The sequence below is a fragment of the Sphingomonas sp. MM-1 genome (assembly GCF_000347675.2).
GTDB classification, from domain to species: Bacteria; Pseudomonadota; Alphaproteobacteria; order Sphingomonadales; family Sphingomonadaceae; genus Sphingomonas_E; species Sphingomonas_E fennica.
Map to the genome: position 1 here is coordinate 1,577,663 of NC_020561.1, position 55,785 is coordinate 1,633,447.

General features: G+C 65.7%; 52 protein-coding genes, 1 other RNA gene, 2 pseudogenes, 1 CRISPR repeat array and 3 riboswitches (1 of these 59 running past the window's edge). Of the genes and pseudogenes, 24 read left to right on the top strand and 31 right to left on the bottom strand.

Annotated elements, in window-relative coordinates; translation table 11 throughout:
- Window positions 1–41: 41 nt before the first annotated feature.
- The 3 genes from mscL (at window position 42) to G432_RS07660 (ending at window position 1,437) form a co-directional block, all read left to right on the top strand.
- Complete coding sequence (gene mscL, locus G432_RS07655) at window positions 42–461, top strand: large conductance mechanosensitive channel protein MscL (protein WP_015458254.1); 420 nt, start codon at window positions 42–44, stop codon at window positions 459–461.
- A 35-nt stretch (window positions 462–496) separates the two neighbouring features.
- Window positions 497–846, top strand: a transfer-messenger RNA (tmRNA) gene (ssrA, locus tag G432_RS22495).
- 318 nt (window positions 847–1,164) lie between these two features.
- Complete coding sequence (locus G432_RS07660) at window positions 1,165–1,437, top strand: hypothetical protein (protein ID WP_015458255.1); 273 nt, start codon at window positions 1,165–1,167, stop codon at window positions 1,435–1,437.
- A gap of 87 nt (window positions 1,438–1,524) precedes the next feature.
- Here the strand turns inward: G432_RS07660 and pnp are convergent, their stop codons facing one another.
- The 12 genes from pnp to rimP all read right to left on the bottom strand — a co-directional run bounded on the left by pnp (window position 1,525) and on the right by rimP (window position 13,330).
- Window positions 1,525–3,849: a polyribonucleotide nucleotidyltransferase gene (gene pnp / locus G432_RS07665; RefSeq protein WP_015458256.1), complete on the bottom strand. Its 2,325-nt coding sequence runs from the start codon at window positions 3,847–3,849 to the stop codon at window positions 1,525–1,527.
- A gap of 197 nt (window positions 3,850–4,046) precedes the next feature.
- A complete protein-coding gene (gene rpsO / locus G432_RS07670) occupies window positions 4,047–4,316 on the bottom strand; it encodes a 30S ribosomal protein S15 (protein ID WP_015458257.1) in 270 nt (89 codons plus the stop codon).
- 5 nt (window positions 4,317–4,321) lie between these two features.
- A complete protein-coding gene (gene truB, locus G432_RS07675; RefSeq protein WP_015458258.1) occupies window positions 4,322–5,218 on the bottom strand; it encodes a tRNA pseudouridine(55) synthase TruB in 897 nt (298 codons plus the stop codon).
- A 57-nt stretch (window positions 5,219–5,275) separates the two neighbouring features.
- Entirely contained in the window at window positions 5,276–5,713 is a 438-nt protein-coding gene (locus G432_RS07680) for a DUF6491 family protein (protein WP_015458259.1), read from the bottom strand.
- 33 nt (window positions 5,714–5,746) lie between these two features.
- Window positions 5,747–6,307 carry a GNAT family N-acetyltransferase gene (locus G432_RS07685; RefSeq protein ID WP_015458260.1) on the bottom strand — a complete coding sequence of 187 codons (561 nt, stop codon included), beginning with the start codon at window positions 6,305–6,307 and terminating at the stop codon, window positions 5,747–5,749.
- Window positions 6,300–6,881 carry a thymidine kinase gene (locus G432_RS07690; RefSeq protein WP_015458261.1) on the bottom strand — a complete coding sequence of 194 codons (582 nt, stop codon included), beginning with the start codon at window positions 6,879–6,881 and terminating at the stop codon, window positions 6,300–6,302. Before G432_RS07690 ends, G432_RS07685 begins: the two co-directional genes overlap by 8 nt.
- A gap of 10 nt (window positions 6,882–6,891) precedes the next feature.
- Window positions 6,892–7,101, bottom strand: a complete 210-nt coding sequence (locus tag G432_RS24065) for a hypothetical protein (RefSeq protein ID WP_144062007.1) — start codon at window positions 7,099–7,101, stop codon at window positions 6,892–6,894.
- 64 nt (window positions 7,102–7,165) lie between these two features.
- Window positions 7,166–7,597, bottom strand: a complete 432-nt coding sequence (rbfA, locus tag G432_RS07700; protein ID WP_015458262.1) for a 30S ribosome-binding factor RbfA — start codon at window positions 7,595–7,597, stop codon at window positions 7,166–7,168.
- A gap of 59 nt (window positions 7,598–7,656) precedes the next feature.
- Window positions 7,657–10,371, bottom strand: a complete 2,715-nt coding sequence (gene infB, locus G432_RS07705) for a translation initiation factor IF-2 (RefSeq protein WP_015458263.1) — start codon at window positions 10,369–10,371, stop codon at window positions 7,657–7,659.
- Between the two features lie 21 nt (window positions 10,372–10,392).
- Entirely contained in the window at window positions 10,393–11,196 is an 804-nt protein-coding gene (locus G432_RS07710) for a DUF448 domain-containing protein (protein ID WP_015458264.1), read from the bottom strand.
- A complete protein-coding gene (gene nusA / locus G432_RS07715; protein ID WP_015458265.1) occupies window positions 11,183–12,790 on the bottom strand; it encodes a transcription termination factor NusA in 1,608 nt (535 codons plus the stop codon). Before nusA ends, G432_RS07710 begins: the two co-directional genes overlap by 14 nt.
- 9 nt (window positions 12,791–12,799) lie before the next feature.
- Window positions 12,800–13,330, bottom strand: a complete 531-nt coding sequence (gene rimP, locus G432_RS07720) for a ribosome maturation protein RimP (RefSeq protein ID WP_015458266.1) — start codon at window positions 13,328–13,330, stop codon at window positions 12,800–12,802.
- Window positions 13,331–13,536: 206 nt separating this feature from the next.
- Here rimP and G432_RS07725 point away from each other — a divergent pair, with 206 nt between their 5' ends.
- Both G432_RS07725 and G432_RS07730 read left to right on the top strand, forming a co-directional pair.
- Window positions 13,537–14,769 (top strand): SAM-dependent methyltransferase, encoded by a 1,233-nt coding sequence (locus tag G432_RS07725; RefSeq protein WP_015458267.1) that lies wholly within the window; start codon window positions 13,537–13,539, stop codon window positions 14,767–14,769.
- A gap of 92 nt (window positions 14,770–14,861) precedes the next feature.
- Window positions 14,862–16,010, top strand: a complete 1,149-nt coding sequence (locus G432_RS07730) for a PQQ-dependent sugar dehydrogenase (RefSeq protein ID WP_015458268.1) — start codon at window positions 14,862–14,864, stop codon at window positions 16,008–16,010.
- A 24-nt stretch (window positions 16,011–16,034) separates the two neighbouring features.
- On the opposite strand, the gene G432_RS07735 is transcribed toward G432_RS07730, so the two are convergent.
- Window positions 16,035–16,694: a hypothetical protein gene (locus G432_RS07735; protein WP_015458269.1), complete on the bottom strand. Its 660-nt coding sequence runs from the start codon at window positions 16,692–16,694 to the stop codon at window positions 16,035–16,037.
- 288 nt (window positions 16,695–16,982) lie between these two features.
- Here G432_RS07735 and G432_RS07740 point away from each other — a divergent pair, with 288 nt between their 5' ends.
- Complete coding sequence (locus G432_RS07740) at window positions 16,983–17,552, top strand: TMEM165/GDT1 family protein (RefSeq protein WP_015458270.1); 570 nt, start codon at window positions 16,983–16,985, stop codon at window positions 17,550–17,552.
- A 70-nt stretch (window positions 17,553–17,622) separates the two neighbouring features.
- On the opposite strand, the gene G432_RS07745 is transcribed toward G432_RS07740, so the two are convergent.
- The 4 genes from G432_RS07745 to G432_RS07760 form a co-directional block, all read right to left on the bottom strand.
- Window positions 17,623–18,030 (bottom strand): DUF1636 domain-containing protein, encoded by a 408-nt coding sequence (locus tag G432_RS07745; RefSeq protein ID WP_015458271.1) that lies wholly within the window; start codon window positions 18,028–18,030, stop codon window positions 17,623–17,625.
- 14 nt (window positions 18,031–18,044) lie between these two features.
- Window positions 18,045–20,003, bottom strand: a complete 1,959-nt coding sequence (locus G432_RS07750) for a TonB-dependent receptor plug domain-containing protein (protein WP_015458272.1) — start codon at window positions 20,001–20,003, stop codon at window positions 18,045–18,047.
- Window positions 20,004–20,137: 134 nt separating this feature from the next.
- Window positions 20,138–20,329, bottom strand: a riboswitch (cobalamin riboswitch).
- 21 nt (window positions 20,330–20,350) lie between these two features.
- Complete coding sequence (locus G432_RS07755; protein ID WP_015458273.1) at window positions 20,351–21,127, bottom strand: ABC transporter ATP-binding protein; 777 nt, start codon at window positions 21,125–21,127, stop codon at window positions 20,351–20,353.
- On the bottom strand, window positions 21,121–22,107 hold the full coding sequence (locus G432_RS07760) for a FecCD family ABC transporter permease (protein ID WP_015458274.1): 987 nt from the start codon (window positions 22,105–22,107) through the stop codon (window positions 21,121–21,123). Before G432_RS07760 ends, G432_RS07755 begins: the two co-directional genes overlap by 7 nt.
- Before the next feature lie 80 nt (window positions 22,108–22,187).
- On the opposite strand from G432_RS07760, the gene G432_RS07765 reads away from it, so the two are divergent.
- The gene (locus tag G432_RS07765) at window positions 22,188–23,039 is read left to right on the top strand and encodes an ABC transporter substrate-binding protein (protein WP_015458275.1); all 852 of its coding nucleotides are present in this window, start codon (window positions 22,188–22,190) and stop codon (window positions 23,037–23,039) included.
- On the opposite strand, the gene bluB is transcribed toward G432_RS07765, so the two are convergent.
- The gene (gene bluB / locus G432_RS07770; RefSeq protein ID WP_015458276.1) at window positions 23,020–23,685 is read right to left on the bottom strand and encodes a 5,6-dimethylbenzimidazole synthase; all 666 of its coding nucleotides are present in this window, start codon (window positions 23,683–23,685) and stop codon (window positions 23,020–23,022) included. The two genes, G432_RS07765 and bluB, sit on opposite strands and share 20 nt — an antisense overlap.
- Window positions 23,686–23,781: 96 nt before the next feature.
- Window positions 23,782–23,987: riboswitch (cobalamin riboswitch) on the bottom strand.
- Window positions 23,988–24,032: 45 nt separating this feature from the next.
- The gene (locus G432_RS07775; protein ID WP_015458277.1) at window positions 24,033–24,386 is read right to left on the bottom strand and encodes a DUF1428 domain-containing protein; all 354 of its coding nucleotides are present in this window, start codon (window positions 24,384–24,386) and stop codon (window positions 24,033–24,035) included.
- A 183-nt stretch (window positions 24,387–24,569) separates the two neighbouring features.
- On the opposite strand from G432_RS07775, the gene G432_RS07780 reads away from it, so the two are divergent.
- Both G432_RS07780 and G432_RS07785 read left to right on the top strand, forming a co-directional pair.
- Window positions 24,570–24,878, top strand: coding sequence for an alkylphosphonate utilization protein (locus G432_RS07780; RefSeq protein WP_015458278.1), 309 nt, complete (start codon window positions 24,570–24,572; stop codon window positions 24,876–24,878).
- 26 nt (window positions 24,879–24,904) lie between these two features.
- Window positions 24,905–25,330, top strand: a complete 426-nt coding sequence (locus G432_RS07785) for a VOC family protein (RefSeq protein ID WP_015458279.1) — start codon at window positions 24,905–24,907, stop codon at window positions 25,328–25,330.
- Window positions 25,331–25,333: 3 nt separating this feature from the next.
- Here G432_RS07785 and G432_RS07790 read toward each other — a convergent pair whose 3' ends face one another.
- Complete coding sequence (locus G432_RS07790) at window positions 25,334–25,909, bottom strand: 2'-5' RNA ligase family protein (RefSeq protein ID WP_015458280.1); 576 nt, start codon at window positions 25,907–25,909, stop codon at window positions 25,334–25,336.
- Between the two features lie 115 nt (window positions 25,910–26,024).
- Entirely contained in the window at window positions 26,025–26,387 is a 363-nt protein-coding gene (locus G432_RS07795; RefSeq protein ID WP_015458281.1) for a hypothetical protein, read from the bottom strand.
- Window positions 26,388–26,638: 251 nt separating this feature from the next.
- Here G432_RS07795 and G432_RS07800 point away from each other — a divergent pair, with 251 nt between their 5' ends.
- Window positions 26,639–27,184, top strand: coding sequence for a PEPxxWA-CTERM sorting domain-containing protein (locus tag G432_RS07800; protein WP_015458282.1), 546 nt, complete (start codon window positions 26,639–26,641; stop codon window positions 27,182–27,184).
- A gap of 45 nt (window positions 27,185–27,229) precedes the next feature.
- On the opposite strand, the gene G432_RS07805 is transcribed toward G432_RS07800, so the two are convergent.
- A complete protein-coding gene (locus G432_RS07805; protein ID WP_041864840.1) occupies window positions 27,230–28,012 on the bottom strand; it encodes a metallophosphoesterase family protein in 783 nt (260 codons plus the stop codon).
- A gap of 3 nt (window positions 28,013–28,015) precedes the next feature.
- The gene (locus G432_RS07810) at window positions 28,016–28,261 is read right to left on the bottom strand and encodes a hypothetical protein (protein WP_015458284.1); all 246 of its coding nucleotides are present in this window, start codon (window positions 28,259–28,261) and stop codon (window positions 28,016–28,018) included.
- A 355-nt stretch (window positions 28,262–28,616) separates the two neighbouring features.
- Here G432_RS07810 and G432_RS07815 point away from each other — a divergent pair, with 355 nt between their 5' ends.
- From G432_RS07815 to cas2, 8 genes are all read left to right on the top strand, one after another.
- Complete coding sequence (locus tag G432_RS07815; RefSeq protein WP_187294040.1) at window positions 28,617–31,781, top strand: RHS repeat-associated core domain-containing protein; 3,165 nt, start codon at window positions 28,617–28,619, stop codon at window positions 31,779–31,781.
- Window positions 31,769–32,242: a hypothetical protein gene (locus G432_RS23195; protein ID WP_144062009.1), complete on the top strand. Its 474-nt coding sequence runs from the start codon at window positions 31,769–31,771 to the stop codon at window positions 32,240–32,242. Before G432_RS07815 ends, G432_RS23195 begins: the two co-directional genes overlap by 13 nt.
- 241 nt (window positions 32,243–32,483) lie before the next feature.
- On the top strand, window positions 32,484–33,050 hold the full coding sequence (locus G432_RS07820) for a recombinase family protein (RefSeq protein ID WP_015458286.1): 567 nt from the start codon (window positions 32,484–32,486) through the stop codon (window positions 33,048–33,050).
- 26 nt (window positions 33,051–33,076) lie between these two features.
- Window positions 33,077–33,268: a type II toxin-antitoxin system Phd/YefM family antitoxin gene (locus G432_RS22500; RefSeq protein WP_015458287.1), complete on the top strand. Its 192-nt coding sequence runs from the start codon at window positions 33,077–33,079 to the stop codon at window positions 33,266–33,268.
- A 316-nt stretch (window positions 33,269–33,584) separates the two neighbouring features.
- The gene (locus tag G432_RS07830; protein WP_144062010.1) at window positions 33,585–34,253 is read left to right on the top strand and encodes a hypothetical protein; all 669 of its coding nucleotides are present in this window, start codon (window positions 33,585–33,587) and stop codon (window positions 34,251–34,253) included.
- A 257-nt stretch (window positions 34,254–34,510) separates the two neighbouring features.
- Window positions 34,511–37,672, top strand: coding sequence for a type II CRISPR RNA-guided endonuclease Cas9 (gene cas9, locus G432_RS07835; RefSeq protein WP_015458289.1), 3,162 nt, complete (start codon window positions 34,511–34,513; stop codon window positions 37,670–37,672).
- On the top strand, window positions 37,645–38,532 hold the full coding sequence (gene cas1 / locus G432_RS07840; protein WP_202192030.1) for a type II CRISPR-associated endonuclease Cas1: 888 nt from the start codon (window positions 37,645–37,647) through the stop codon (window positions 38,530–38,532). Before cas9 ends, cas1 begins: the two co-directional genes overlap by 28 nt.
- 1 nt (window position 38,533) lies before the next feature.
- Complete coding sequence (gene cas2 / locus G432_RS07845; RefSeq protein WP_015458291.1) at window positions 38,534–38,863, top strand: CRISPR-associated endonuclease Cas2; 330 nt, start codon at window positions 38,534–38,536, stop codon at window positions 38,861–38,863.
- Between the two features lie 58 nt (window positions 38,864–38,921).
- Window positions 38,922–40,358: a CRISPR direct-repeat array (repeat unit 36 nt; unit sequence AGCCTACCATCGGCAAATCGGTAGGGAAACCACGGC).
- An 89-nt stretch (window positions 40,359–40,447) separates the two neighbouring features.
- Here the strand turns inward: cas2 and G432_RS07850 are convergent.
- The 6 genes and pseudogenes from G432_RS07850 to G432_RS07870 form a co-directional block, all read right to left on the bottom strand.
- On the bottom strand, window positions 40,448–43,840 hold the full coding sequence (locus tag G432_RS07850; protein WP_015458293.1) for a class I SAM-dependent DNA methyltransferase: 3,393 nt from the start codon (window positions 43,838–43,840) through the stop codon (window positions 40,448–40,450).
- A 134-nt stretch (window positions 43,841–43,974) separates the two neighbouring features.
- Window positions 43,975–44,664 (bottom strand): hypothetical protein, encoded by a 690-nt coding sequence (locus G432_RS07855; RefSeq protein ID WP_015458294.1) that lies wholly within the window; start codon window positions 44,662–44,664, stop codon window positions 43,975–43,977.
- A gap of 10 nt (window positions 44,665–44,674) precedes the next feature.
- Entirely contained in the window at window positions 44,675–45,541 is an 867-nt protein-coding gene (locus G432_RS07860) for a hypothetical protein (protein WP_236626933.1), read from the bottom strand.
- A gap of 18 nt (window positions 45,542–45,559) precedes the next feature.
- Window positions 45,560–46,156: pseudogene (gene mobQ / locus G432_RS07865) on the bottom strand (MobQ family relaxase); the annotation flags it as partial.
- Window positions 46,157–46,294: 138 nt separating this feature from the next.
- Window positions 46,295–46,606, bottom strand: coding sequence for a hypothetical protein (locus G432_RS23200; protein ID WP_144062011.1), 312 nt, complete (start codon window positions 46,604–46,606; stop codon window positions 46,295–46,297).
- A 55-nt stretch (window positions 46,607–46,661) separates the two neighbouring features.
- Window positions 46,662–47,657 (bottom strand): nucleotidyltransferase family protein, encoded by a 996-nt coding sequence (locus tag G432_RS07870; protein WP_202192031.1) that lies wholly within the window; start codon window positions 47,655–47,657, stop codon window positions 46,662–46,664.
- 167 nt (window positions 47,658–47,824) lie between these two features.
- Between G432_RS07870 and G432_RS07875 the strand changes: the two genes are divergently transcribed.
- The 3 genes from G432_RS07875 (at window position 47,825) to G432_RS22505 (ending at window position 48,776) form a co-directional block, all read left to right on the top strand.
- Complete coding sequence (locus G432_RS07875) at window positions 47,825–48,046, top strand: helix-turn-helix transcriptional regulator (protein ID WP_041864841.1); 222 nt, start codon at window positions 47,825–47,827, stop codon at window positions 48,044–48,046.
- An 82-nt stretch (window positions 48,047–48,128) separates the two neighbouring features.
- Window positions 48,129–48,353: a hypothetical protein gene (locus tag G432_RS07880; RefSeq protein ID WP_015458299.1), complete on the top strand. Its 225-nt coding sequence runs from the start codon at window positions 48,129–48,131 to the stop codon at window positions 48,351–48,353.
- 72 nt (window positions 48,354–48,425) lie between these two features.
- Window positions 48,426–48,776, top strand: coding sequence for a WGR domain-containing protein (locus tag G432_RS22505; protein ID WP_015458300.1), 351 nt, complete (start codon window positions 48,426–48,428; stop codon window positions 48,774–48,776).
- Window positions 48,777–49,118: 342 nt separating this feature from the next.
- On the opposite strand, the pseudogene G432_RS07885 reads toward G432_RS22505, so the two are convergent.
- Window positions 49,119–50,425 (bottom strand): annotated as a pseudogene (locus G432_RS07885) (replication initiator protein A).
- A 138-nt stretch (window positions 50,426–50,563) separates the two neighbouring features.
- Window positions 50,564–52,429: a phosphomethylpyrimidine synthase ThiC gene (thiC, locus tag G432_RS07890; protein ID WP_015458302.1), complete on the bottom strand. Its 1,866-nt coding sequence runs from the start codon at window positions 52,427–52,429 to the stop codon at window positions 50,564–50,566.
- Window positions 52,430–52,500: 71 nt separating this feature from the next.
- A riboswitch (TPP riboswitch) is annotated at window positions 52,501–52,591 on the bottom strand.
- A 266-nt stretch (window positions 52,592–52,857) separates the two neighbouring features.
- Between thiC and crtY the strand changes: the two genes are divergently transcribed.
- The 3 genes in view from crtY to G432_RS07905 are tightly spaced (at most 51 nt apart) and all read left to right on the top strand, a layout consistent with a single transcriptional unit that may run on beyond the window.
- Window positions 52,858–54,042 (top strand): lycopene beta-cyclase CrtY, encoded by a 1,185-nt coding sequence (crtY, locus tag G432_RS07895; RefSeq protein ID WP_015458303.1) that lies wholly within the window; start codon window positions 52,858–52,860, stop codon window positions 54,040–54,042.
- A complete protein-coding gene (locus G432_RS07900) occupies window positions 54,039–55,517 on the top strand; it encodes a phytoene desaturase (protein WP_015458304.1) in 1,479 nt (492 codons plus the stop codon). The genes crtY and G432_RS07900 overlap by 4 nt, the downstream gene beginning before the upstream one ends.
- A 51-nt stretch (window positions 55,518–55,568) precedes the next feature.
- A protein-coding gene (locus tag G432_RS07905; protein WP_015458305.1) for a TIGR00730 family Rossman fold protein crosses the window boundary here: on the top strand, window positions 55,569–55,785 show its 5' portion. The gene runs 365 nt beyond the window's last position; only the first 217 of its 582 coding nucleotides appear in the window; it begins with the start codon at window positions 55,569–55,571; its stop codon lies beyond the right edge, outside the window.

Sequence of the window (55,785 nt, forward strand, 5' to 3'; positions counted from 1 at the left end):
CCGAAACGGGAAAGTCGATCGACCAGCAGGGAGACGGGTTCATGCTCAAGGAATTCAAGGCATTCATCAATCGCGGAAACGTGCTCGACCTCGCGGTCGCGGTGATCATCGGTGCCGCGTTCAGCAAGATCGTATCGTCGCTGACCGACGACATCATCATGCCGGTCGTCGGCAAGCTCTTCGGCGGGCTCGATTTTTCGGGCTATTTCATCCGCCTTGGTGAGATTCCCGCCAATTTCGCCGGATCGGCCAACAGCTATGCCGATCTCAAGAAGGCCGGCGTGCCGCTGCTCGGCTATGGCGAATTCATCACCGTCGCCGTCAATTTTCTGATCGTCGCCTTCATCATCTTCCTGATCGTGCGCGCCGTGAACCGCGCCATCCCGCTGGAAGGCCCCGCCGACACGCCCGACGTGGCGGTGCTGAAGGAGATCCGCGACGAGCTGAAGAAGCGGCCCTGAAGCCTGCCGGAACAATCCGGTCCTGCCGCCCGCCGGGCCTTCTCAACGCCATCGCGCCGCACTATATGGGTGGTGCCGGGTTCGCCCGGCTATGGCGATAAATGATGTCGTGGAATAGATGCAGCGGACCCGGGGGCGGTACCCGGCGGCTCCACCAGAAACCCCTCGCCGATCCGGCAAGGGGCTCCTGACGGGGCCGAACTAGGATCGACGTGTGTTCAAAGACGATGTTTTTGCCCGGCCTGAATGCGCCGTAAAACCGTTCAAACCTACAAGTGCCAACGACAACGAGGCGCTCGCGATTGCCGCGTAACCTAGTCCTCACGGACGAAGTTACAAAGCTTTAGCGCGGTTCGGTCCGCACCGGGCAACAGAAGCGGAATCCAGCGGCACGGGGAGCGCCGGGCAACAGAAGCTCCCCACTTCCTATCCGGCGGCATTCCTCGCGCCGATTCCCCTTTATATTTCAGCGGCTCTCCCGGCGCTTTCGCCGGCGCCCGCCAACGCCCCATCCGGCTTTCCGCAACGCTTCGTCGCGATTCCGGGAACTGCGCGCGCTTTCAACGCTTACATCCTTTCGTCGCGCAACGATGCCGCGGCGAAACGAACGGCGGCCGATGGCCCCGTTCGGACTTTTGGTGTCGCGATTGCGCGTTGCTGGAGGCGCAACCGGAATCGCGCTGGGACGAAGCAGGGGATTTGCATGAATCGCATGATCAAGCTCACCGCCATCGCGGCTTTCGCCGCGCTTGCCGCCTGCGGTGGCAAGGGCGATGACTCGTTGGCCGCCAATGTCGAGCAGGCCTATGACAACCAGGCCGACCAGCTCGATGCGATCGCGGACAACACCACCAACGACGCGCAGGCCGATGCCATCGAGGATCAGGCCGACACGCTTCGCCAGGAAGGCGATAACCGGGCCGACGCGATCGACGCGGCCGATGTGAACGCGGCCGCCACCCACAACGGGCTGTAACCTCCCCGCAATTCCGGGAACGGACCGGCGGAAACAGAAAAGGGGGCCAATGGCCCCCTTTTCCATATTCCGATCCGGGAAAGCGGATCAGTCGTCGTCGCGCTTCAGGAAAGCGGGCGCGAATTCCGGCGCGGGGCCGTCATCATTGTCCCGCTCGCGGCGCGGACCGCGATCGCCGCGATCCCGGCGCGGGCCGCGATCGCCACCCTCGCGGCGGCGGTCGCCACGATCACCCCGATCGCCGCGATCACCCCGGTCGCCACGCGGACCGCGATCGCCGCCTTCGCGCGGCTCGCGCGCGGGGCGGGTATCTTCCAGCTCGGCACCGGTTTCCTGATCGACGACGCGCATCGACAGGCGCACCTTGCCGCGCTGGTCGACTTCCAGCACCTTGACCTTCACTTCCTGGCCTTCGGACAGGACGTCCGACACCTTGGCCACGCGCTCGTTCTTGATTTCCGAGACGTGGACCAGGCCGTCGCGGCCGCCCATGAAGTTCACGAAAGCACCGAAATCGACGAGGTTCACCACCTTGCCGGTGTAGACCTTGCCCACTTCCGGCTCGGCGACGATGCCGATGATCCAGTTCTTCGCGGCCTCGATCTTGTCGAGGTCGGACGAGCTGATCTTGACGGTGCCGTCATCCTCGATGTCGACCTTCGCGCCGGTCTGGGCGACGATTTCGCGGATCACCTTGCCGCCGGTGCCGATCACGTCGCGGATCTTCTCCTTCGGCACGGTCATCGTCTCGATGCGCGGGGCATGGGCCGAAAGCTCGGTGCGGGTGTGATCCAGCGCCTTCGCCATCTCGCCCAGGATGTGGGCGCGGCCGTCGCTCGCCTGGTGGAGCGCGACCTTCATGATCTCCTCGGTGATGCCGGCGATCTTGATGTCCATCTGCAGGCTGGTGATGCCTTCGGACGTGCCGGCCACCTTGAAGTCCATGTCGCCCAGATGATCCTCGTCACCCAGGATGTCGGACAGGACGGCGAAGTCCTTGCCTTCCAGGATCAGGCCCATGGCGATGCCGGACACCGGGCGCTTGATCGGCACGCCGGCATCCATCAGCGCCAGCGATCCGCCGCAGACGGTGGCCATCGACGACGAGCCGTTGGACTCGGTGATGTCGGACGTCAGGCGGATCGTGTAGGGGAATTCCTCCTTGGTCGGCAGCACGCCATGCAGCGCGCGCCACGCCAGCTTGCCATGGCCGACTTCGCGACGGCCCGGCGCGCCGAAGCGGCCCACTTCACCCACCGAATAAGGCGGGAAGTTGTAGTGGAGCATGAAATGCTCGTAGCGCAGGCCGTTCAGCCCGTCGATCATCTGCTCCGCATCCTTGGTGCCCAGGGTGCAGGTCGAGATCGACTGGGTTTCGCCGCGGGTGAACAGCGCCGAGCCATGGGCACGCGGCAGGAAGTGCGCTTCCGCCACGATCGGGCGGACGGTCTTCGTGTCGCGGCCGTCGATGCGGCGGCCGTCCTTGAGGATCGCGGTGCGGACGATCTCCGCCTCCAGCTTCTTGACGAGCTTGGAAGCGACCATCTGGTCCTGCGGGCTCGCATCGGCGAAGGCTTCCTTGGCCTTGGCGCGCGCCGCGTTGAGCGCGTTCGAGCGATCGGACTTGTTGATCAGCTTGTAGGCGGCCGCGATATCCTTGCCGACGAGCTTCTTGAGCTTCGCCTTCATGGCGCTGGTATCGGGCTGGGCGGCCAGTTCCCACGGGTCCTTGGCGGCGGCTTCGGCGAGATCGATGATCGCGTCGATCACCTTCTGCATCTCGCGATGGCCGAACATGACGGCGCCGAGCATCACGTCTTCCGAAAGCTCCTTGGCTTCGGATTCGACCATCATCACCGCATCGTGGGTGCCGGCGACGACGAGGTCCAGATCGCCCTCGGCGACCTGCGCGTCGGTCGGGTTCAGGATATATTCGCCATCCTTGTAACCGACGCGGGCGGCGCCGATCGGGCCCATGAAGGGCACGCCGGAAAGGGTGAGCGCGGCCGACGCGGCGATCATCGCCAGGATATCGGGCTCGTTCTCGCCGTCATAGCTCAGCACCTGGGCGATGACGTTGATCTCGTTGTAGAACCCTTCCGGGAACAGCGGGCGGACCGGGCGGTCGATCAGGCGGGAGACCAGCGTCTCCTTCTCCGTCGCGCCGCGTTCACGCTTGAAGAAGCCGCCGGGGATGCGGCCCGACGAGAAATACTTCTCCTGATAATGGACGGTGAGCGGGAAGAAATCCTGCCCTTCCTTCACGCTGCGCGCAGCCGTGACGGCGCAGAGCACAACGGTTTCGCCGAGGGTCGCGACCACCGCGCCGTCGGCCTGGCGGGCGACACGGCCCGTTTCCAGAGTGAGCGTCTGGCCGCCCCACTGGATTTCCTGCTTCTTGATGTTGAACATCTCTTTTCCTTCCTGCCGCCGGCCCTATGCCGGCGGGGCCTGTAGCGGGGCCGGCATCCGGCCCCATGGTCGGGCGTCCTGCCCGAAACCGGATCACGGCCGTATGCCGGATCCGGGAGGATGTTCCGGGGCGAAATCCTGATCCCCGAAACGAGAAACGGCCCCGCGAGGGGGCCGTTCCGGTCAGTGGCTTCAGCTCACTTGCGAAGCCCGAGCTTGGCGACGATGTCCGCGTAGCGGCCCGCATCTTCCCGCTTGAGGTAGTCGAGAAGGCTGCGACGCTTGTTGACCAGCATCAGCAGACCGCGACGCGAATGGTTGTCCTTGGCGTGGGTCTTGAAGTGCTCGGTCAGGTTGGCGATGCGCTCCGAAAGGATCGCGACCTGGACTTCGGGGCTGCCGGTATCGCCTTCGCCACGGGCGTGGGTGGCAATCAGCTCGGCCTTGCGTGCAGCGGTAATCGTCATTCAATTCATCCTTCGACATCGCGAATGTTGAAGCCGCGCACCACCCGTATCTCCGGGCCGGAAACCTCCACGAGGGCGACGGGGACTTGGCCCGATACCGCCAGATGAAGGCCTTGGTGCTTGGCGATCCCGATCAACTTCCGCCCCTCGCGGAGCGCCCTTGCCTGATCGGGACTGACCGCGAGAGCCGGGATGTCGTCCAGCCCCGCCGTCAATGGCAGGAGTATGTCTTCAAGCGCGTGGCCCTTAGCGGATTCCTCCAGCTTGTCCAGCGAAATCGCCTGATCCAGGGTGAATGGCCCCGCCTTGGTCCGCCGCAACATGGTGACGTGGCCAACGGTATCAAGGGCATAAGCGATATCGCGGGCGAGGCTGCGGATATAGGTGCCCTTGGAGACGCGGGCGGAAAGCGTGGCGCCCGCCCCGTCCCATGCCGAAAGCCGGAGATCGTGGATCGTGACGGCGCGGGATTTCAGCACCACCTCCTCGCCGGCGCGCGCCAGATCATAGGCCCGCGCGCCATCCACCTTCAGCGCCGAGAAAGCGGGCGGCACCTGATCGATCGCGCCGGTGAAGCGCGGCAGCACCGCCTCCACCGCCGCGCGCGGCGGCCGGACATCGGAGGTGGCGATCGCCTTGCCCTCGGCATCCAGCGTGTCGGTCTCCGTGCCGAAGCCGATGGTGAAGTCATAGGCCTTGTCGGCGTCCAGCATCCGCCCCGAAAGCTTGGTCGCCTCGCCCACCGCGATGGGGAGCACGCCGGAGGCAAGCGGATCGAGCGTGCCGCCATGGCCGACCTTGTGCTTGCCATAGCCGCCCTGGCGCAGCACCCGCTTCACCGCCGATACGACCTGCGTGGAGCCGATGCCCACCGGCTTGTCGATTATGATCCATCCGTCCATCGGCGGGCGTCTAGACCATTTTCCGCGCGCGGGGACCGGAAAATGCGGCGGGCGCCGTCAGCCCTGATCGTCCTCGGGCGGATCGCTTTGCGGCGCCTTGCCGCCATGATGGTGCGCATGGGTCTTCCCGCGCGCCGGCGGGGGCGCCGGGCTGGCGACGAGGCTCTTCAGCGGACAGCGCCGGCCACGGACGACGATGGTGGAGAAGCGATCGAAGCTGCTCGTGCCGCCGGTGTCGAAGCCGATCACCTCCGCCAGATCGAGATCGAGGCAATTGCCCATCAGTTCGGCCTTATACCAGCGGCCCCGTATATCCTGGATGTAGAGCGTATCGCGCCCTTCCACCCGATAATCGTTGATCGATTCCGATCCCAGGAACGGGATGGCAGCCTCACGCGCGGCAGGCGCCGCCTCCGGATCGGGCGCCTGCCCCGCCATGGCGGGGGACGCCAGCATCAGCGCGAGCAGGGCGACGGTGCAAGGATGCCGTGTCATATCCTTCCTCCGGCGACCCGCTTATCGCGGCCGTCATGAACCGGCGGTGAAACGGGCGCGCCATTCGTCCGCGAGGATCGAGTAGAGGACGGTATCACGCAAATGGCCGTTCCAGGTGATTCGTTCCTGGCGCAGCACGCCTTCCTTCACCCCGCCCAGCTTCTCCACCGCCGCCATCGACCGGCCGTTGCGCGCATCGATGCGGAATTCGATGCGGCGGAAACCGCAGGCGATCGCATGATCGATCATCAGCCGCTTGATCCGGCCGTTGAGGCCGGTGCCGCGCGCGGCGGGCGCGATATAGCTGTTGCCGATCTCCAGCAGGCCCTTGCCCGCATCGACGCCCAGATAGGCGGTCATGCCGATCACCGCATCGTCCTGCAGGATGGCGAAGCCCAGCCGCGCCGGATTGGCCATCAGCGCATCGAAGCTCGCATCGAAATGATCGGGATCGTAGGAGACGTTATAGATCGTCCAGATGTCCGCATCGGCCGCGCAGGCCGCGCGCAGCGCCTCGCGGTGGCGTTCCTCCAGCGGCACCAGCCGCGCATCGCCCTCGACGAGGGGAACCAGCAGGCGGGCGGCGTCAGCCATTGCGCATCCTTTCCATGAAGTGGCGGCGGCAGAGTGCGACATAACGGTCGTTCCCGCCGATCTCGGTCTGCGCGCCCTCGCGCACCGCGCGGCCCATGGCGTCGGTGCGCAGGTTCATCGTCGCCTTGACGCCGCACTCGCAGATCGCCTTGATCTCGACCAGCGCATCGGCCAGCGCGAGCAGATGGGCGCTGCCTTCGAACAGCTCCGCCCGGAAATCGGTGCGCAGGCCGTAAGCCAGCACGGGAATGCCGAGATCGTCGCAGATCGACGCGAGCTGGAACACCTGATCGCGGGTCAGGAACTGCGCCTCGTCCACCAGCACGCAGGCGAGCGGGCGGCGCGCCAGCTCGCTTTCCACCTCGCCGCGCAGGTCGGTCGCGACATCGAAGGGGAAGGCTTCCGCCTCCAGCCCGATCCGCGAGCTGATCCGGCCCGGCGCATAGCGATCGTCGATCGCGGCGGTGAACAGCATGGTTTCCATGCCGCGCTCGCGATAGTTGAAATCGGCCTGCAGCAGCGTGGCGGATTTCCCCGCATTCATCGAGGCGTAGTAGAAATAGAGCTTGGCCATCGCGCTGCCCTTAAAGCGGTTTACGCCCCTGCGAAACCGGCCAGATGGCCTGTCCCGCCCCGGCCCGTCCGTCGCAAAACTGCAACCCCGCCGTCATCATCCTTATCCTTCCGCCATGGCAGAAGGGCGCGGGGACGAAGAACAGGGAGGCAAGGGACATGATGTTGTTGGAGCTTGCGCGCCGCATCCGGCTCATCATCACCGCGACCGGCGTGGTCATCGGCTGGGCCGCCGGCGCGCAGTGACCGGCTGACCGCCGGGCACGGGGCCGGGCAAGGGCCGGGTCAGCCGTCCCGGTCGGCCTCGCCGCCGTCGCCGCCGGCATCGTCCGGGTCGAGATCGCGGGCGATTTCCGGCCGGCGCAGCAGCGCATCGATGTGGCTGCCCTCGTCGAAGCTCTCGTCCGCCAGGAACTTGAGCTTCGCGGCATATTTGGTGTTCACCCGGCGCGCCACCTCGCTCTGGAGATAGGCGGTGTTGGTGCGCAGCGCCTTCAGCACCTTCTCCTCGTCCGCGCCCAGCAGCGGCTTCACGAAGGCGGTGGCGTGGCGCAGGTCGGGCGACATGCGCACCTCCGTCACCGATACGGTGTGGCTGGCGAGCACATCGTCATGCACGTCGCCGCGCATCAGGATGTCGGCAAGCGCATGGCGCACCTGCTCGCCGACCCGGAGCACGCGGACGGACTTGCCTTCGGGGGTTTCGTTGCGGCGCATGGCGCGGCCTTTTCACAAGCTGGGCGCCGGCCCGGCGCGAACCGGGCCGGCGCGAACGATCACAGGGTGCGCGCGCGTTCCTCGACCTCGAACGTCTCGAGGAAGTCGCCCGGCTTGATGTCGGTCGATCCTTCCAGCGTGACGCCGCACTCCAGGCCGGCGCGGACCTCCGGCACGTCGTCCTTGAAGCGACGCAGCGAGGCGATCGAGCCGTTGTAGATGATGACGTCGTCGCGGGTGAGGCGGGCGCGGAGCGCCTTGCGGATATAGCCTTCCACGACGAGCAGGCCCGCCGCCTTGCCATGCTTGCCGGCGGAGAACACCTCGCGGACCTCGGCGCGGCCGACGACCGTTTCGAAATATTCCGGCCCGAGCTGGCCCGCCATCGCGGCGCGGATCTCGTCCAGCAGATCGTAGATCACGTCATAATATTTGAGCGCGACCCCATCCCGCGTGGCGATTTCCCGCGCCTTGGCGTTTGCGCGGACGTTGAAGCCGATGATCGGCGCCTTGGAGGCGGCGGCCAGCGTGACATCGCTTTCCGTGATGCCGCCGACGCCCGAGTGCAGGATGCGCACCTGGATATCGTCGGTCGAGATCTTGTTGAGCGAGCCGATGATCGCTTCGACCGACCCTTGCGTGTCGGCCTTCACCACCACCGGATATTGCTGGGCCTGCTTGTCGCGCAGCGCCGAGAACATCGATTCCAGGCTGGCCGGGGCCGCCGTCGTCCGCTTCTGGTGGATGACGCTGGCGCGATAGGCCGCGACCTCGCGGGCGCGCGCCTCATTCTCGACCACCGAGAGCGGATCGCCCGCGCCCGGCACGCCGGAAAGGCCCAGCACCTCGACCGGGGTCGAGGGGCCGGCTTCCTTCACCTGCTGGCCCTTGTCGTTGACCAGCGCGCGGACCTTGCCGCTTTCGGCGCCGACGACGAAGATGTCGCCCACCTTCAGCGTGCCGCGGCCGACGAGGATCGTGGCGACGGGGCCGCGGCCCTTGTCCAGCTTGGCTTCCACCACCGTGCCTTCGGCCGGGCGATCGGGATTGGCCTTCAGCTCCATCACCTCGGCCTGGAGCTGGATCTTCTCGATCAGCTCGTCGAGGCCGGTGCGCTTGAGCGCGGAGACTTCCACCTCCTGCACGTCGCCGCCCATGCTTTCGACCTGGACGTCATATTGCAGCAGGGCCTCGCGCACGCGCTGCGGATTGCCGCCCGGCTTGTCGACCTTGTTGATCGCGATGATCATCGGCACGCCGGCCGCCTTGGTGTGGTTGATCGCCTCGATCGACTGCGGGCGGATGCCGTCGTCGGCGGCGACCACGATCACCACGATATCGGTGATGTTGGCGCCGCGGGCGCGCATCTCGCTGAACGCCTCGTGGCCGGGCGTATCGAGGAAGGTGATCTTCGATCCGTCCTTCACCGTCACCTGATAGGCGCCGATATGCTGGGTGATGCCGCCGGCCTCGCCCGAGGCCACGTCGGTGCCGCGCAGGGCATCGAGCAGGCTGGTCTTGCCGTGATCGACATGGCCCATGATCGTCACGACCGGCGGGCGCGGCTTCAGCGTATCGGGCGCGTCCACGTCGTCGGCGGTGACGATGTCGACGTCGCTTTCGGATACGCGCTTGATGTTATGGCCGAATTCCGTGACCAGCAGCTCGGCCGTATCCTGGTCGATCGACTGGTTGACGGTGACGGGCATGCCCATCTTGAACAGCGCCTTCACCAGGTCCGCGCCGCGTTCGGCCATGCGGTTGGCAAGCTCGCCCACCGTGATGGTTTCCGGCACGATCACGTCGCGCACCTGCTTGGCGGCGGGGCCGCCCATCTGGTGGGCACGCTTTTCCTTCTCGCGGGCGCGCTTCAGCGCAGCGAGGCTGCGCGCACGCGCGCCGCCGTCGCCGTCGTCCAGCGCGCGGGTGACGGTGAGCTTGCCCGACTGGCGGCGGTCATCGCCCTTGCGATCGCGCGAAGGCTTGGCCGGCTCGGGCCGCTTGGGCGCGACGACGGGCGTGAAGCGACGCGGCGGCGGGGTGGACGAAGCGGGCGCCCGTTCGCCGGCCGGGGCTTCCGCGGCGGGCGCCGCAGTCGCGGCCTGGGCGGCCTCCTCGGTTTCCCTGGCGGCGCGCGCGGCGGCTTCCTCGGCCTCCCTGGCGGCGGCCTTGGCGGCCTCCTCCTCGGCGCGGCGATTCTCCTCGGCGCGGCGGCGCTCCTCTTCGGTCGCCTCCTGCTTCTCGCGCTCCTCGCGGCGGCGCGCTTCCTCGAGCGCGGTCATACGCGCTTCCTCGGCCTCGCGCAGCAGGCGTTCCTGCATCTCGCGCCGTTCGAGCGGCGTCATCGGCCGCATCGAGGCCGGGCGCGGCGTCGGCGCAGGCGCGGCGGCGCGCGGCGCGGCCGGCTTCGGGGCAGGCGCTGGCTTGGCGGCCGGCGCGGGGGTGGGCGCAGGCGCGGGCGCCTCCGCCACCGGGGCCGGCGTGGAGGCGGGAGCCGGGGTGGGCGCGGGCGCGGCGGCGGGAGCCTCGGCCACGGGCGCCGCTTCCGCCGGGGCGGGTGCAGCCGCGGGCGCGGGCGGCGGCGTGGTTGCCGCTTCCTGCACCGGGGCTTCCGCCTCGCCGGGCTTGCCGAGGATACGGCGGCGCTTGACCTCAACCACCACGGTGTTCGAGCGGCCATGGCTGAAGCTCTGCTTCACCTTGCCCGTCTCGACCGTGCGCTTGAGACCCAGGGGCGCGCGCATACCCAGTTTCGGCTTGTCGTTATCGCTCATCGAGTACCCGAACCCCTCACTTCAATTCCGTAGCGCCGATGGGCCTTGCGAAGGTGTATCGCAAGGCTCGGCGCTGCCATTCCGTCCAATAAAACCGCGCCAGCGGCCAAGTGCATCGGAAACGCGCGCGGCGGCAGCCGGCGCGACAAGCGCGATATGTACCACATTTTCGCGTCCCAAGGCCATCGACAATATGGCGCGGCTCGCGGGAATTACGAGTCCCCGCGTGTCCGTGCCTTCCATGTCGAGGCCGACTCGCAGCGCCTGATCCAGCTTGCGGGTGCCGTCCGCCGCCGCGTCGCGGGCGTGGAGCAGCAGCGCCACCGTCCCCTTGCGCGCGGCATCGACGATCCGTTCGCTGCCGGTAACGAGGTTGCCGGCCCTGGCCTCCAGCCCCAGGCGATCGAGCGCCGCGCGTTCCAGCGCACGTTCGATCTGGGCGGGAAGATCGTCCGGGATCAGGAAGCTGGCCGTCTTGAAGGCACGCGCCAGCGCGCCCTTCAGCTTGCCCTTGGCGATCGCCGTTTCCAGCGCCACCCGGTCGACCGCGATCCAGGCGCCCCGCCCGCCCGCCTTGGCGCGGACATCGGGGGCGACGGTGCCGTCGGGGCCGAGCGCGAGGCGGATCAGCCCGTCGCGCGGCCCGTGATCGCCCGAAAGGACGCAGCGGCGCTCGGGGCCGTGGCCGGTATCGACCACGTCCTCGCCGCCCGCGTCCGGTGCGGACTCGGCATGCTTCCCGCCCGCCCGCGGCCCGCCCTTCGGCTTCGCGCGGGATGGACGGTGCGTCGGCGCTATCGCGCTAGGATGCTCATTGCTCGCCATCCGCAGCCGCGTCCTCCTGCGCTTCGTCGGCGAACCAGTGGGCACGCGCGGCCATGATGATCTCGTTGCCCTGCTCTTCGGTCAGGTTGTATTCGGCGAGCACGCCGCCCTTGTCCTCGGCGCGCTTGGGCGCATTCTCGTTGCGGCGGCGCGGCTCGGCGCGCTTCTTCTGCACGAGCTCGTCGGTGGCGAGATCGGCCAGGTCGTCGAGCGTCTTGATGCCCGCCTTGCCCAGCGTCACCAGCATGGCTTCGGTGAGGTAGGGCAGATCGGCCAGATCGTCCTCGACGCCGAGCGCGCGGCGCTCGTCGCGATTGGCCTGCTCGCGGCGGTCCAGCGCTTCCTGCGCACGGCTCTGCAGCTCGGCGGCCAGCTCCTCGTCGAAGCCCTCGATCGAGGCGATCTCGTCCGCCTCGACATAGGCCACTTCCTCGAGGCTGCCGAAGCCTTCGGCGACGAGCAGCTGGGCCAGCGTCTCGTCCACGTCCAGCTCGTTCTGGAACATCTCGCTGTTCTGGACGAATTCCTTCTGTCGCTTCTCGCTGGCGTCGGCCTCGGTCAGGATGTCGATCGCCTTGCCGGTCAGCTGGCTGGCGAGGCGGACATTCTGGCCACGGCGGCCGATGGCGAGCGAAAGCTGGTCGTCGGGCACGACCACCTCGATCCGCTCCTCCTCCTCGTCGATGACGACGCGGGCGACCTGCGCGGGCTGCAGCGCGTTGACGACGAAGGTGGCGGTATCGGGCGACCAGGGGATGATGTCGATCTTCTCGCCCTGCATCTCCTGCACGACGGCCTGGACGCGGCTGCCCTTCATGCCGACGCAGGCGCCGACCGGATCGATCGAGCCGTCATGGCTGATGACGCCGATCTTGGCGCGGCTGCCCGGATCGCGGGCGGCGGCCTTGATCTCGATGATGCCGTCGTAGATTTCGGGCACTTCCTGCGCGAACAGCTTCTTCATGAAGTCCGGATGCGCGCGGCTGAGGAAGATCTGCGGCCCGCGATTCTCGCGGCGCACCGACAGGATCAGCGAACGGACGCGATCGCCGACGCGCAGCACCTCGCGCGGGATCTGCTGGTCGCGGCGGATGACGCCTTCGGCGCGGCCGAGATCGACGACGACATGGCCGAACTCGACGCGCTTGACGACGCCGGTGATGATCTCGCCGGCGCGGTCCTTGAACTCGTCATACTGCCGCTCGCGCTCGGCATCGCGGACCTTCTGGAAGATCACCTGCTTGGCGGCCTGCGCGGCGATGCGGCCGAATTCGATCGGCGGCAGCGGATCGACGATGAAGTCGCCCACGGCGGCGCCCGGCTGCAGCTTCTGCGCGTCGGCGACGGAGACCTGCTTGAAATAGTCGTCGACCTGCTCGACCACCTCGACGACGCGCCACAGGCGCATGTCGCCGGAGCGCGGATCGATCTTCGCGCGGATATCGTTTTCGGCGCCGTAACGGGCGCGGGCCGCGCGCTGGATCGCGTCCTCCATCGCCTCGATCACGATTTCGCGATCGATCAGCTTCTCGCGCGCGACGGCGTCGGCGATGGCGAGCAGCTCGGCCCGGTTGGCGGAAATGGCGGTGGCCATGGCTTGGTCCTATCCTTCCTTCGAAATCCTGTCCGCGCCTTCGGTCGAAAGCGGCGCGGTGGCCTTTAACAGTGCATCGGTCAGAATGAGCTTGGCGCTGGCGATCCGGCCGAACGGGATCGCGACTTCGCCGACCCGTTCGGCATACACCTTCACGGTTTCACCTTCGAGTCCGTCGAGGCGCGCGTCGAACTGCTTGCGGCCGTCGAGCGGCGGCGCGACCTTGATCCGCGCATCGAACCCGGCCCAGTCCTCGAAATCCTTGAGGCGGGTGAGCGGCCGATCGATGCCCGGCGAGCTGACCTCCAGCCGATAGGCCTCCTCGATCGGATCGGCGGCGTCGAGCACGTCGGAAATCCGGCGCGACAGGGCCTCGCAATCGGCAAGGTCGAGCTGGCGGGTGTCGGGCCGCTCCGCCATCACCTGCAGCGTCGGATCGGACTTGCCACCGAACATCGCGACGCGCACGAGCGCGAGCCCGAGCGCCTGCGCCTCGGGTTCGATCAGCTTCGTCAATGCGGCGATGTCCGCGTCCGCCATATGCCTCCTTCGTCGAGCATGCGACCCTGGCGCCGGCCCCGGAGCGGAGCCGACCTCGCCAATGTCACCAATGTCGAGAGAGACTGCGATATAGGCGATCGCCCACCGTTCGGCAAGCGGAGTCGGCAATGCCTGCGCGCGCTTGATAATCGGCTGTTTTGCGGCTCTATTCGCCTGCCAAGGTCCGCGAAGGAGGCTGGTTGCCGATGTGGTTACTCGATCGGATGCTCTCCGGCATCGTCAAGCGGGGGGTGCTCCACGTCACCTACGCCGACGGCACTGAAAAGGCCTATGGCACGGCCACGCCCGGCTGGGCGGAGATTCGGATTCGCTTCACCGACAAGGGCGCGCCCAACTTCATCGCCCGCAATCCGCGCCTGGGCGCCGCCGAGGCCTGGATGGACGGCCGCCTCACCGTGGAGGGCGACGATGTCCGCGGCCTCATCGATCTGCTGCGCGGCAATGCGCCGTGGGAGAAAGGCGGCGACAAGCTGAAGGCCAGCTTCTGGCGCGAACAGCTGCAAAGCATCCTCGCGCGGCTCGACCGGATCAACTGGGAACGCCGGTCCCGGCGCAACGTCGCCCATCATTATGACCTGAACGGCCGGCTCTACGACCTCTTCCTCGACAAGGACCGCCAATATAGCTGCGCCTATTTCACCGATCCCGGCAACTCGCTGGAACAGGCGCAGGCCGACAAGAAGGCCCATATCGCCGCCAAGCTGGACCTGAAGCCCGGCCAGAAGGTGCTGGACATAGGCTGCGGCTGGGGCGGCATGGCGCTCTACCTCCATCGCGTCGCCGACGTCGACGTGCTCGGCATCACCCTGTCCGAGGAACAGCTCGCCGTCGCCCGCCGCCGCGCCCAGGAAGCCGGCGTCGCCGATCGGGTGAAGTTCGAGCTGATCGACTATCGCGAGGTGCAGGGCCAGTTCGACCGCATCGTCTCGGTCGGCATGTTCGAGCATGTCGGCCCACCGCATTACCGCACCTTCTTCGACAAGTGCCGCACGCTGCTGGCCGAGGACGGGGTGATGCTGATCCACACGATCGGCCGGATGGGCAAGCCTTCGACCACCGATGCCTTCACCGCCAAATATATCTTCCCCGGCGGCTATATCCCGGCCCTGTCCGAAGTGGTTTCGGCCAGCGAGCGGAGCAAGCTGATCCTCTCCGACCTCGAAACGCTGCGCGTCCATTATGCCTGGACGCTCGACATCTGGTATGATCGCACCGTCGCCGCGCGGGCGGAGATCGAGGCGCTTTACGACGCCCGCTTCTATCGCATGTGGCTGTTCTACCTTGCCGGCGCGGCCGCGGCCTTCCGCCATGGCGGCATGTGCAACTACCAGCTCCAATATATCCGCCGCCGCGATGCCCTGCCCTATACGCGGGACTATATCGCCGAGGCCGAGCGCGAGCTGCGCGCGAAGGCATGACAAAATATTTCCCGGAAGGACGCCCCTTCCGGGAAACATCCGCTTTTGTCAGGACGTTGCGCAACGATCCCGATCCGACCCGGAGCCAGGCCATGCATCGTCCCACATCCTTCATCCTGCCGGCCATCGCCCTGCTGGCCGCCTGCGGCGGCGCGGGCGAGGAAGGCAATGCCGCCGCGCCGGCCACGGCCGCGGCAGCCGACAAGCCCTTCGTCGCCACCGTCGTCGCCGATTTCGATTCGCCCTGGGCGATGACGTTCCTGCCCGACGGCCGGATGCTGGTGACGGAAAAGGCCGGACGGATGCTGCTGGTTTCGGCGGACGGCAAGGCCGCGACCCCGCTGGCGGGCATTCCGGCGGTGGACAGCGAAGGCCAGGGCGCGCTGATGGATGTGGTGCTGCACCCGAAATTCGCCGAGAACCGGCTCGTCTATTTCAGCTTTTCGGAAAAGGGCGAAGGCGGCAAGGGCGTGGCACTGGCACGCGGCACCCTTGCCGAAGGCCCCGCCCCGGCCCTGCGCGACGTGCAGGTGATCTTCCGCGCCAGCCCCTATGTGGAGGGCGACGGCCATTATTCGGGCCGCATCGCCTTCGCCCCCGACGGCCATCTGTTCTTCACCAATGGCGAGAGGCAGAAATTCGATCCCGCCCAGGACCCGAAATCGACGCTGGGCAAGGTGCTCCGCCTGAACGACGACGGCACGCCGGCCAAGGGCAATCCGCTGGCGGCCAGGGGCTTCCACCCAGCGATCTGGAGCTACGGCCACCGCAACCTGCTGGGCCTCGCCTTCGACGCGCAGGGCAATTTATGGGAACAGGAAATGGGCCCGCGCCATGGCGACGAGCTCAACCTGATCCTGCCCGGCCGCAATTACGGCTACCCCATCGTATCCAACGGCGATCATTATGACGGCCGGCCCATCCCCGATCACGATACCCGGCCGGACCTGGAAGCGCCCAAGGTCTATTGGAAGCCGGCCATCTCGCCCGCCGGGCTGATGATCTATTCGGGTGACATGTTCCCCGAATGGAAGGGCAGCGCCTTCATCGGCGCGATGAACATGCCGGGGCTGGTGCGCGTGGCGCTGGACGGCACCAGCGCCGCCAAGGCCGACCAATGGGACATGGACGGCCAGCGCATCCGCGAGGTGGAACAAGGCCCCGACGGCGCGATCTGGCTGCTGGAAGACGGCCTGCGCGGATCGCAGGGCCGCCTGCTCAGGCTGACGCCCCGGCGATAGCGCCGCCCCCTGCCGGGGAGCCAATCACCCGTTGGGCGTGAACCTGGCGACGCAGCTTGCCATCACCCCGGCCGGCGGCCCCAGCTTCACCATCGTCGCCAGCGCTTCCGATCTGAGCGCGACGGCCGCATCGGGCTTGAGGCCGCGCGCGGCGATGCCGGCGCCGATCTTGGCATCCAGCGCGCGGTTCATCGGGGTGAATTCCGCCAGCCTGTCCTTATAGGCGCTGGTCGGGCCGCCCAGCGTCTTGTTGAGGAATGCGCCCAGCGCATAGCAGCCGGTCTCCGCCCGCAGCGCATCCTGCGGCAGATCGATCGGGCCGCCGGCGGGCTCCTGCGTCTGCGGATAGGCGGCCGCGCAGGCAGGGGCCAGATCCTGCCACTTGCCGGCACTGATTCCCGCTTCGAGCTGGGGCATGCGCGCGGCGACGGCGGCGGCGCGCGACTGATCGAAGCTCTTGCCCTCGGCGCCCGCCAGCAGGGCGTAATGCATGATGCCCGCCTGCCGGTCGAAGGGCAGAGCCGCCGCCACGTTGCCGCCACCGGCCGCCCGCGCGCCGAGCGCCGCCACCACGCCGCAGGTGGCGGCGCGATCGATCGGGTCGTCCGGCAAGGTAAGAGCCTTCGGCCCACAGCCGGAAAGCGCCAGGCCCATCAGGACCGGCGCGGCGATAACGACCCGCATTCCATTCTCCTCGTTCAAGCTCCTGCTCGATACACGCGAAACCGGGCCGGGTTCCCCCTCCCCATTGCCAATGCGACGGATCGGGGCTAATGCGCGGCCGTCATCTGGGGAGTAGCCAGCCGCCCGACGGGCGGATTGCCTGCGTCAACATACTCGGTCGAGAGGCCGTGGCGCGGCAGGGGCGGGAAACCGCCCGGGCGAGACCAATGACGTCGCACTTCCGCCTGGCCGGGCGGGAGGTGCGATGTCGTTGGATTCATCGCCGCCCGGCCCGGAGATCGACCGTCCATGGAAGCCCTGCTCACCTCGACCGCGCTGGTCGCGCTTGCCGAGATCGGCGACAAGACCCAGCTGCTGGCGATCGTGCTCGCCACCCGGTTCAAGCGGCCCTGGCCGATTGTGGCCGGCATATTGGTGGCGACGCTGGCCAACCATTTCCTCGCCGCGCTGATCGGCTCCAATGTCGCAGCACTGCTGGACGGCACATGGTTCCGCTATCTCGTCGCCTTCTCCTTCATCGCCATGGCGGCGTGGACGCTGATCCCCGACAAGCTGGACGATGTGGAGACGAAGCCCGCCCGCTTCGGCGCCTTCATGACCACGGTGATCGCCTTCTTCCTGGTCGAGATGGGAGACAAGACCCAGATCGCCACCGTCGCACTGGGCGCCCGCTTCCACGATGTGATCGCGGTCACGGCGGGCACCACGCTGGGGATGATGATCGCCAACGTGCCCGCCGTCTTCCTGGGCAACGAACTGGTCAAGCGGGTGCCGATGCGCGTCGTCCACGCCATCGCGGCGCTCCTGTTCCTGGCGATCGGCCTGTGGCTCGTCGCGCAGACGGCCGGCTGGCTGTAACGCCGGCCCCGCCTCCAGGGCGCTGAGACGCCCTGGAAAGGCTCAGGCGCCGGACGGGCCTAACCGGGGTTCAATCGGCGACGAAACCGGGCGGGGGCACCCGGACGATGAAATGCCCCTTCACCCCTTCCGGCCATTCCCGTAAGGGCACCCTTCCCTCCTCGCTCGCGGCGTGGCGGACGGCGTAGTCGAGAATCGCGCGGGCCGCGTCCCCGGTCGGTGCGAACCGCCCGAGGACATAGCCGGTGCGGCCCGGCGCGCGGATATGGACGGTGCAATGCTCGCTACAGGCGAACAGGCACGGCATTTCCTGGATAGCGATATGCGCCGTATCCGGATCGGTGGCCTGCACCGCGCGCAGCGCCTCCGCCAGCCGCGCGCCGCCGCGAACCCCCTCCCCATCCTCGCGGGATGCGGCGGAGTGGCGGCAGCTATTGCAGACGACCACGGCGGGTCCGTCGGCGACGCGCGTCAGCATCTCATCCCTCCCGATCAGAACCGCGCGCGGACGCCGCCATAGACGCTGCGCCCCAGCGTGCCGTAGCGGTAGACGGTCTGATAATCCTCGTCGAACAGGTTCTCGATCCGGCCGAACAGGCGCACGCCGCCGCCCAGATCATATTCCGCCCGCAGGTCCACCAGCGTGTAATCGTCCAGCCGGCGGTTGTTGCCGGCATCGTCATAGCTCTTGCCCGCCCAGCGGACGGCAGCGCCCGTGGTCAGCCCGAACGGCCATTGGTAGCTGATCGATCCGTTGGCGGCGTTGCGGGGCCGGCGCGACAGCCATTTTCCGGTGTCCCGGTTCTCCGCATCGATCCAGCTGTAATTGCCGTCCACCAGCAGGCGATCGGAAAGCTTCAGCGACGCCGTCGCCTCGATCCCGCGCGAACGGGTGCGGGCGATGTTGAGATAATAGCCGAAGCGCGCGTCGCCCGCCGGCGTCAGGCAGAGCGGATCGATCTCGTCGGGATCGGTGGGCGCCGGAAAGGGGCAGCTGTAGAAATCGATCTGGTCCTTCGTCCGCCGATCGAACCAGGTGGCGCCCAGGGTCAGCGCGTCGCCGAACAGATGCTGCTCGATGCCGGCCTCCCAGCCCCTGGCGCGTTCCGGCGAGAGGGTGGTGTTCCCATATTCCGAATAGAGCTGGTAGAGCGTCGGCGCCTTGAATCCTTCGGCATAGCTCGCCCGCAGCACCGTGCCGGTGGGCAGCGACCAGGCGGCGCCGCCGGCGAACTGGGTCTTGCCGCCATAGGTCTTGTGGTCGTCGTGCCGCACGCCGCCATTGACGGTCAGGCCCGGCAGCACCTCGCCGGTAAGCTGGGCATAGAGGCTGGTGATGCCGGCATGGCCGCGCACCGGATCGGGCACCGGAATGGCGAGCGAGGCCGCCGGCGACACGGTGCGGAAGCGCGAGCGTTCATTCTCGACCCCGAACAGCGCCGTCCACGTGTCGGTGATCGCGAAACTGCCCTGATATTCGAAGCGACGGTTGCGCCCGGCCGCGTCGAAGGTCTGCTGGCGCTGGCGAGTGGGATCGTAATTGTCGCGATCCGTGTCGGTATAGCCGAAGGCGAAGCGGTTGCGGAACCGGCCGTCCAGCAGCGCGACGTTCAGGCCGGCATAGCCCACGAATTCGCGGTTGATGCCATATTCCGCCGTATCCCCGGCAAAGCCGTCTATCTCCGTCCGCCCACGCGAATAATAGCCGCGAACGTCGGCGCTGACGCCGTCGGCGATCTCCAGCTCGGCCCGGCCGGTGAGGCTGCGGTTGCTGTAGCCGTCCCGCTCGCCCCCGCCCTGATCGGCGCGGATGGCGGAAATGCCGTCCGTGGTGAAGACGTTGCCGCCGATCCGCCAGGCCAGCGGCCCGGTGCGGCCGCCAAGGCCGGCGCGGGCGTTCACGGTGTCGCGCGATCCCGCCTCGACATCGAAGCTCGCCTCCAGATCCTTTTCCGGCATGGCGGTGACGACGTTGACGACGCCGCCAATGGCCTGGCTGCCCCACAGGATCGACTGCGGCCCGCGCAGCACCTCGATCCGCTGGGCATCGCCGACCAGCAGGTTGGCGAAATTATAGCCGCCGCTGGTGGAGGACGGATCGTTGAGCTTGACGCCGTCGATCACCACCACCGTCTGCTCCGCCTCGGCGCCGCGGATGCGGACGGAGGTGACGGTGCCGTAACCGCCGTTGCGCGAAACGGTGACGCCGGGCGTCCGCCACAGAAGCTCGGTGACGCCGATATCCTGGGCGCGGTCGATCGCCGCCTTGTCCAGCACCGTGACGGAGGAGGCCAGCCGATCGATGGCGATGGGCGCGCGGGTGGCGGTGACGATGATCGCGCCGCCATCATAATCCGGCGGCGTCGCCGCATCGGGCACGGGCGCCACCTGCACCTCGGCAAAGGCCGGCGCGGACAGGAGGAAACTTGTAAGAAGAACAGATCTCAACATCGAACATATCCCCAAAAGGCGGACATGCCGCGCCGTTCGGGGAGACAGGATGATCGACCTCGCCCCCCGCGCGAACGCGGCCACGATGTCGTCGCGCGGGGCAAACCCGTCCGCTCGGCGCACCCTGGCCGGACGAAGGACGACCGCGACGGGCAGGTCTCCTGGCTCGCGGGTCAGCGCCGGTCCGGGCCGCCTTCTCGGGACGGGACGTCCCAATGGCATATGGCCCGATGGCTCACCGCTTACAGTTGCAGGGGCAGCCGGGGTATTCCACCCCGTTCCCTTTTCATCCCCGTCGCCGGGGAACCTGTCGCGACGGGGGCGATAGTCCGGCCGGGCCGGGCCGGTCAACCATGATGGCTGATCGGCACCACCAGCCGGCGCCCTTCCACCTCGCCGATCCAGGCGCGGACGCCGTAGACGTCGGCCAGCCGATCGGCCGTCAGCACCCGATCGGGCGGGCCATCCGCCACCAGCCGGCCGTGATGCAGCAGCAGCAGCCGATCGCAATGGCCGGCGGCGAGCGAAAGATCATGGAGCACGGCCACCACCAGCGCGCCGGCATCGGCCTGGCGGCGCAGCAGCGCCATCACCTCGAGCTGGTGGCCGGGATCGAGCGCGGCCAGCGGCTCGTCCGCGATCAGCGCGGGCGCCTCCACCGCCAGCGCGCGGGCCAGCAGCACCCGCGCGCGCTCGCCACCGGAAAGCTCGGTCGCCACCCGGCCGCGCAGGTGCCCGATATCCGCCTGCTCGATCGCCCGGTCGATCGCGGCGACATCCGCCTCGCCGATCCGCGACAGCGGCGCCAGATGCGGCAGCCGACCGAGCGCCACCAGCCGTTCCACGGTGAGCGGCCAGTGCAGCGTCTGCCCCTGCGGCAGATAGGCGATGCGACGCGCAAGGGCCGCGCGGGGCAGGCGCGCCACCGGCTGCCCATCCACCCGCACGCCGCCGCCGGATAGCGGCACGAGGCCGAGCAAGGCCCGCACCAGCGTGGACTTGCCGGCGCCGTTGGGGCCGATCACGCCGATCAGCCTGCCCGGCGCCAGATCGGCATCGACATTCGCCAGCACGGCGCGGCGGCCCAGCGCCACGCCCAGACTTTCCGCCCGGATCGTCACCATAGCCGGCGCTCCCGCATCAGATGGACAAGGAAGATCGGCACGCCCAGGAAGGCGGTGACGACGCCCAGCTTGAGTTCCGCCGTGGTGGGGATGATGCGGACGGCGACATCCGCCAGGGTGAGCAGCGCCGCCCCCGCCAGCACCGACGGCAGCAGGATCGCCGAGGGCGACCGATCGGTGAGCGGGCGGACGAGATGGGGCACGATCAGCCCGACGAAGCCGATCGACCCCGATATCGCCACCGCGCCGCCGACGCCGATCGCCACGCCCAGCAGCAGGCGCAGCCGGGTGCGGCGGAGATCGATGCCGAGCGAGGTCGCGCCATCCTCCCCCAAGGTCAGCGCGTCCAGCGCGCGGCCGTCCCACAGCAGCAGGAGCAAGCCGATGGCGATGCAGGGCAGCGCGATCCAGACATGTTCGAACGATCGATCCTCCAGCGATCCCATCAGCCAGGTCATGATCTCCATCGCCGCGAAGGGGTTGGGCGAAAGGTTGAGCGAAAGGCTGGTGCCGGCGACCGCCAGCGTGCTGACGGCGATGCCGGCGAGGATCAGCGTCAGCGGGCTTTCCGATCGGCCGGAAAGCAGGCCGAGCAGGCCGAGGCCGGCAAAGGCGCCGGCGATGGCGAGCAGCGGCAGCAGCAGCGGATGCCAGTTGGCGAGGCCGAAATAGAGCGCGATCACCGCGCCCAGCGCCGCGGTGCTGGAAACGCCCAGCACCGAAGGCTCCGCCAGCGGGTTGCGCAGATAGCCCTGCAGCGTGGCGCCGCTGACGCCGAGCATCGCGCCGACGCCCAAGCCGAGCAGCGCGCGGGGCAGGCGGAGATCGACCAGGATGGTGCGTGCGACGTCATCGCCCGCGCCGCCCAGCACCGCCGCCATCCGCGCCCAGCCGAGCGAGACCGATCCCACCGCGAGCGATGCGAGGCCGGCCGCGAGAACGAGCAGGCCGAGCCCACCGAGCAGAAGCAGCCGGTTCATGCCCACATCCCCAAATCCGATGCTCCATCCCATGGATCGCCGCTTGTGCCCCGGCCGGCAACTTGCCATGCCGGCGCGCGATGAAAGCGATCGTCCTTCGCCTCGCGGCCATGTCCGCCGCCTGCCTGCCGATGACGGCCGGCGCCGCAAGCGGACCGCCGCAGCGGATCGTTTCGCTCAACCTCTGCGCCGATCAATATCTGATGGCGCTGGCCGATCCGGGGCAGATCGCCGCGCTTTCCGCCTTCGCCCGCGATCCGGCGATGTCGGCCGGCGCGGCGCTGGCCGCCCGGCTGCCGGTGGCGCGCGGCAATGCCGAAGACGTGCTTTCGCGCAAGCCCGACCTGATCCTCGCCAGCCCCTATCGCCGGCGCGAGCTGCTGGCCGCGATCAAGGGCGGGGAGCGGATCACCGTCAACCTGCCGCCGGCCGAAAGCTATGCCGATATCCTGGCCCAGATCCGGCTGGTGGCGGCCGCCGTGGGACATCCAGATCGCGGCGAGGCGCTGATCCGGCGGATGGAGGCCGATCTGGCGATCATCCCCGCGAACGGGCACGGCCAGGTCGCCGCTTATTACCAGCGGCGCGGCTACATGACCGGCACGGGCACGCTGATCGACGACCTGATGGCGCGGGTGGGGCTGGTCAATCTGGCCGGCAAGCTGGGCAAGGGCCCGCTGGCGCGGGTTTCGCTGGAGGAGATGGTGGCGGCCGCGCCCGATTATCTGATCGTCGAAAGCGCGACCGGCACCGTCGCCGACCAGGGCACCGAGATGCTGCACCATCCGGCGCTCAGCCGCATTGCGCGCATCGCCCTGCCCCAGGCATGGACGGTGTGCGGCGGCCCCGCTTATGTGACGGCGGCGCGCAGCCTGGCCGAGCAGGTCGGCCGCATCCGCGGCGCACGGCAGCTCAGCGCGCAACGACGTTGACCCGCCAGTCCTGCCGGCCCTGCCAGCCCCGCCGTTCAAGCTCGGGCACGTCGGAGGCCGCCAGCGGATAGCCGATGCAGAGCAGGGCGATCATCCGCCAGCGATCGGGCAGGTCGAGCATGGCGCGGACCGCCGCCGGATCGACGATCGATACCCAGCCGAGGCCGATGCCCCGCGTCCGCGCCGCGAGCCACAGCGTGTGGATCGCCATCACCGTGGAATAAGCCAGCGCCTCCGGCATGGTGGCGATGCCGAGGCCGTGCCCGGCCTCCGGCCCGTCATCCGAGAAGACCGCCAGCACGCCGGGCGCCTCGCGCAGGCCGTGGAGCTTGAGCGAGCGATAGAGATCCAGCCGGGCGGCATCGGCAACAAGCGCCGCCTCCGCCCGCCGCGCTTCCGCATCGGCATGGTCCGCCAGGGCCGCGCGCAGCGCGGTCGAATCGACGGTGACGAAGCGCCAAGGCTGGGCATTGCCGACCGAGGGCGCAAGCTGCGCGAGCGCCAGCAGCTCATCGAGCAGGCCGGGTGGCAGCGGATCGGGCCGGAAATGGCGCACGTCGCGCCGCCAGGCCAGAAGCTGGCCCAGCCCGTGCCGGAACCCTTCATCGAAATGCGGCCCGTCCGCGCCGCCCGCCGTCCCGTCCAAATGCTCCCTCCCGCCCAAACGACCGCGACGGCATCGCCCGCCGCCCCACGTCGCCCAGACGGAGCACCGCGCCACGGCCAGTCCCTGGGCCGGGGCAAGAGCGACATCACGCCGGCAGGTCTCCTGGCTCGCGGGTCAGGGCCGGGCGGGCCGCCTTCTCGGGGAGGATATCCCCAATGGCATGTGGCCCACGGGCTCGCCGCTTACAGTTGCAGGGTCAGCCGCGGAATGAGGCGGAAAACCCGCCCGCACCGCATTCCCTTTCGAAGCCCCCGAAGGGGCACCGGCGCGTGTGCCCTGCGCCTTATCCTGTTCGCCGGCTTTCGCCAATCACATCTCGACGCGGCTCACAGCTCCACGATCGAACGGAAGCCGCCGAAGATCATCCGCCGGGGATCGAAGGGCGCCTGATTCATCTGGCCCTTCAGCCGGGGATCGGCCATCACCTTGGCGTTGATCGCATCCCGCGCCTCGCGGGACGGATAGGTGATCCACGAGAATATGGTGGTCTCGCCCTCCTTCTGCTGCACGGCGCGGGGGAAGGAGGTCAGCTCGCCATAAGGCACGTCGTCCGCCACGCATTCGACATAGGCGATCGCGCCATGCTCCTTCCACACCTCCCCGGCGCGGACGGCCATCTCGCGATATTCGTCGATCTTCTCGACCGGCACGGCAAGCACATATCCATCGACATAGGGCATCACGGCATCCTCTCCATGGCCGCCGCAGCGAAGGACGGCGGCGCGCATCTTCCGGCATGGGCAAGGCAACGGCCGGGCGGAGCCGGCGGTTCCCGGCGGGCGGGACGGATGCTATGCTGCGCGGGTGGCGGGAAGCGGCCGGTGCCGCTAGGGCTTCCCGCTTCAAGGACAAGGTGGAACGACATGAGCGGCGACGAAGACTATATCTATGACGAGGCGACGGGCGAATGGATCAGCCCGGCGGAAGCGGCGGCCCGCCCGACCGCGGCCGATGGCGGCGTCGAGGTGCGCGACGCGGTGGGCAATGTGCTGGCGGACGGCGACCAGGTGACGCTGATCAAGGACCTGAAGGTGAAGGGCGCGAACCAGACGCTGAAGCGCGGGACGCTCATCAAGTCGATCCGGCTGACCGGCGACCCGCAGGAGATCGATTGCCGCCACGACGGCATCAAGGGCCTGGTGCTGCGCGCGGAGTTCGTGAAGAAGCGCTGAGGCATAGCCGCGACAGGGAGATCGATATGGCCGGAACCAATCGCGGGGCATTCCACCATATCGACCTGTGCGTGAGCGATATCGAGGCATCGATCCGCGTCTATGGCCCGGTGCTGGAATATATGGGCTACCGCCGGGTATCCGGCGGCAGCGGCGCGGAATGGGACCTGCCGGCCGAGGGACGCGGCGCGTCGCTGGGGCTCATCCCCTGCGATCCGGCGCTGAAGGACCATGGCTATCGCCGCTATGCGCCCGGCGTGCAGCATATCGCCTGGCGGGCGGAAAGCCGCGAGGATGTGGACCGGCTCCACGCCCTGCTGGTGGAGCAGGGGATCAAGGTGCTCGATCCGCCGGCGCATTATCCCCAATATTCGGGCGATTATTATGCCCTGTTCTTCGAGGACCTGGACGGCATCAAGCTGGAATATGCCCATACGCCGGGCTGGCTCTGAGCATCAGAACAGGCTGAGCTGCGGCCCCGGATCGGCCCTGAGCGGCCAGCGGCCCAATATGCGATGGCGGGTGAGGCCGACGAGGCTGTGGACCAGCACCAGCTCGCGCGCCACCCAGCGATAGCCCTCGACCGCCTCGGTGAAGGGGGCGCCGATGCGGTAGAAGAGGGTGAGGTGCGGGCTGAAGCCATAGCCTTCGCGCGGCATCACGCCCGCCCTCCGCAGCCCGGCATCGATCTGGCGGTGGAGATCGCCAAGCGCCCGGTTGCGCTTGCCCGGCCGCAACGCCACCGATCGGTTGCTGCCGACCACCCGATCGAGATCGATCGCGACCGGCGCCGCCCGGATCGCCTCCCCCACCGCCGCCAGCGGCTGTTCGAGCCATTCGGGATAGCTGGCATGATCGTCGAGGATCGCCATCGTCATGTGCAGATGCTCCATCCGCACCCGATGATGATCGCCGCCGCGCCGGAGCGCTTCCTGATCGATCCTGTAGGCCTGCACCACCGGCGGCAGCAGGGCATAGAAGAAGCGGTGGCGGACCGGATCGACGGACCCGGCCGGACTGGCGACGGACATGGCACGCACCCGAATCGAACATCATGGATGTTCATGATATGTTCTCAACCGCGATTGTCCAGCCCGGCGGGATCGGGCGGATCCGTCCATCCGCCCGATCCCGTCGCGCCTCGGCTCAGGGCGTGCCGGTCCCGCCGGTGGCGGCCTCCAGCTCGGCGGCGTTGGTGACCTGGGCGATCCCGGCCTTGCCGAGGATGATGACCCAGCGGCCGCCATCTTCGCAGGTGGCGACCCAGCTCGGCGCATCCTTGATCGGCGCGATCGCGGTGGATTCGCGCACCTGCTGGCAGGGGCGGCCGGCATCATGGATGGCGCGGTAGAATACGGCGTTGCGCTCATTCTCCGTCATGCCATGCAGCCGCTCCGCATAGTCGCCTTCGGGAACGACGATGTTGGTGGTGGCCTTCTCCTCCTGTTTCGGGCCGCAGGCCACCAGCGGCAAGGCAAGCAAGGCAACGGCGATAATCGGCCTGACCATCCTGAACCCTCCTCTGTCGCGGGGCGCCGACGAACCAGGCCCCGGTTCCACCAGCGTAACGATGCTGGGGCCAAGTGGTTGCGCCCGCCCCGCCGCACGCCGCCGCGCGGACGGCCTTGATGCCGGTGCCCGGCCCGTTCCGAAAAACAGGGTTAACAAATCGTTAGGATCGTCACGCTGGAGTCACGGGCGGCCGCTAACCCTCGGCGGAATTCGTGGTGGGGCCATGAGTTCCGCATTGGGAGACAGACATGAAGACGATCGTATCTACGCTCGGGCTGCTGACCGCTCTTGCCTCGGGAGGCGCCGCACAGGCCGCGGCCGTGGTGCAGACCTATAATTTCCAGGGCCTCCTGAACGACAATTCGAAGACGGTGACGGGCAGCTTCACCCTCCTCCAGGACGCCGACACCCAGACCGCTTCGCTGGAAAGCATCGCCTTCACCATCGGATCGACCGTCTACACGACCGCGACCGCCTTCCTGTCGCCGAACAACGCCAAGGGCAGCCCAGACGCCTTCATCCTGTGGGGCAACGTCAACAATCCGTTCGGGCAAGGCGTGCAGGGCACGACCGAGGATTTCTACCTGACGTTCAACCCCTTCACGCTCAAGACCTGGGATCTGGCTTATTCCGAGGCGGGCGTAGCCGTGAAGCATTCGACCGGCGCCAACCTGACGCTGGCGATCCCCGCCGCGGTTCCTGAACCCGCCAGCTGGGCGATGATGATCGCGGGCTTCGGCCTGACGGGCGCGGCGATGCGCCGCCGCCCGCGCACCTCCGTTTCCTTCGCCTGAGATATCGGTTGGCCCGCGCCGCCATTGCGGTGGCGCGGGCCTCCATCAGGACAGGCGCTCTTCCGCCCCGAACTGGATCGCCTGGATCCCGCCATCCTCCAGCCGCAGGGCCGTCAGCACGCCGGTCTGGTAGGCGCCGGTATCGATGCCGATGCGGTGGGGGCCGATATCCGGGCGCGCGTCCGCCCAGCTATGGCCGTGGACGATGATCTTTTCATGCGGGCCGGCGGCGTCGAGAAAATCGCGGCGGATCCAGAGGAGGTCGTCCTCGTCCTGCCGGTCGAGCGCAATGCCGGGGCGGATGCCGGCATGGACGAAGGCGTAATCGCCGAGGCTGACGATCAGCTCGAGCCGCTGGAGCAGGCGGAGATGGCCGGCGGGCATCCGATCCAGAAGCTCGTTACGCGCGCGGCGGAAATCCTGCGGGCCGAGATCGGCGGCGGGCGGCGCCACGCCATAGGAGGCGAGCGTCGCCACCCCGCCAAATTCCAGCCAGCCCTCGCCATCCTCCGGCATTTCCAGGAAATCGAGCAGCGCCTGTTCGTGATTGCCCTTGAGCAGATGAAGCTCGAACCCTGCGCGCCGATCCAGCCAGCAGAGCGCGTCGAGCACCTCGGCGGATTGCGGGCCGCGATCGATATAGTCGCCGCAGAAGATGAGGATCGGCCGGCGCCCCGCGCCGCGACCAGCGATGTCCTCCATGACGCGGCCGAGCAAGCCGCAAAGCTGATCGTAGCAGCCATGGACGTCGCCGATCGCATAGACCAGCCCGCCCTCGACACTGCCCGGCCGGACCGGCGCGGCGGAAGGCGGAGGGGCCAAGGCCATCGTTCAGCGCCCCATGCGGGCCTGATCGCTGAGAGAGGCGAGTTCTTCGGCGAGCGCCCGATAGCTGCCGATCAGGTAGCGCGGCTCGTCCGACGATCGATTGCGGAGCCGCGCCCAGCGCTTGCGATAGGAGATGAGGGTCGAACGTTCCACGCCGGTGCGGATGGCATCGGCATAGGCATCGCGCAGGCCCCGGTCCGCCGCCAGCACGGCGGGACGGAGGCACCATGCCTCGCGATTCTCATTCATCCCCTCGCAGCGCTGGCAGACGCTATATGGGGCACAGGCAATCAATAACGCTGTTGATTATTGCGACCCCATCACTCTAAATTGCACGTTTACACAGGCTTGGCCGTTTGCTCGCGGCAGCAGTGATGTTTCCGGCGATGCCCTCGGAAACAATTTTTCTTTCACTTACACCTCAGGTCGTATCTCCGGAGTGCGTCGGCCTGGCGCAACGAATGACACTATCACGATCGCTTATGACGCAAATGGTCGCGTATCCACTGTCACAAATGAAGGAGTTGCCTGGACCTATACCTATTTGGATGCGAGCGGTATCCGGACGACGCAGCGTAGCGGGCCGCTGTCGGCTCAGCGCACCGTGACGTCAGACATTGCAACGAGCCGGGTGATTAGCGATACCGATGCTCTGAACAGAACGACCAGCTATCAGCGCGACAGTTTTGGCCGGGTAACACGAGTGACCGCGCCGGAGGGAAACTATACCCAATTTACCTATGACGCTCGCGGCAATGTCACCCAAACGCGGTCGGTAGGTAAATCCGGTTCGGGTCTCGCGGATATCGTGAAAAGCGCTGTTTATCCGGCGACCTGCGGCAACGCGATCACCTGCAACAAGCCGACGTCAACGACCGATGCGCGCGGCAAGGTCACCGATTACACCTATGATGCCACCCACGGCGGGGTGCTGACGGTGACCGCTCCGGCAGCCCCCAACGGGGTGCGACCGCAGTCGCGTTATAGCTACACCCCGATGCAGGCATATTACAAGAACAGTGCCGGATCGCTTGTCGCTTCCGGCGGCACCGGCATTCTGAACACTTATGTGCTGACGTCGACTTCAACATGCAAGACAACCGCCAGTTGTGCTGGTGGCGCTGATGAAGTCAAGACGACGCTTGGCTATGGCGCGCAGGTGGCGGGGACTGCCAATAATCTGCTGCCGGTGACGACATCGAGCGGCTCCGGCGATGGCGCACTAACCGCTACGGCCTCGGTAACCTATGATAGTATCGCCAATACCCTAACCGTGGACGGCGCTCTTTCCGGAACGGCGGACACCATTCGCTATCGTTATGACGCCGCGCGCCGAGTCGTAGGGACGGTGAGCCCCGACCCCGATGGTGCGGGTGCGCTGAAGCACCGGGCTACGCGCTACACCTATCGACCAGACGGCCTCGTCTCGCAGGTCGAGAGCGGCACGGTCGCCAGCCAGTCGGATGCCGATTGGGCTGCGATGGCCGTGCTCGACAAGGCGCAGATCAGTTACGACGTCAATGGCCGCAAGGTGAAGGAGGAGCTTTACGGCGGCGTAACCCTCGAGGCCGTGACTCAGACGAGCTATGATGCGCTCGGCCGGGTGGACTGCGTGGCGCAGCGCATGAACAAGGCGGTGTTCGGCTCGTTGCCCGCCTCGACCTGCACGCTGGGGACAGCCGGAGCCGATGGCCCGGATCGGATTGCAAAGACGATCTATGATGCCGCGAGCCAGGTGACCAAGGTGCAGACGGCCTACGGCACGTCGCTGCAGCGCGACGAGGTGACCAACACTTGGTCCAACAATGGCAAGCTGCTGACCGTGGCTGACGCCAAGGGCAACAAGACCACCTACGAATATGATGGGTTCGACCGGCTGTCGAAGACGCGCTTCCCTTCGCCGACGACGCCTGGGACGAGCTCGACCACCGATTATGAGCAGTTGGGCTATGACGCCGGGTCGAACATCACCAGCCGGCGGCTGCGCGACGGCACCAGCATCGCGTTCAGCTATGACAATCTGAGCCGGGCAACCTCCAAGGATCTGCCCGGCACCGAGCTCGATGTCAGCTATGCCTATGACAATCTCGGCCGCGTTACGACTGCCACCGATACCGCCAGCAATTTTGTCGGCGCGGCCTATGATGCGCTGGGGCGGATGACCGCGCAGTCGAGCGCGCTCGGCGTGTTCGGCATGGCCTATGACCTTGCCGGTCGCCGCACGAAGCTCACCTATCCCGACAATTTCTACGTTAATTATGATTATCTCGTCACCGGCGAGATGACCGCGGTCCGCGAAAGTGGCGCGACCTCGGGTGCTGGGCTGCTCGCGACCTTCGCTTATGATGATCGCGGGCGGCGGACGAGCCTGACCCGTGGTAACGGCACCGTCACCTCATATGGCTATGACAATGCCTCGCGGCTCAGCCAGCTGACCCAGAACCTCACCGGGACAGCGTCGGACTTCACCCAGACATTTACCTATAATGTTGGCGGGCAGTTGACGCGTCAGGATCGGTCGAACGACCTCTACAGCTGGACGCAGCACGTCAATCTGAACCGGTCCTACACGGTGAACGGACTCAACCAATATTCTGCCATCACCGGGGTCGCGCCGGCGCCGGCCTATGACGCGCGCGGCAACCTCACCAATGGCGGTACAGGCACCTATGCCTATAGCTCGGAAAATTATCTGATCTCGGGCCCCGGCGTCACATTGAGCTATGACCCTTCCGGCCGCCTGCTGCAAACAGCCGGAAGCGTAACGAAGCGGTTCGCCTATGACGGTGCCAATCTCGCCGCCGAATATAGCAGCACGGGTGTGCTCCAGCAGCGTTACGTCCATGGCTCTGATGTCGACGAGCCGCTCGTGTGGTATGAAGGTTCCGGCACGACCGACCGGCGCTGGCTCCACGCCGACGAACGCGGCTCGGTCATCGCAGTGAGCGACAGTGCGGGCAACACGATCGCGATCAACGCCTATGACGAATATGGCATCCCGCAATCGACCAATCTCGGCCGGTTCCAGTACGCCGGCCAGACATGGCTGCCCGAGCTTGGCCTCTATTATTACAAGGCCCGTATCTACTCGCCCACCTTCGGCCGGTTCCTGCAGACCGATCCCATCGGCTACAACGCAGGTATGAACATTTACGCTTATGCCAATTCCGATCCGGTCAATTTAGTCGATGACAGCGGAAATAGCCCGACGAACGGAGTAAATTTATACGATATACTCAATTCCCTTATTAGAAACGACAACAGATCCCGCAGGTTCGGCGTCGAGTACGCTCAGAAATTGACCTATTGGCCATCTATGGGATTCACTTACTACTCGTCATATTTTAGAGGAGAAAGAAATCAAGCAAATGTTCCAAGCTGCTCCTATTGCAATGTTATCACTCACTCGCATTACACAGATTTTAACGTTGCAGGTAACGAAAATCTCTCTCCTGATGACATTAATTTATCCGAGTCAATAGGAAAGCCCATATGGGGAATTATGCCGAACTCGACAGTCAAGGCATATGATCCATCCAGCGACATGCTATACACTCTTGTAAAGATAGATTCTTCAGGAAATTCTTTGGGCGCCTTCAGTTTTGGAGATCTAAAAGGCGATATAATTACAAAAGTTACGGAGCTAAAAGATGGAACATTTAAAGTATCGTACCAAACACGCAACGGAGGCATGGGTCAAATTCGTGTCGGACTAGAAGGAAGCCAGTGTTCCAAATCTAAAGATGGAGGAACAGTATGCAAAAAATGATCAAAATGCCTAAATTTTTATTTTTATCATTTTTTGTATTTGTATCTATCTTCTTAATAGTTATCTTGTTTTTATCATCAGAACTTCTAAAAGATCCGTGCTACGCGCTTTCCCTTGATAAAAAAGATGGGATTTTATATAATGTACTACCCGCAAATTACTGCATCCCTTCATCTAGTTTAACGATCTACGGGTCGTTGCACGAAGATAATGGCAATATGCAGTTTACTGGATCGCCAAGAAACTCTTCTGAGAAAATAAGTGCTATTTTGAACATTTCGGAGCAAGCTGCTTTTGATGGCATGAAAGGCACCATGGTTCCATGCATCAAAAACAAAAACAGCCATATCGTATTCGAAAATATTTCTGTGTCAGGCCGCCTAATTAAGCCAGATTCACAAAGCATTTATAGAAAGAATATAATTTTAGCTGAAAGAATTATGTGCCTAAATCATGAATGACGCGAGCAACGTTCCCACAGGCCACCAGTTCCGGTCGGCCGCTCGTGTGGGAACGACTGTTAGCGGACTCCTCTTACTCTGTGGATGCATCGTCCTTCGCGCTTCGCTGGATGGCCGCGAGAGCTGTCCGTCGGACGGTCGTTGAGCGGCCAGGCGGAATCTGTCCGTAAACTCTGGACCTTTGATGGCGCTTCGGACAAGATCGTATCTTGATGGGAAAACGGACACTCGGGAGCCACCGATGGCGCTGATCGGCTATGCCCGCGTCTCGACCGCCGATCAGAAATTGTCATTGCAGCAGGATGCGCTTGCCCATGCCGGCTGCGAGCGGATCTTCGATGATCAGGCGTCGGGCGCCAAGGCCGATCGGCCGGGCCTCGCCGAGGCGCTCGCTTATCTGCGTTCCGGCGACACGTTGGTGGTGTGGAAGCTCGATCGGCTCGGCCGCTCGATGCGCCACCTGATCGACGCCGTCGACGCACTGGCGGCGCGCGGCATCGGCTTCCGGTCGCTCACCGAACATATCGACACCACGACGCCGGGCGGAATGCTGGTGTTCAACATCTTTGGCGCGCTCGCCCAGTTCGAGCGCGACCTGATCCGTGAACGCACCCAGGCCGGCCTCAGCGCGGCGCGCGAACGCGGCAGCCGGGGCGGGCGGCGCCCGGTCGTCACGCCGGACAAGTTACGCAAGGCGCGCCAGCATATCGCCGCCGGGCTCACCGTGCGGGAGGCGGCGGCCCGGCTCAGGATCGGCAAGACCGCGCTCTACAAAGCGCTGGAGAGCGACCGAAACGATATGGCGTGACGCGCGGGATCGGCTAACATCGCACCATGGCCATCACCACTTTCCCCAGTCGCGCGTTGAGCCGCCATATCGGGCAGGTCAAACGGGCGGCGCGGAACGGCCCGGTCTTCATCACCGAGCGCAGGCGCGTGGCTTATGTCCTCCTCAGCATCGAGGACTATCAGCGGTTGCTCAGTGACGGTGAAGGCGAAGCGGCGGCCGACGGCGCCTCGCCCTAGCTCGCGAACCACCTGCCTCGGAGAAAGCAGCCGGTTCCTCCCCAGGCTTGTTCGCCTGCCTGTTGCGGAATAGCCCCACGATTTCCCCGGATCGAACCATCTTGAACCAAGGGCCGCCAAGGCTATGTTAACGCGGTCATTTCGAGTTGGCGGATTGCCGGCGCCCGAGACGGCCAAAAAGAAAAGGCCCACCTTTCGGCGGGCCTAGATATCCTTAGACGATGAGGGGGGGCGTGAGCCCGCATTCTCAAAGCCGATGGCGCTTTATATAGGCCCATTGACGATCTCGTCAATGGGCTGCCGACAGGAACCGAACTTGCCTTTCACCCAGGACGAGCTCCACGAGCTACCCACTGTCATCTCGGCGCCCCGCTTTGCCACCTATCTCCAGGCCATGGGCAACTACCGGGAAAAGGCTCTCGAACTCTACGAATGGAATCTCGCCCTCTCATCGGCGCTGATCGTGCCCTTGCAGGTATGCGAGATCGCTATCCGCAATGGCATCGCCGAGGGGATCGAACTGGTCCACGGGGCCACATGGCCATGGAGCAACGGATTGATCCGCAGTCTTCCCCGGCCGAAGAAAAGGTTCCATTATATCCCTGCCGACGACCTTAAGGCCTGCGCTGCCCGGCTCCCCACAACGGGCAAGATCATCGCCGAATTAAAGTTCGCATTCTGGGAGAACATCTTCACCGTCGGGCAGGAGACACGAATCTGGAACAAGCATTTCCGCACATGCTTTCCCGGCGCGCCAGCGCAACAGACGATCAGCCAATGCCGCATCACCGCGTACAACGACCTTCGCGGGATCCGACACCTGCGAAACCGGATCGCCCATCACGAGCCCGTATTCACACGCAACATCGCCGATGACTATCAGCGCATCCATGACATGATCGCATGGCGCAACCCCGTCGCAGCTGCGTGGATGGATGGGAAGCAGACTGTGCTGGGCCTGTTGGGGCAAAGGCCACAGCCGTAACACCCCCATGGTCAAGGCACCGGAGGCATTAGCGGCTTCATTCCCGGAAAAACAAAACCCCCACCAGTTTCCCGGTGAGGGTCTCGTTAACAGAGAAACCTCTGTATCAATGCTTCAATAAGGAATTTCCCCGCGAGGGAATGATCCTTCACAGTGAAGCTCTGTTACCGTGGCTTCCCTACCGATTTGCCGTCGCCACAATTGTCGATTGACCTGCCACCGTCAAGGCGCTTCTTTCGGGGCAGGGGGGCAAGCCAATGAGCGGCATGGTTTTTGGGATCGACCTTGGCATCGCATCTTGCGGATGGGCGGTTCTCCGCCAGCCACAGCGCGACGGAGACCCCGGCGAGATCGTCGATCTCGGCAGCTGGATGTTCGACGTGCCGGAAACCGACAAGGAGCGGACGCCGACCAACCAGGTCCGTCGCGGTAATCGCCTGCTGCGCCGCGTGATCCGGCGGCGGGCGCAGCGGATGGTAGAGATCCGCCGTTTGTTCCACGATCACGGCCTGCTGGCCGGGCACGCACCCGAAGCGCTGAAGCGGGCCGGGCTCGACCCGTGGGATCTGCGCGCCCGCAGCCTGGACAAAGTGCTTGAACCCGCCGCACTCGCCGTAGCCCTCGGTCATATCGCCAAGCGGCGCGGCTTCAAATCGGCGGCCAGGCGCAAGGAGGCCAATACCGCCGGCGACGACCAGAAAATGCTGAAGGCGCTGGAAGCGACGCACGAGAGGCTGGGCCGCTATCGCACGATTGGCGAGATGTTCGCTCGCGACCCTGATTTCGAGTCCCGGAAACGCAACCGCGACGGGATGTTCGATCGCACCCAGGGCCGCGATGATTTGCTGCACGAAGTCGGCGAAATCTTCAAGGCGCAGCGCCGCCTCGGCAGCGCGCTGGCAACGGCCGAACTGGAACAGGCCTTCACGGCAATCGCCTTCCGCCAACTGCCAATACAGGACAGCGAAAGGCTGGTCGGCCTGTGTCAATTCGAGCCGAAGGAGAAGCGCGCCGCCCGGTTCGCACCCTCATTCGAACGCTTCCGCCTGCTCCAACGGCTGACCAATCTCCGGGTCGTCACGGTGGAGGGGGAACGGCCACTGACCGCCGACGAGATCGCGGCCGCGGCGGCGGACCTCGGGCGTACCGCGAAGCTTTCGGTGAAGGAAGTACGCAAGCGGATTGGCCTTGCCGCCGATCACCGCTTCGCCGCCTTCAAGGCCGACGAGGAGGATCGCGATATCATCGCCCGCACCGGCGAGGCGCTGCACGGCACCTACCGGCTGCGCAAGGCGCTGGGTGAGGGGCTTTGGGCGGAGATGCTTCCCGGGCAGCTTGATGCGATCGCCCACGCCCTGAGTTTCTTCGAGACGCAGGACGTGATCCTGAAGGAACTGGACAAGCTTGACCTGCCCGCCGGGGTGCGGGACGCGATCGCGACGGGCCTCGATGCCGGCGCGTTCGCCCGCTTCAAGGGCACCGGCCATATTTCGGCAAGGGCGGCGCGCGCGCTGCTTCCGCATCTCGAGGCGGGCCTGCGCTACGATCAGGCATGCACGAAGGCAGGCTATGACCATGCGGCAAGCCGCTGGGCGAAGCGCGAACAGGTGGCCGACAAGGCGGCGTTCAACCGACTCGTCACCGACATGGGCGCGGAGATCGCCAACCCGATCGCCCGCAAGTCGCTGACCGAGGCGCTCAAGCAGCTGTGGGCGATGCGCAACCGCTGGGGCCTGCCCGACGCTATCCATATTGAACTGGCGCGCGATGTCGGCAACAGCCTTGAAAAGCGCCGCGAAATCGAACGAGCGATCGAGAAGAATACGGCGGCGCGCGAACGCGAGCGCGGCGAAGCGCGCGATCTGCTCGGGATCGACGACGTTAGCGGCGACACGCTACTGCGTTACCGCCTGTGGAAGGAACAGGCCGGTCGCTGCCCTTATACCGATGCGCCGATCCCGCCCGGCGCCATCATCGCGACCGACAACAGCTTTCAGGTCGATCATATCCTCCCCTGGTCCCGCTTCGGGGATGACAGCTTCGCCAACAAGGTGTTGTGCGCGACCGCGGCCAATCAGCGCAAAAAGGGGCAGACGCCCTGTGAATGGATCACCGCCGCACAGGGCGAGGAGGGCTGGGCGACATTCGTGGCGCGGATCGAGGGCAATGCCGCCTTCCGCGGGCCGAAGAAGCGCAACTATGTGCTGAAGAATGCGAAGGAGGCGGAGGAGCGTTTCCGGGCCCGCAACCTCAACGACACCCGTTATGCGGCACGACTGCTCGCCGAGGCGGTGAAGCTGTTTTATCCGGAGGGCGAACGGCAGGACAAAGGCGGCGTGCGGCGGGTGTTCACGCGCCCCGGCGGCCTCACCGCCGCGCTGCGCCATGCCTGGGGCGTCGAAGCGCTGAAGAAGCGGGACGGCAAACGCGTCGATGACGCCCGCCACCATGCGCTCGACGCGCTGGTGGTCGCCGCGATCGGCGAAGGGGAGGTCCAGCGTCTCACCCGATCCTATCAGGAATGGGAGCAGCAGGGGCTGGCGCGGCCGCTGCGCCGCGTCGATCCGCCATGGGGCGATTTTCACAGCTTCCGACGCGAGGTGAAAGACGCTTATGACGGGATTTTCGTGGCCCGTCCGGAACGCCGGCGTGCGCGCGGCGAAGGCCATGCCGCGACGATCCGTCAGGTCAGGGAACGCGACGGCGCGGCAGTCGTGTTCGAACGCAAGGCGATCGCCGATCTTTCGGAAAAGCGCCTGGCCGATATCAAGGATCCGGAACGCAACCAGGCGATAGTGGAGGCGATCCGCCAGTGGATCGTCGACGGACGCCCCGCCGACAGGCTGCCCCGGTCACCCGCGGGCGACGAGATCCGGAAAGTGCGGCTGCGCACGAAAGGCAAGCCCGCCGTTCAGGTGCGCGGCGGTGCGGCGGATCGTGGAGAGATTGTCCGGGTGGATGTGTTCACCAAGCCCAACAAGAAGGGCAAGAACGAATTCTATCTCGTGCCGATCTACCCCCATCAGGTGATGAACAAGGCGGAATGGCCAACACCACCGATGCGGGCCGTGGTGGCGTACAAGGATGAGTCGGAATGGACGCTGCTCGATGAAAATTTCGGATTTCTGTTCAGCCTGTTTCCCCGATCATATGTAGAAGTGACCAAACCAGGCGGTGAGGTGCTCTCTGGATATTTTCAGGGAATGGACCGATCAACTGGCGCGATAAGTCTTTTCAATCATAGGGACTCACGTTCTCTCACCGATGACAGCGGAAATTCGACGCGCGGCATCGGCGCCAAGACGCTGTTAACCATGAAGAAGTATAGTGTGGATCGGTTCGGCAAACGCGCCGAAGTAAAATCCGAGGTCCGCACATGGCATGGCGTGGCTTGCACATATCCAACCCCGCCCGGCTGAGCCACCGCAGCCGCCAGATCGTCGTCGATCCTGAAGGCGGAAGCGAGATACTGACCTTCCCGGTCGAGGACGTGGCCTGGATCATCCTCGATACGCCGCAAGTCACGTTGACCGGATCGCTGTTGAGCGCGCTGGCCGAAAATGGCGTCGCCATGGTCGTGCCGGACGCCAGGCACCATCCCGCCGGGATGCTGTTGTCCTTCCATCAGCACCATGCGCAATCGGCGATTGCCCATAGCCAGATCGCGATGACACAGCCGCTCAGGAAGCGGCTCTGGCAGAAGCTGGTCGTCGCAAAGATCGAAAATCAGGCGGCGGTGCTGCGCGGCATCGGCCACGATTATGCCGATACGCTCTCCGCCATGGCCGCGCGCGTCGGCTCGGGCGATCCGGACAATCTGGAGGCCCAGGCGGCGCGCGCTTACTGGCAAAGGTTGTTCGCAGATTTCTGGCGACATGATGAAGACCGGCGCAATGGCCTGCTCAACTATGGCTATGCGGTCGTCCGCGCGGCGCTCGCCCGTGCCTGCGCCGCGTCGGGGCTGCTCCCCGCGTTCGGCGTCCACCATCGTTCACGCGCAAATCCATTCAACCTGGTCGACGACCTGCTCGAACCATTCCGCCCGGCGGTCGACCGCTTGGCGCGTCTCCGTGCGCTACAGGAGGAGCGCGACGAGCTCGACGTGGCGGATCGCAGGCATATGGCAGGCATCCTGGGTGAGAATATCGCAATTGGCGAGGAGCACCTGACCATGCTCGCCGCAACGGAGGCGGTGGCGGCCAGCCTTGTCCAGGCGATTGACGGCGGCAACGCAGCCTTGCTCAACACACCCGCGCTGCCGCTCGCCCGACGCGGCTGACATGCAAGCCGATGAGGTCCGCTTCATGTGGCTGATGGTTTTCTTTGATCTGCCCACCCGCACCAAGCCGCAACGCCGGCGGGCAAACCGCTTCCGCCAGTTCCTGAAAAAGGACGGCTACATCATGTTGCAATTCTCGGTTTACGCGCGGGTCTGCCGGGGGCAGGATGCTGTCGACAAGCATGTCCGCCGGGTACGCACCAGCCTGCCCAAGGAAGGCAGCGTCAGAACGCTCCAGGTGACCGACAGGCAATATGGTAGGATGGAACTGATGCTCGGCATTGCGCCAAAAACCGAAGAAATCGGCTCATCCCAGATGGTTCTGCTGTGATTTCGGCGGCGTTTGATCCGCGAAAATCACAGCAGTTCCAATCCGTTACCGCAGAGGCAGCCTACCATCGGCAAATCGGTAGGGAAACCACGGCCGGGCAAGACGGTTGGGCGACGCGCGTTTGAGCCTACCATCGGCAAATCGGTAGGGAAACCACGGCGAAGTTCGCCGGGTCTACGCACGCGCTTTCAGCCTACCATCGGCAAATCGGTAGGGAAACCACGGCCCTATGTCCGTAACAACCCGGACGTGGCCGAGCCTACCATCGGCAAATCGGTAGGGAAACCACGGCAGTGATGACTGACATCGCAACGATAGCGGCAGCCTACCATCGGCAAATCGGTAGGGAAACCACGGCCGAACGTCGCCCTGTAACAACAGCCCTGAAAGCCTACCATCGGCAAATCGGTAGGGAAACCACGGCAGCCCGCTGCAAAGGCGGATTCCGCGACGCAGCCTACCATCGGCAAATCGGTAGGGAAACCACGGCCCGAGTTGCTCGACAGCCAACGCGCTTTAGAGCCTACCATCGGCAAATCGGTAGGGAAACCACGGCGTATCTGTGCGCCAGTCGTACATTGTTGACAGCCTACCATCGGCAAATCGGTAGGGAAACCACGGCCCTTCCACGCGTCAAGCTCACCTTCGAACCAGCCTACCATCGGCAAATCGGTAGGGAAACCACGGCTTTGGCGAAGTCCGCCCACATATGCGCGCAAGCCTACCATCGGCAAATCGGTAGGGAAACCACGGCCGCGGCGAGACCCACGTCAACAACCTGCTGAGCCCACCATCGGCAAATCGGTAGGGAAACCACGGCGCCCATCCCGAGCTCGCGCTTGTAGCGCATAGCCTACCATCGGCAAATCGGTAGGGAAACCACGGCGATTCTTGCCGCGATGGCGGCGGCCCAGGCAGCCTACCATCGGCAAATCGGTAGGGAAACCACGGCACTCGCTGCGAGGGGACGGGGAGAGGAAGGAGCCTACCATCGGCAAATCGGTAGGGAAACCACGGCCCCCCAGGGCGCATAGCCAAGCCGGCCCACAGCCTACCATCGGCAAATCGGTAGGGAAACCACGGCAAGATATCACACAGGCGGTATTGCTGGAGGCGGTATTGCTGGTTAGCCTACCATCGGCAAATCGGTAGGGAAACCACGGCGAAACATTCGATGCGCCAGATCCAGATGATAGCCTACCATCGGCAAATCGGTAGGGAAACCACGGCCTATGTTGACGCGCAGTTCGGTTTGGCCAAAGCCTACCATCGGCAAATCGGTAGGGAAACCACGGCCCAGCGGACGGACGCATATGGGCAAGCGGCAGCCTACCATCGGCAAATCGGTAGGGAAACCACGGCCCTGTGCGCCCGCGCGAGGATGACCATAATAGCCTACCATCGGCAAATCGGTAGGGAAACCACGGCTCCTTTTACGCGATGAGGGCAGTGAGCCCGGAGCCTACCATCGGCAAATCGGTAGGGAAACCACGGCGTAGATGATCGCTTCGTCCACCGTCTCCCCAGCCTACCATCGGCAAGCCTGCACGGGCTATTCCAGCCCTCCTCCCCCCGGTATCAACGTCACGCCGCACGTCGGAGGGAATAATCACCGCCTTCGGCCGCGACATGTCCCAGCCTCGTGAGGGCCGACAATGTGGCCCCGATGCGCGGCAGCGCCTTGTGGCCATTGCTATAGCGATCGGCAATCGCTTCCGCCGACAGCAATGGAGCGGACCGAAGCGCCTCCAGCACAGCCGCTGTCTGACCAATCGCATCGCGTGGAAATGCTGGCTTGCGAATACTGGACGAAGAATGATGCGCCGCGATCCGATCGGGCACGTCGACCTTCAGGCCGAGCTGTTCGATACCCGCGCGGCCGAGCTGATAGTCCGTCCGAAGCCAACGGACGATGCCGTTGCGTTCTTCCTGATGGCGAGCGGCATTCAACGCGACAAGCCTGGCCACGATATCCTCATCGGCGAGATCCGTCGGCCAGCCAAAAGCCTCGGCCACCACCCGATCCAGGTGGGCATGAAGCGCGCAGATGATATCGATGCGCCCGCGGACTCTCTGATCCTGTTCCACCATATCGAGCGGCTCGTGACGTTCGATCTTGTCGCGCAGATTGTAGAGGCCGGTCAGCGTCAGATCGCCCTGCACGGCCAGAACCGTCTTGCGTGTGCTGTCCAGCTCTTCGGCGACATCGGCAATCCGGGCGCGAAGGGCCGCTGTTGCTTCCGGGAAGGGAAAAGGATCGAACGTTCTGGACTTGGAATAGCGGGAATCATTGCCGACACCCAACCAGCCTCCCGCGCGCAGCGCCCAAGTGACATGTATGCGCGATGACAGGACTCCCAGGTGGAAAGCGTCGTCGGATGCAATGCATACTAGCATATTGTCGGGCAGAATGGCCGCGTCGAGGAACTGGAAAACCCGATGCTTGGCCGTTTCCACGGTTGCGATATAACGCGGCAGCCCTTCGAGGGCCGGTCGTAAGTCCCGCCGCGGCTCTCCGAAAATCCACCAATTATCGCGATAGGTCGCACGATTATTGGTATCGCGTTCGGGCTTCACCCTGCGCCACACATGCCCAAATACGTCAGGAAAACGGCGGCGCACGGTCGCCTCGTCGAGACCGAAAAGGTCGATCACCATCGCCCCTCTCGCCCGGCCGGCAAGGTCACGTCCGTTGCGATAAGGGCGGATATGGCGTTCCAGTCCATCAGCCCGGCCGAGCCCGAGATGCTCCGCCTCCTGCGGACTGACGATGAAGCCTGCGCCGTGAAGAGACACGCCGCGCGAGCCAAGGCCCCCATTCGCGCGAAGAGCAACTACCTCCATGAGGTTTGCACCAATGGTCAGGTCGGCGTTGATCCGGCCATCCGTCACGGTCATCGAAATGACCGGCTGATCGCTGTCGAGCGCCACTTCGGCGACGACGGTGCGCAATTGCCCATCGCCAGCGCCGGCTTCCGCCACCGTCATCGCGATCCGCACGGCCGCGGCATCGCGACTGGCCTTGGTCCAGGGATGGTCGGCGATCGCTAGGACCAGGTGGAGCGGCACACGCCCCTCTATCCGCTTCGCGATCACGCGGCGGCTGAACTCCTGTGTGATCGAGTTGGTCGTGACGAAGCCGAATCTTTTGAGGCGCGTGCCCTTCTGCGTCAGCAGCTCCGCCGCCCGATCCCACCAGTACATCACGAAATCGGCCGAGCGATTGATATGCGGGTGCGCGCGCCACAAGGCTTCGACATAGCCCGCGGGCAAACGCGACCGCAGATCCTTGCCGCCGATGAACGGAGGGTTGCCGACGATATAATCCGCCTCGGGCCATTCCGGCGGGCGGGCATTGGGTCGCTCCGTCCCGCTTCCGTCTGCCTTGGGACGCTCTGGATCGTGGGCCAGCACGGCATCGCGGCAGGCGATATTGCCGAAGCTCTGCAGCACCGGATCGGAGATGGCGCCGCCGCCGCGCAGATGCCATTGCAGATAGCCCAGCCACAGCACCAGCTCGGCAATGGCGGCAGCGCGCGGATTGATCTCCAGACCCAGAAAATTGCGCGGATCGACGCTCATCGTCTCCAGCGCCAGCGCCTCCTGGCCACCCAATGCGGCCAGCGTTTCGAGCACCTCCCCCTCGAGCTGCTTCATCAGTTCCAGCGCGACATAGAGGAAGTTACCGGTGCCGCAGGCCGGGTCTAGCACGCGCGTCTGGGCCAGCTGGGCGTGAAATTCACGCACCGCGCCGATCGCCCGCCCCGGATGATCGACGCGCTCCCGCTCGACCGTGCCCAGCACCACCCTCTCCCACTGGGCGCGAAGCGGAGCGATCACCGTAGCCACCACCAGCTGCTCGACATAAGCTCGCGGGGTATAATGCGCCCCCAGCTGCCGGCGATCGCCGGGGTCGAGCGCCTGTTCCAGCAGCGTGCCGAAAATGGCGGGCTCGACTTGCGTCCAGTCATGCCGGGCGGCGGCCAGCAATTCGCCAATATCCTCGCGCTGGAGCGGAATCGCGGATGCATCGGCGAACAGCTTGCCGTTGAAATGGCGGACAGGCCGATGGAGCACAGGCGAGAAGCCACCCTTGTCCATCACGCGCCACAAATCTTCGAGCAAGGGCGCAAAGCTGGCAGGGGTGGCAGTCGATTCCTCCAGAAGCTGGGTGAAGCAGCCGCGTTCGAGCAGACCGACATCTTCGGAGAACATCGTGAACAGGCAGCGCATCAGAAAATGCGCGACCTTCTCCGGCGCGTGCCCCCGATCCTCCAGCGCCTTGCTGACCTTCGCAAGCCGCCGCGCAATCTCGCGCGTAACCGCGGCGGACTTGCGCGCGGGGTCCAGGCTGTGCGGATCGAGCCAAATAGCGCGCAACATCCGCCGCACCGCTTCGTCACGCAGATCGTCGAGATAGATACGAAAGCCCGCGCGATCCGGGAACTGCCGGTAATTTTTACCCTGCCCCGAAAAGTCGGCGAACAGTTCGAGACAATGGCCGACGTCGCAGATGATGAGAAATGGCGGCCAGCCATGATCCGGCTCGAGCGCGCGGGCATATTGCTCCGCCTGCTCTCGCGCGTTGTGCATCAGCACGTCCCAGTTGCGCGCCGCGTTCCGTCGGCCCAGAATTTCGGGCTCCGCAAAGGCCGGCAGCGGAAGTTGGGCAGCCGGTACCTGCACCTCCTTCGCCTGGTTTTTCCACCGGCTCTGCTTGGCTTCGAGCACAAAACAGCCGCGCCTATACAGGTCGATGCGACCGATGCTTTCCTTTCCGTCCCGATCCGTCCGACGTACCGCGCGCTCGAAAACGTAATCATTGCGATCACGGGTCGCTTCTGCGGGATCAGGGCGTGGCAAGTCGAGAAGGTCGACCAGTTCAACCAGGAACAGCGCATAGTTGGCGCGCTCTGCGCCACCTTCACCGCCCCGCCAGCGATCGATAAACGACTCGACCCGATCAGCCTTATCCATGCCGTCTAAGACACGGTATCTTTATTTATAAATGGTAATCGGGCTGTTTTAATCGCACGACCATGCAAGTTGACACGGTGCTTACCTGCTAAATTATCTTGCAGGTAGTGCTTCATGACGTGAATGTTGTTCCGTCAGTATTCCGCCAAAATGGGCTTGTGAAAGCGATTGCCAAGCCGCCTCCACCACGGCGGGAGGGCTTGCCATTGCGGAGTTTCGCCTAACGCCGTGTAGATCTCGGAATCTCGTTCTTCGTCACAGCCAATCCGATGGAGTGCATTCCTGATATCCGACTTCGTCAATGGCGGTGGCGCCTTTTCGGTGTGGCGACGCGCGAATGCGAAGAGCGAAGATGCCAACGCATCAATTTCAGCGGCGTCCAGAATCAACTCTCCCACCAGCGAACGAAACACGCTGGGGCTAACCACAAGGCCGTTCATACGAGCGGAAAGCACCTGCATCCGGCTAGCGATATCGGCGAGCCGATGTGCGATCTCCTCTTTCGACGCGGCTTCGATCATACGCTCAATCGCGGCGATAATCTGATCAGATGCCACGGGCGGCGTAAATTCCAGATGCGGGCCGCGTCCACGATAAAAGTAGAACATCGGCCGCAGCTCGGCGCCAGCGCGCCCCGCATAAGCGCAGATCGCGCTGAGGGTGAGCGGCAAGGTCGATCGCGCGGCGGCATGACGACGTCGAAGGCGCCGTCGTTCCTGCCGCCCCGACTGCGTCACCTGCCAAAGCAAAAGGGGCACACCTGCTCCGGTAATCAGGATGCCAAGCTGCTCCTTGTTAACAGCAATCCATTCCCAGAAAGTCATAGGATCTTTGCTACCATTCCAGCCCGATGACGCGCCCGATCGCGCGGACCTGTTGCAGAGCGTGCTGCTGTTGCTGCGGGCTGAACGAGCGGGCCATGCGCATCACCGTCTGATCAATGCTGCGGATAAGCTGGTCGGGGCTGCGGACATGCACCGGGCGCGCAATCGCGCCAACCCCAAGCTTCTCGGCGACGCGCAGTTTCTGCTGCAATTTGTCGACGCGTTCGATCCGCTTTGAGGCGCGCGCGATCTTACGCGCGAGGGTACGACGACGGCCCAGCAACGGCTTGGCAGCCGCGTGGGAGCGATCGACCTGGGCGAGCACATAGGCCCTGCCCTGCTCACTGCCCAGCCATTGTTCGCGCAGCCGAAGACCGGCCTTGGCGCGGGCAACGTCGCGCCGCGCCCGATCGATCGCGTGGACCTCGCGGATCTTCGCCCAGATCATCCGCTGCGGATTTTTGACCCAATGCGCGAGCTGCATCCGGCGCGTGGACAGGCGCTGGACGCGCTCACGGGTGGCGCTCAAGTCGCGCTCGGCCTGAGCCAGCCTTGTCCGCGCCGGATCGAGGATCGCGCGACGCACCTCATAGGGCTTCAGGACCGCCGGCTTACCGATCGCAGCAACTTCGGCCTGCCATTTCGCGCGCTCGGCCACCATCGCATCGCGCAACGTTCGCAGCTCGGCCTGCAGACTTTGCGGCGACGATGGCTGATGCGGCGTGCGGCGGACAAGCTCGTCTTCGATCTCGCGTTTGCGGACCTTCCACGCCGCACGTTCAGCGTTCGCCGCGTGGATGTCGCGGTTGATGTCGCCGCGTTCACTGCGCTCACCCTTGCGCTCGATCGCGCTCGCCGTGGGGCCGAGATGCTGCATCGGTTCGCGATCCACACCCTGCCCATCAAGGCTCAGATGCGTGACCTGCGGCGTATCGGGGCCAAGGTGCCGACGAAGATGCCGGTTCTGGATTTCCGCCCATTGTTCGCGCCAATCCCGCAGCAGATCCCGGTGGTTCCAGTCCCGCTCCTTCTAGCCGAAACTTTCGCCCGCGATTGCGCGCGTGGTGAGCAGGATATGCGCGTGGAAATTGCGCTCGTCGCCGTGCCTGTCGGGCCGATGCAACGCGATATCTGCGATCATGCCGCGATCGGTGAACGCCGTTCGGGCGAAATCGCGCACGAGCTCGAGGCGTTGCTCGAAGGTCAATTCGTGGGGCAGCGAAAGCTGCACCTCGCGCGCGACCTGGGCGTCGGAACGGCGCTCCACCGCCTCGACCGCGTTCCACACAATATGCCGATCGGCGAAGCGCGCGGGCGCGCCTTCGGGCAACAGGATCTCGCTATGCTCGACGCCATCGCGACGCGCATAGTCGAACGGCATATCGAGGCGCTCGTCGTGCAACCGTTCGCCGGCACGATAGGCCGCCGCCGCGACCGCACTGCGGCCGTCCCTCCGGCTGATCACCTGCGCCGAGAACCGATATTGCGCCACGCGCCCCCTGCCCTGCCTTCCATTCCCTACCGCAGCGCACGCGCTGGATCGCTAAGGGGCTTCCCCTTGGCCGCCCGACGTTGCGAAGCAATGTATAAGTGCGCCCTTTATCAGGGAGATGGGATCGGGACCAGCGCTTTACTCGTCTGGCCTGAACAGCAACCGCAGGCCAGTGCGATAGGCATCCGTCGCATTCGCGGCGTGGGTTCCGCCGTCGATCGTGACGGGGTGCATCGTCCATGACCGATCGGTGCGAGCATTCCAGGCCGCGAACCAGGCAAGGGCGTTGGCGCGGCTCCTGGGGTTGTCCGCGGTGCCGCCGGTGACGATCGGGCTTAGATCGGCGCGGGCGCCTTTCGCGCCAGAACAGGGCGCGGCCGACGGCGAAGGACCAGTTGCTCGCGATCCGGGCTCGGCACAGGCCGAATAGAGCTGAAAGCGTCTCACCATGCGGTCACCTTCTGATTACCGCTGAGCGATCATGCTTCCGGCACCATCAAAAGCATCAAGGATTTGCCGAACGCGCAATTTCCTTTAGCGAGCGGTCGATCGGATCGGCCCAGCCTGCTTTGCCCATGGCTCGGGCGCTGTCCAGCGCGTCCTCGAGCAGGAAGGGGTCGAACCTTTGGAGCGCCGCCATCAGCGCCTGCGCTTGCGCCAGATCCTTGGCGCGTTTGAGCCGGTGGGCGCCTTCGCGCCGCTGCGCCAGGATCAGCTTGTGGACCGCAAAGCGCGCCGGCTGCGGGATGGTGACGGGGATGCCCGCCCCCCACAAAGCGACACTCGCCACCGGATCGGCGATCAGCCAGGCGAGATGCTGGAGCGGCGCGGCCCCTGCCTCCAGTGCCTTCAGCGGCTTGGGATTGGGATCCGCCCGGCTGCGTTGCGGCGTGACGAGATCGACCAGATAGCCGTCGCCGCTGCGGAAGCGAGAGGCGGGGTTGCCCGGATCGAGCGGCATGATCGCCTGGAAACTGGGATCGGCCCGGCGCAGGATCGCCTCCATCCGCTCGGGCGGATCGGCCGACAGCGCAAGGCTGGCGGTCGCCAGATCGAGATCGCCCGTCATCAGCGTCGGCGCCGGCAGCAAGTGCCCGACAAGCGGCCCGCTCATCATGTAAGCCGCCGTCCCCACCAGCACCGCCCCGCCGCGGAACAGCCCGGCATAAGCGATCGCGTCGAGCGCGGCGCCAAGCCGGCGATCGGGCCCGGCCAGCCCGCCACGCTTGAGCATCGCCACCAGCGACCGCCGTTCGCGCGCCTGCGCGGCCCCCTGCCGCATCGCCTCGGCCAGCGCCACCGCGGCGGCATCGTCAGCGCGGCCGAGGAACCGGTCCACGCGCGTCGTGCCGACGGGCAGCTTGGCATAAAGATAGGTGATGCCATCACGTGTCCGCTCATAGACCGAGCCGGCGGGGTCCGTCGTTTCGGCCTGCTGCAGCAGCTCCGCGAACAGGGTCTGCAGCGGTGCGGCGATGGATCGGCCTGTCATACAGACCATATACCACAATTCGTCTGTACAATCCAGATGCCTGCTGGGGACGGCCCGGCGATCATCCCGATCGGGATGATTGGGTGAAAGGTTGGCCCAAATGCTCTGATCTTTCCCGATCAGGAAAGATTCTCTACCAAATGCGGCGAAACCCGTATATCTTCCCGCTCGGTAACATGATGACCACCATCCCCTCCCCTCAGGCGCTCGGCGCCGCGGTGCGCACTGCGCGCAAGGCCGCCGGGCTGCGCCAGGATGAACTGGCGGGCGTCGCCGGCGTCGGCACGCGCTTCATCGTTGAGTTGGAGGCCGGAAAGCCGACACTCCAGCTGGGCAAGGTGCTCGCAGTGCTCGCGGCGCTTGGCCTGACGCTCCATCTCGACGGCGGACCGGCATGAGCGCGGCGACGCTCTGCGTCTGGTGGGACGGGGCGATCGCCGGGCGGCTGTATCAGGACGCGCATGGCGATCTCGGCTTGCCATGCGGATCGGCCGCGCCGGCACGATCGACGAGCTTGACGGCGAAGCCTGGGCGCGCTTTGCGACGGATGCCGGCATCACTTTTCCCTTCTTCCGCCGCCGGGTGAGCGCGCTGACGGAGCGCATCGAGGCAGCGATCGCTGGCGGCGAGGATGTCGCGGACGTGGCAGAACTCCGCGAGCGGACGATGCTGCGGGCACGACTGGTGTGGCAGACGACGGGCTGATTGAATCAATCGCCCCGCATTGATTCAGACAAGTCGTGAGGCGGGGTTGAGCGTCAGGTTTAAATCGATCGTATGTCGACAATCGCTAACCTTGCCTGTCCTGTCCATCTTGAGGCGATCGACAGCGCGCGGAATATGGCGCGGGGCTATTCGCTGTGGATGAGCCGGGATCTGTTTGGTGAGTGGGTCGTCGAAACGCGGTGGGGGCGGATCGGTGCCAGGGGACAGAGCCAGGTCGTGAGTTTCGTCGACGGGGCTGCCGCGCGGGCCTATGTGCGGAGCGTGCTACGGCGACGCGCCGGGCTTCGGCGGCGGGGGGGAGTGGGCTATCGGTTGGTCGCCCCCTGCCCTTTTTCTCCCTCTTCCATGAAACTGGAAAATCTCATGGGGTTAGAGGGTTTAATAGAAGGGTTAGAAGGTTAAGCCCCGCGCGATCCGGCCAAAGCCCGCGCTTATCAACGAGTCGCGACAGATGATGCGTTCCTGATGTGTCGGCGAACCGTCCCCGAAGTGTCGAAGTCAGCGTTCCCGATGTGACGGGGATGTGTTCCTGATAGATCGAAGGCTGTTCCCGGAGTGTCGATAGCCGGCAACGGCCTTCGACGGATTGAATCAGTTTCGACCCGCTCCTTGCGAACTTCGTTCAAAGCCGGATCGGGTAATACATGTAAAACATGTTCAACATGTTTCACGGGCAGCGCCGGTTCAGGGTCTCGACATTTCAGGAACGGGACGGCGGCATCGTCCGCCTCCGCGTGGGCGCGATCAGCCCCGCAAGCTGTAGCGGTTCTTTTCGTGATAGCGGCGGACGAAGCCGATGAAGGCTTTCTGGTAGTTGACGGGCGTGCGTTTCGGATCGGCGCCGAGCCAGTCGCGGAACTGCTGATGGAGGGTCTGATAGTCCCAGCCCGGGCATTCGGCGCGGAGCGTGGCGAGGGTGGCGTCGGTCAGCTCGCCGGCGGTGGCGCGGGTGGCGAGGCTGGTGACGCTGCGGCGAAGCAGCGCGCCGGCGGCGGCGCGATCGGTGGGCGAGAGGGGAGCGGGGATTTCGGCGAGCGCTGGTTTCGTCGAGCGGCCCCACCCCAACCCCTCCCCTTCAGGGGAGGGGTTTAGCGTGGCTGGCGCCTCGCCGCCCTGCCCTGCTCCGCCCCTTTGCGCAGCCTGCTGGCCTTGTTCGGTCGACGGGGCTGTCGTCACACGCTTGATAGGGAGGGATTTGGCGGCGGTCGCCCCCTGCCCTGCCCCGCACGCGTCGGCCTCGGGCCGCCGGCGCATCCGTAAAGAAGGCTCGCTTTTGCCCTCGGCCTGCTCGATCGCGAGGGTGAAGCCGGGCAGCGGATCGCGCTCGGCGATCTTGAGCAGCTCGAACTTGAAGCGGCGATACTGGTCCTCGGCGCCCGATTTCTCGAACAGTGTCGGCATCGAAATGGCGAAGCCCGCCTCCCCTGCCCCGCCGGCATGTTTGCGCGCGACCTTGTAGAGCCAGCGTTCGCGCCCGCCGGTGAGATCGAAATAAGCGCGGTCGATCGACAGCACACCGCCCTGCATGAGGACGCCTTCGTAGAACCAGTTGGAAAGCTCGATCGTCATGCCATGCGAGCGCTCGGTCTTTTCGTCGACCAGCTGGGTCCAGCCATCGAGCCAGCTGAAGGTCGCCTCGCGGCGGTTCTCGGCGCGGATATTGGTCTTGATCGTGGTCGAGACGAGACGATCGAGCGATAAGCGCGGCCCGTGGTCGGGCGGTGGATCGCGCGCAAGAGATCATATGGCATCAGATGGAGCTTGCGCGGGATATCGTTGCGGCCGCGCCGGTGCATGTCGGCGAGCACGCTGGCGCAATAGATCAGGATATCGGCATCCCAGATCGTCGCCATGCCATAATCGGGATTCGCCGAGACATGGACCCACGCCTTGCCATCGGGCGAGATGTAATCGATCGGCTTGACCCGCTTCCTTCGACACGCGGGACGGGCCACGATCCGCGCGGTCGCGATCCGGGCGCACGCCGGGGCCTGCGGACTCCCGCTCCCGAAAAACCGCCCTGTTCCGATCCATTTCCACCCGCGCCTCATCGCTCCTGACGATCGGGCAACGATGGAGGCCGATAGGGGTTCCGGCCGGCCATCGCAGCGGGCCGGCCCTTCACCGGAATCCGGGGGACGAAATCTGCCGCTGGGCCGGCGCGGCGGGCCGACCCAGCGGAGCGCGGATCAATCGTGCTCGCGGCCGCCGGCGCCCATATAGAGCTCGCCGCCGGTTTCCTTGAACACCTTGCTCATCTCCGCCATGCCGGCCTCGGCGGCTTCCGCCGCGAGGAAGCTGTCCGCCGGCTGGTTCTGCTTGGCGGCGAAGTCCCGCACCTCCTGGGTGATCTTCATCGAGCAGAATTTGGGGCCGCACATCGAGCAGAAATGCGCGGTCTTGGCGCCTTCGGCCGGCAGCGTCTGATCGTGATATTGCTCGGCCGTGTCGGGATCGAGGCTGAGGTTGAACTGGTCGCGCCAGCGGAATTCGAAGCGGGCGCGGGACAGGGCATCGTCGCGAAGCTTGGCGGCGGGGTGGCCCTTGGCGAGGTCCGCCGCGTGGGCGGCGAGCTTGTAGGTGACAACGCCGACCTTCACGTCATCGCGATCCGGCAGGCCCAGATGCTCCTTGGGCGTCACGTAGCAGAGCATTGCCGTGCCATACCAGCCGATCATCGCCGCGCCGATGCCACTGGTGATATGATCATAGCCCGGCGCGATATCGGTGGTGAGCGGCCCGAGCGTGTAGAAGGGCGCCTCCCCGCACGCTTCGAGCTGCTTGTCCATATTCTCCTTGATCTTGTGCATCGGCACATGGCCGGGGCCTTCGATCATCACCTGCACGTCCTGCTCCCAGGCGCGCTTCGTCAGCTCGCCCAGCGTGTAGAGCTCGGCGAACTGGGCTTCGTCGTTCGCGTCGGCGATCGAGCCGGGGCGCAGGCCGTCGCCCAGCGAATAAGCGATGTCATAGGCCTTCATGATCTCGGTGATCTCGTCGAAATGCTCGTAGAGGAAGCTTTCGCGATGATGGGCGAGGCACCATTTCGCCATGATCGATCCGCCCCGGCTGACGATGCCGGTGACGCGCCTGGCGGTGAGCGGGATATAAGGCAGGCGGACGCCGGCATGGATGGTGAAATAGTCCACGCCCTGCTCGGCCTGCTCGATCAGCGTATCGCGGAAGATTTCCCACGTCAGGTCCTCGGCGATGCCGCCGACCTTCTCCAGCGCCTGATAGATCGGCACGGTGCCGATCGGCACGGGCGAGTTGCGGAGGATCCATTCGCGCGTGTCGTGGATGTTGCGGCCGGTGGAAAGGTCCATGACGGTATCCGCGCCCCAGCGGATCGCCCAGACCATCTTCTCCACCTCCTCCGCGACCGAGGAGGCGACGGCGGAATTGCCGATATTGGCGTTGATCTTGACCAGGAAGTTGCGGCCGATCGCCATCGGCTCGCTTTCCGGGTGGTTGATGTTGCTGGGGATGATGGCGCGGCCGCGCGCCACTTCGTCCCGCACGAATTCGGGGGTGACGTAATCGGGGATCGAGGCGCCCCAATCCTGCCCGTCGCGGACGAGCTTGTCCTTCAGCATCTCGCGCCCGAGATTTTCCCGCACCGCGACATATTCCATCTCGGGCGTGATGATGCCGCGTTTCGCATAATGCATCTGGCTGACATTGGCGCCGGCCTTGGCGCGGAGCGGGCGCTGGCGGACATTGGGGAAGGGTTGGACGGCGCCGTTCCGGCCGATGGCGCCCGAAAGGCCGTTATCCTCCGGCTTCACCGCGCGGCCGGCATATTCCTCCACATCGCCCCGGCCGCGAATCCAGTCGCGCCGCAGCTCGGGAAGGCCGGCCATGATGTCGATGCGGGCCTGCGGATCGGTATAGGGGCCGGAGCAGTCATAGACGCGCAACGGCGGCTCGCCCGAGGACGGCTCCAGATCGATCTCGCGCATGGCGACGCCGAGAGGGCCGACATGGATCTTGCGGCTGCCGCGGATGGGGCCGGTCGTGACCGTCATCTCGGTACGCGCGGGGATATCGGCCATGATGCAACTCTCCGTTCGGGGCGACCCATGACGGACGAGAGTTTGCGACCCTTCGCGCTCGCGCCGGACGCTCCCTCCCTACGCCGGTGTCAGCCGGATCAGGTTCAGCGGGTCGCGGCCGGACAGCCGCCTCTCAACCGCGTGCGCGCGGTCCCCCGGGGATGGGCCGGTTCTAGGCGCACGCGGCCGCAGGGTCCACCCCCGCATTACGGTTGCGATTTATGCAATCGTACCCCATCTTTTCGCACTTGCAACATCACCTTCGCAGTCGCAAAAAGGACGGGCCTTTCAGGCATCCTCTCCTAAAGACTTTCGGGTCGGCCCTTCGGGACCGACCCTTTTTTTGCCCGCAGGGCAGCGAAGCGGCGGGCCCGCGCATATCCGGCATTTTGCGGCACCGGCATCATCGGTGTAAGGCTCCACCCCGCATGGTATCGACGAAGCATTGTGATCTGGCGATCGCCGGGGGCGGGCTGGCCGGGGGGATGATCGCGCTGGCGCTCGCCATGCGGCGGCCCGAGCTGCGCGTGGTGCTGGTGGACCAGGGCGAGACGATCGGCGGCGAAGGCCACATCTGGGCCTTCCGCCATGACGATGTGGCGGATGCGCATCGCTGGCTGCTCGCCCCGCTGGTGGGCCATGGCTGGCGGGGCTACGACATCGCCCTGCCCGGCCGCAGGCGCCGTTTCGGCACGCCGGTATATGCCGTCCATTCCGAGCGGCTGGACGAGGCCGTGCGCCGGGCGATGCCCGCCCACACCATCCTGACCGGCAGGAAGATCGTGGCGGCGAACAAGACGACGCTGCTGATCGACGGCGGCGATCGGGTGCAGGCCAAGGCGGTGATCGACGCGCGCGGCGCCGGCGACCTGAAGCGGCTGGACATCGCCTGGCGGACCTGCGTGGCGGAGACGCTGCGCCTCACCGAATCCCATGGGCTGGAACGGCCGATCTGGGTGGACGCCACGATCGACCAGTCGGCCGGCCCGCGCCACCTGCGCATCCTGCCGCTGGACGCGGACATCGTGCGGATCGAGGACGTGGCCCTTGCGGACACCCCCGAGGCCGATGGCGAGGCGAGCGGCGCGCGGATCGCCGAATATGCCGCCGCGAAAGGCTGGACCGTCGCCGAGACGCAGCGGAGCGAGGCGGGCGCCCTGCCGCTGGCCCTGGGCGGCGATTTCGACGCTTATTGGCAATCGGGCGCCAAGGACGTCGCCAAGGCGGGCCTGCGCGCCGGCCTGTTCCACCCCGCGACCGGGCTTTCGCTGCCCGATGCGGTGCGCACCGCCGCCTTCGTCGCCCATCTCGGCAATCCGGCCTCGCGCACCGTGCACGAGGCGATGCGCAACTTCGCCCACGAAAGCTGGGACGCGCGGCGCCCCTATCGCCTGTTCGCCCGGATGCTGATGCAGGCCGCCGATGCCGATCGCCGCGCGGCGCGGTTCCGCCGCTTCCACGAAGGACGGCGGACGATGATCGAGCGGTTCCACGCCATGCGATCGACCCGCGCCGATCGCTGGCGCCTGATCGCCCGCTGCCGGCTGCCGCTGGGGCAGATGCTGGCGGCGATGCGCGATGGGAATAGCGGACACGCCGGAGGGCGGGCATGAGGACGGCGGCCGTGATCGGCGCCGGCTTCGGCGGGCTGGCGCTGGCCATCCGCCTGCAATCGGCCGGCGTGGACACCACCCTGATCGAGGGGCGCGACCAGCCCGGCGGCCGGGCCTATGCCTGGGAGAAAGGCGGCTTCATCTTCGATGCCGGCCCCACCATCATCACCGATCCCGATTGCCTGCGCGAGCTGTGGGCGCTTTCCGGCCGGGTGATGGACGCGGATGTCAGCCTGCTGCCGGTAAGTCCCTATTACCGGCTGAACTGGCCGGACGGCACCAGCTTCGACCATGCGGCCGATGAGGCGCAGCTGATGCGCGAGATCGCCCGCATCTCCCCCGCCGATGCCGCCGGCTACCAGCAATTCCTGCAATATGCCGCCGGAACCTATGCCAAGGGATATCTGGAATTCGGCCATGTGCCTTTTCTAGACATGGGCGCCATGGCGAAGGCGTTACCGATGATGGCACGATATCAGGCATGGCGGTCGCTGCACGCCATGGTTTCGCGCTATGTGAAGGACGAGAAGCTGCGCCAGGCCTTCAGCTTCCAGACGCTGATGCTGGGCGGCAACCCCTTCACCGCCACCGCGCTCTATGCGCTGATCCACAAGCTGGAGAAGGATGGCGGCCTGTGGTTCCCGCGCGGCGGCACCAACCGGCTGGTGGCGGCGATGGCGGCGCATTTCCAGCGGCTGGGCGGCACGCTGCGGCTGGGCGATCCGGTGGTGCGGATCGAGACGCTGGGGGATGCCGCGACCGGCCTCGCCACCGCCAGCGGCTGGCACCAGGAATTCGGCGCGATCGCCAGCAATGCCGATCCGGTGCACAGCTATCGCGACCTGCTGGGCCACACCGTGCGCGGGCAGAAGGCCGCCCGCGCGCTGGAGGCCAAGCGCCATTCGCCGTCCGCCTTCATCCTGCATTTCGGGGTGAAGGGAAGCTGGCCCGGCATACCGCACCACATGATCCTGTTCGGCCCGCGTTACGAAGGGCTGCTGAAGGACATCTTCGAGCATGGCGTGCTGGCCGAGGACATGCTGATCCTGCTCAACCACCCGACCGTGACCGATCCGAGCCTGGCGCCCGAGGGCTGCTCCGCCTTCCAGGCGGTGGTGCCGGTGCCGCACCTGGGCAAGCTGCCGATCGACTGGAACCGGACCGGGCCGATCCTGGCGCAGCGCATCCTGGCGGAGATCGAGCGGCGGCTGATGCCGGGCCTGGCCGATCGGGTGATGACCATGTTCCATTACATGCCGACCGACTTCGCCGCCGACCTGAACGCGCATATGGGCACCGGATACGGGCTGGAGCCGACGCTGCTGCAGGGCGGCTGGCTGCGCGTGCACAATCGCGACGACCGGATCGCCAACCTCTATTTCGCCGGGGCCGCCACCCATCCGGGCGCGGGCATCCCCGGCGTGCTGGGATCGGCGAAAGCCACCGCCGCGCTGATGCTGGCAGACATGGCCTGAGCCTTCTCCGCCCCATTCGCCCGCTTATCCTTTCCACCTGACAGGACCTGTATGAAACGCCTTGCCGTCTATTGCGCCTCCAGCCTGGGCAACGACCCGATCTTCGCCGATGTCGCCCGCCATGTCGGCCGCACGCTGGCCGCGCGCGGGATCGGCCTGGTCTATGGCGGCGGGCGGCTGGGGCTGATGGGGCTGGTGGCCGATGCCGCGCTGGAGGCGGGCGGCGAGGTGATCGGCGTGATCCCCGAGGTGCTGCGCGACGCGGAGG

What these genes read in the sequence shown, in the direction of transcription:
- mscL (WP_015458254.1), top strand. Translation starts at nt 42, where the DNA reads ATGCTCAAGGAATTCAAGGCATTCATCAATCGCGGAAACGTGCTCGAC.
- G432_RS07660 (WP_015458255.1), top strand. Translation starts at nt 1,165, where the DNA reads ATGAATCGCATGATCAAGCTCACCGCCATCGCGGCTTTCGCCGCGCTT.
- pnp (WP_015458256.1), bottom strand. Translation starts at nt 3,849, where the DNA reads ATGTTCAACATCAAGAAGCAGGAAATCCAGTGGGGCGGCCAGACGCTC.
- rpsO (WP_015458257.1), bottom strand. Translation starts at nt 4,316, where the DNA reads ATGACGATTACCGCTGCACGCAAGGCCGAGCTGATTGCCACCCACGCC.
- truB (WP_015458258.1), bottom strand. Translation starts at nt 5,218, where the DNA reads ATGGACGGATGGATCATAATCGACAAGCCGGTGGGCATCGGCTCCACG.
- G432_RS07680 (WP_015458259.1), bottom strand. Translation starts at nt 5,713, where the DNA reads ATGACACGGCATCCTTGCACCGTCGCCCTGCTCGCGCTGATGCTGGCG.
- G432_RS07685 (WP_015458260.1), bottom strand. Translation starts at nt 6,307, where the DNA reads ATGGCTGACGCCGCCCGCCTGCTGGTTCCCCTCGTCGAGGGCGATGCG.
- G432_RS07690 (WP_015458261.1), bottom strand. Translation starts at nt 6,881, where the DNA reads ATGGCCAAGCTCTATTTCTACTACGCCTCGATGAATGCGGGGAAATCC.
- G432_RS24065 (WP_144062007.1), bottom strand. Translation starts at nt 7,101, where the DNA reads ATGACCACGCCGGTCGCGGTGATGATGAGCCGGATGCGGCGCGCAAGC.
- rbfA (WP_015458262.1), bottom strand. Translation starts at nt 7,597, where the DNA reads ATGCGCCGCAACGAAACCCCCGAAGGCAAGTCCGTCCGCGTGCTCCGG.
- infB (WP_015458263.1), bottom strand. Translation starts at nt 10,371, where the DNA reads ATGAGCGATAACGACAAGCCGAAACTGGGTATGCGCGCGCCCCTGGGT.
- G432_RS07710 (WP_015458264.1), bottom strand. Translation starts at nt 11,196, where the DNA reads ATGGCGAGCAATGAGCATCCTAGCGCGATAGCGCCGACGCACCGTCCA.
- nusA (WP_015458265.1), bottom strand. Translation starts at nt 12,790, where the DNA reads ATGGCCACCGCCATTTCCGCCAACCGGGCCGAGCTGCTCGCCATCGCC.
- rimP (WP_015458266.1), bottom strand. Translation starts at nt 13,330, where the DNA reads ATGGCGGACGCGGACATCGCCGCATTGACGAAGCTGATCGAACCCGAG.
- G432_RS07725 (WP_015458267.1), top strand. Translation starts at nt 13,537, where the DNA reads ATGTGGTTACTCGATCGGATGCTCTCCGGCATCGTCAAGCGGGGGGTG.
- G432_RS07730 (WP_015458268.1), top strand. Translation starts at nt 14,862, where the DNA reads ATGCATCGTCCCACATCCTTCATCCTGCCGGCCATCGCCCTGCTGGCC.
- G432_RS07735 (WP_015458269.1), bottom strand. Translation starts at nt 16,694, where the DNA reads ATGCGGGTCGTTATCGCCGCGCCGGTCCTGATGGGCCTGGCGCTTTCC.
- G432_RS07740 (WP_015458270.1), top strand. Translation starts at nt 16,983, where the DNA reads ATGGAAGCCCTGCTCACCTCGACCGCGCTGGTCGCGCTTGCCGAGATC.
- G432_RS07745 (WP_015458271.1), bottom strand. Translation starts at nt 18,030, where the DNA reads ATGCTGACGCGCGTCGCCGACGGACCCGCCGTGGTCGTCTGCAATAGC.
- G432_RS07750 (WP_015458272.1), bottom strand. Translation starts at nt 20,003, where the DNA reads ATGTTGAGATCTGTTCTTCTTACAAGTTTCCTCCTGTCCGCGCCGGCC.
- G432_RS07755 (WP_015458273.1), bottom strand. Translation starts at nt 21,127, where the DNA reads ATGGTGACGATCCGGGCGGAAAGTCTGGGCGTGGCGCTGGGCCGCCGC.
- G432_RS07760 (WP_015458274.1), bottom strand. Translation starts at nt 22,107, where the DNA reads ATGAACCGGCTGCTTCTGCTCGGTGGGCTCGGCCTGCTCGTTCTCGCG.
- G432_RS07765 (WP_015458275.1), top strand. Translation starts at nt 22,188, where the DNA reads ATGAAAGCGATCGTCCTTCGCCTCGCGGCCATGTCCGCCGCCTGCCTG.
- G432_RS07775 (WP_015458277.1), bottom strand. Translation starts at nt 24,386, where the DNA reads ATGCCCTATGTCGATGGATATGTGCTTGCCGTGCCGGTCGAGAAGATC.
- G432_RS07780 (WP_015458278.1), top strand. Translation starts at nt 24,570, where the DNA reads ATGAGCGGCGACGAAGACTATATCTATGACGAGGCGACGGGCGAATGG.
- G432_RS07785 (WP_015458279.1), top strand. Translation starts at nt 24,905, where the DNA reads ATGGCCGGAACCAATCGCGGGGCATTCCACCATATCGACCTGTGCGTG.
- G432_RS07790 (WP_015458280.1), bottom strand. Translation starts at nt 25,909, where the DNA reads ATGTCCGTCGCCAGTCCGGCCGGGTCCGTCGATCCGGTCCGCCACCGC.
- G432_RS07795 (WP_015458281.1), bottom strand. Translation starts at nt 26,387, where the DNA reads ATGGTCAGGCCGATTATCGCCGTTGCCTTGCTTGCCTTGCCGCTGGTG.
- G432_RS07800 (WP_015458282.1), top strand. Translation starts at nt 26,639, where the DNA reads ATGAAGACGATCGTATCTACGCTCGGGCTGCTGACCGCTCTTGCCTCG.
- G432_RS07805 (WP_041864840.1), bottom strand. Translation starts at nt 28,012, where the DNA reads ATGGCCTTGGCCCCTCCGCCTTCCGCCGCGCCGGTCCGGCCGGGCAGT.
- G432_RS07810 (WP_015458284.1), bottom strand. Translation starts at nt 28,261, where the DNA reads ATGAATGAGAATCGCGAGGCATGGTGCCTCCGTCCCGCCGTGCTGGCG.
- G432_RS23195 (WP_144062009.1), top strand. Translation starts at nt 31,769, where the DNA reads ATGCAAAAAATGATCAAAATGCCTAAATTTTTATTTTTATCATTTTTT.
- G432_RS07820 (WP_015458286.1), top strand. Translation starts at nt 32,484, where the DNA reads ATGGCGCTGATCGGCTATGCCCGCGTCTCGACCGCCGATCAGAAATTG.
- G432_RS22500 (WP_015458287.1), top strand. Translation starts at nt 33,077, where the DNA reads ATGGCCATCACCACTTTCCCCAGTCGCGCGTTGAGCCGCCATATCGGG.
- cas9 (WP_015458289.1), top strand. Translation starts at nt 34,511, where the DNA reads ATGAGCGGCATGGTTTTTGGGATCGACCTTGGCATCGCATCTTGCGGA.
- cas2 (WP_015458291.1), top strand. Translation starts at nt 38,534, where the DNA reads ATGCAAGCCGATGAGGTCCGCTTCATGTGGCTGATGGTTTTCTTTGAT.
- G432_RS07850 (WP_015458293.1), bottom strand. Translation starts at nt 43,840, where the DNA reads ATGGATAAGGCTGATCGGGTCGAGTCGTTTATCGATCGCTGGCGGGGC.
- G432_RS07855 (WP_015458294.1), bottom strand. Translation starts at nt 44,664, where the DNA reads ATGACTTTCTGGGAATGGATTGCTGTTAACAAGGAGCAGCTTGGCATC.
- G432_RS07860 (WP_236626933.1), bottom strand. Translation starts at nt 45,541, where the DNA reads ATGCAGCATCTCGGCCCCACGGCGAGCGCGATCGAGCGCAAGGGTGAG.
- G432_RS23200 (WP_144062011.1), bottom strand. Translation starts at nt 46,606, where the DNA reads ATGGTGAGACGCTTTCAGCTCTATTCGGCCTGTGCCGAGCCCGGATCG.
- G432_RS07870 (WP_202192031.1), bottom strand. Translation starts at nt 47,657, where the DNA reads ATGGTCTGTATGACAGGCCGATCCATCGCCGCACCGCTGCAGACCCTG.
- G432_RS07875 (WP_041864841.1), top strand. Translation starts at nt 47,825, where the DNA reads ATGATGACCACCATCCCCTCCCCTCAGGCGCTCGGCGCCGCGGTGCGC.
- G432_RS07880 (WP_015458299.1), top strand. Translation starts at nt 48,129, where the DNA reads ATGCGGATCGGCCGCGCCGGCACGATCGACGAGCTTGACGGCGAAGCC.
- G432_RS22505 (WP_015458300.1), top strand. Translation starts at nt 48,426, where the DNA reads ATGTCGACAATCGCTAACCTTGCCTGTCCTGTCCATCTTGAGGCGATC.
- thiC (WP_015458302.1), bottom strand. Translation starts at nt 52,429, where the DNA reads ATGGCCGATATCCCCGCGCGTACCGAGATGACGGTCACGACCGGCCCC.
- crtY (WP_015458303.1), top strand. Translation starts at nt 52,858, where the DNA reads ATGGTATCGACGAAGCATTGTGATCTGGCGATCGCCGGGGGCGGGCTG.
- G432_RS07900 (WP_015458304.1), top strand. Translation starts at nt 54,039, where the DNA reads ATGAGGACGGCGGCCGTGATCGGCGCCGGCTTCGGCGGGCTGGCGCTG.